This is a genomic window from Calothrix sp. UHCC 0171, assembly GCF_034931845.1.
Lineage (GTDB): Bacteria > Cyanobacteriota > Cyanobacteriia > Cyanobacteriales > Nostocaceae > Brunnivagina.
The window spans coordinates 1-57,671 of the sequence record NZ_JAYGHN010000018.1 but is presented as its reverse complement, the minus strand read 5'-3'; the positions used below and the strand labels follow the sequence as shown (position 1 = coordinate 57,671).

Here is a 57,671-nt window from a genome sequence, read left to right as displayed (position 1 = left end):
TTTAACATCTCCTGTGAGCAAATATTGATATATGGAAGTAGTGGGCTTGCAGAGGAACTTGCAAAGAAAGCTCCTCAGAAGAAGGAAGATATTGTCCAAGAAGTCCAACAAGCAACTGGAAGGACGATGAAATTTATTACCTCAGAGGAAGAAGGTAGTTTTGTTTTTGATGGGATTGTTCCAGCTTGGAGACTTAACGAGACTATTGTAGTTGATATCGGATCGGGTAATACGAAAGGAGCTTACCTTGACTCTAATGATAAACACATTACATTTTCTTTTCCGTTTGGCACAGGGACTTTTACTAAGGAAGTAAAACAGAGCCAGGGAAATATTGATTTTACGAAAGCCGCAGAGAATGCAAAGCAGAAAAAGTTAATACCACAAATAGCCAGTGAAGTTCAGCTTAAACCAGGTATGCAAACTTTACCAAGAGTCTATCTAGCAGGTGGTATCTCATGGGCACTATCTACACTTACACGACCTTGCTCACAACCGTACACTGTCAGAGGAGAAAAACAAGACCGGCTTGATTCATTTATTCCGATTTCTTCAGAAGACATTAAGACTTTTTATTACAATGCTACACAAGATCGAAAGGCTCTGTTTAACCCAGACCTAAGTAATTGCAGTGCTGAACGTCGAAAAGAAGTGCAAAAAGATATAGCAGACATTAAAACAAAGATTTTTTCAGAAGACGAGCTAATTGCAGGAGCTGAGATTATTCGCGCTTTTAATCAAGAATTGAATTTTTCTGGAAAACAAGTTTTCTTTGTACCTTCTGCAAAAGATGCTCTTCCAATAGGTTATCTTCAGCAGCAGCTAAAGAAGGTTGAGGAAGATGCCGATCAGTAAGCATAGATAGGTTTGCGAATACTTTACTACATTAAGTCGTAATTTTACTGAAAAATCTTGGTAAATGACTGATAATACTTGTATGTACCAGTATATATACAGTCATGCTCTGTTGCCTCAATCCAGATTGTAAGAATCCTTCCGTACATGACAGTACCAAATATTGCCCTGATTGTGGTGCTCCTTTGTTGATACTTAGAAATCGGTATAGTCCGGCTAAATCTTTAGGTGGTGGTGGTTTTGCCAAAACCTATTTGGCAGAAGACGTTGATAAGTTAAGAGAAAAATGCGTTATCAAGCAATTTGCGCCACAAGTACAGGGAACCGCAGGACTGCAAAAGGCAACGGAATTATTTGAGCAGGAAGCGAGGAGACTACAACAGTTAGGAGAACACCCACAAATTCCCACTTTGCTGGCTTATTTTCAAGAAGATAGTCATTTGTATTTAGTACAGCAATTTATTGATGGGCAAAATTTACTCGCGGAACTGCAACAGCAAGGAACTTTCAGCGAGGAAAAAATACGGGATTTATTGCAGGATTTGTTAAATATCCTCCAGGTTGTACATCAACAAAAGGTTATTCATCGAGATATAAAACCAGAGAATATAATTCAGCGCGGTGATGGCAAAATTGTTTTAATTGATTTTGGTGCATCCAAGCAACTGACACAAACGGTAGTGGCAACACAAGGAACGATGATTGGTTCTTTTGGTTATGCACCTTTGGAACAAATGCAGGGAGGAGAAGCTTACCCTGCTGGTGATTTATATGGTTTGGGTGCAACTTGCTTTCATTTGTTGAGTGGGATTCATCCTTGGGAACTGTGGAAGCGACAAGGTTATGGTTGGGTTAGAAATTGGCGAGAAAACTTACAACAACCAGTCAGTCAAGAATTGGGGCAAATTCTGGACAAGTTGCTGCACGAAGAATATCAGCAGCGTTATGACTCCGCACAAGAAGTATTACAAGCTTTAAACCCTTCACGTGCACCAGTACCCTCAACCCAGCCAGTAATTATAAAACCAGCATCATCACCAGCACCAGTACCCCCAACCCAGCCTGCACTTCCTACCCCAGCACCATCACCAGTATCTCCTACAGTACCCATTCAAGCACAAGCAGCACCAGCAGCATCAATAAAGCCGTCTACAAAGCCGAAAATAGCAACAAAAAACCTACTAACACAAAATCCTAAGCTGAAAAAAGGGTTAGTGGTAGGTGCTGCTATTACCTTATTGGGATTAGTTGGAAGTCAAATCTATGGCTATGTTCGCTATGGCTTATTTCCAACTGATCTGATATTTTTATTTCAGTATGAAAGTTTTCTCAGTAGTTCTTTCTCAGAAAGAATGCTGACTGGGCATTCCAGTTTAGTTCGTTCCGTTGCCTTTAGTCCAGGTGGTAAAAGCCTTGTCAGTGGTAGTGGAGACAAAACCATCAAACTGTGGGACTTGTTAACTGGAGAACAAATCCATACCCTCATAGGACATTCTGATAGCGTTAGCTCCGTCGCCATTAGTCCAGATGGTAAAATCCTTGTCAGTTGTAGTGGGGACAAAACCATCAAGCTATGGAACCTGGAAACCGAAGAAGAAATCCGTACCCTCATAGGACATTCTGATAGCGTTAGTTCCGTTGCCATTAGTCCAGATGGTAAAACCCTCATCAGTGGCAGTTGGGACAAAACCATCAAACTGTGGAACCTGGAAACCGGACAAGAAATCCGTACCCTCAGAGGACATTCTGATCATGTTGTTTCCATTGCTATTAGTCTAGATGGCAAAACCCTTGTCAGTGGCAGTTATGATAAAACCATCAAACTGTGGAACTTGCTAACTGGAGAACAAATCCGCACCCTCACAGGACATTCTGATAGCGTTAGCTCCGTCGCCATTAGCCCAGATGGTAAAACCCTTGTCAGTGGTAGTGGGGACAAAACCATCAAATTGTTGAAACTGGAAACTGGAGAAAAAATCCGCACCCTTACAGGACATTCTAATTTGGTTAGTTCCGTTGCCATTAGTCCAGATGGTAAAATCCTCATCAGTGGAAGTTGGGACAAAACTATCAAACTGTGGAAACTGGAAACCGGAGAAGAAATCCGTACTCTCACAGGACATTCTAATTTGGTTAGTTCCGTCGCTATTAGTCCAGATGGCAAAATCCTTGTTAGTGGCAGTTATGATAAAACCATCAAAATTTGGCGGTTGTACTAAAAATTGCACTTTCTCTGTTTCTCAAATTTGATACCAACTTAACATCGATTAGATGACAGATCAAATAAACAGACAATTATCTAATGCGGTTTTTAAAGTTTTATCTGTCGTGAATGCCATTTAAATTGACGTGAGTTCGACGGATATCAAACGCTATAAACCTTGTGAATCAATGATTTTAGACACTAAGGCTCAAAGCTACCTCAATCATTAGTTGAGAACCAAGTCAATAATTCACAAATTCAAGGGTTACTGATTCTATTCTCAATAAACTCAGAGATTTTTAGAAACTATTGGTTATCATACATAATACTGGATAAGAGTTTCAGGCTTTATCACTCATCGAACTCACGTTAAATTTAGTTCCAATTTAATGGCAATCACATCCCGATTCCAACTACTTGATGAAATAGTTAATCGCGGGATTTTTTATGATTAATCGCTTTCTGCTTTCTACGTCGTTTCTGAGCAGCTGCAACAGCACCTTCCACTGGATATCCAGCAACAGGAATAACTTGATACTTACGCTCGTCCTCCAACTTGCGGAGTTCGGTGTAATCAACCCAATGAATGCAGTCAACCGGACAAGTATCAATTGCCTCTTGCACCATTTCTTCAGAATCCCCATCCTGACGAATCACACGCGATCGCCCATAATCTGGTTCAATATAAAATGTATTCCGAGCAACATGGGCGCAGTGTTTGCAACCGATACAGGTGATTTCATCAACGTAAACACCTTTTTGCCGCAAGATGCCGCCTAATTCTGGTTCAAATCCAGAGCGTTCCGGAGACTCCCGTAAAAATCCTCCTAATTCCGGCTCCAAACCAGAACGATTATCGTCACCATCTACTGGCGAGGCTACAAAATCAGCCATGACACCAATTCTCCCAAATGTTGGTAATCACAAAGCAATTGCGTAGCTTGCAAATCGTTTTTAACCTGCTTGACAAGTTACATAGGCTCAAGCTAGTTAACCTACGGGATACGCTGAAGCACAACAGCAGATACTTCCTCTTTTCCCGCAGGATACGACGAATTTCCCAACAGGGATTATGCACTCCAACGCTGTACAACTAAGCGAATCGAACCGTCTTCGTTATTTTGTTGTTCGGCAACTTGGAACCCAGCACGGGCAGTCTCTTTCATTACTGTTTGAAATGCATAACGTTGAGTAATTTTACGTAAAAACCCTTCCACAGACAAATCTTGCTGCCAATACTGTAAATCAGCTACAAGTTCATATTCATTACCATTCCAGCGAAAGCCAATGTCGTAATTGTTATCTTGGGCGATCGCAATTTCTGCGTCGTGAGTTTGACCGCGATAACCCCTTACCTGACAAGGACCTGGCTTCCAATCAATGCCTAAGTCTGTAAGTGCTTCTTGCAAAGATTCAAGGTTACGGATTTGGGTTTTGATTTGGCTAAAATGTGACATGGTTTTTTGATTTTTGTGAATGCGATCGTGTGAATGTAATTACCGTTGAAGTAAACAGACTTGAAATTTAAAGTTAGATCGAAAAATTCAGTCGAAAATTTACCAGTCGCTGAAACTTGTCTGCGCGTTCGCCACGCCAGATTGTTGTACCTGTTGAGTCGCAAAATATTCTGAGGTTGGCTCGTGATTCATTACTAGTCCTAGCTGTGCCTCGATTGCCGCAGTGACTTCAGCGCAGGAAGCACCCACAATCCCAGTGACTTTTTCTTGTACCCGACCATCTGGATAGATAATGAATTCTAATGTTTCCATTTTTATGCCAACCACGAATTGAATACGCTCGGATTGTACTGCTCTAGCAGGAGGCTACATAAAACAGCCTGGGGAACATGTCTTGAAGTTACAAACTTGCCATTTGTTAACTAATGTTCCACCTATCAAAATATATATCTCAGAATCTTTACAAAATTTATTACTTTTATTAGGTAATACATCTGCTATATGTAAGTTTCCCTTAACCTTGGGGATTAGTCAAGCTGGGAAATCAACTTGCAATGTAAGTATAAGATGCCGATGAAAGCTCATTCAGCAAGGACTTGCACCGATATATCCAATGGAAAACTGTTCAGAATTATTGAAAAAGTTTATCATTATGATTGAATTTATCTGAATATTGATGAATTTGCGAGGGGGAATTGGGCACAGGGCAAGACTGAACTAAATCTATGTTTATCAGGGATTGAGCCAGGACAAGCCAATATTCTTCGATTTGGCGTAAGTGCCATTTATAAATAAAAATCTAAAATTCAAAAACTCAAATCCAAAATGTTATAAGCTTTTGGATTAACCCGAATAATTTGCCTAAATTATTTTGATTTAGATTTACTTGATATATGAGTCCAGAGCAAGCGATCGATTTGAGAAATATGTCAGCAAAGATGCGCGTTGGAGTATTGGGTTTTGGAGGATTAGGGCAAGCAGCAGCCAAGGTGCTTGCACCCAAGCAAGAAATGCTATTGGTAGCAGCAGCAGATAAAAATGGTTATGTTTATGCAAATGAGGGGTTAGATGCGAAAACCTGTATCACCACATACCAATCTCAAGGCTCATTGGGATATTTAGAGCCAAATGGCAAAATTACGACTGAAAGTATTGAAGAGTTAATTGCTAGCGGTTGCTCCGTCGATGGTTACTTTTTAGCCTTGCCGAATCTTCCCAATGACTTTATTGCATCGGTTGCCAAGCAGTTTATCAAATTAGGTTGGCGTGGGGTACTTGTTGATGCAATTAAGCGCACCAGTGCAGTCGAACAGCTTTTGGCAATGAAAGCCGAACTGCAAGCGGCAGGAATTACCTACATGACAGGATGCGGGGCAACACCAGGTTTGTTAACGGCAGCCGCATCACTAGCCGCCCAAAGCTATGCGGAGATACATCAAGTGGAAATTACTTTTGGTGTGGGAATTGCCAATTGGGAGGCATATCGTGCCACAATTCGCGAAGATATTGCCCACATGCCGGGTTACAGTGTGGAAACCGCTAGGGCAATGACAGATAAGGAAGTTGAAGCATTATTAGATCGAACCAACGGCATTTTAAAATTAGAGAATATGGAACATGCCGATGATGTCATGTTAGAAATGGCAGGAATTTGCGATCGCGATCGAGTTACTGTTGGTGGTGTAGTCGATACTCGCAACCCGAAAAAGCCCCTGAGTACCAACGTCAAAATTACCGGACGTACCTTTGAAGGCAAAATTTCTACCCATACTTTTACATTAGGTGATGAAACTAGTATGGCAGCCAATGTTTGTGGACCTGCATTTGGATATTTGAAAGCGGGAATACAACTTCACAAACGCGGCATCCACGGAATCTTTACCGCCGCAGAAATTATGCCGCAATTTGTCAAGTAAACTTGATCCAAATTTGAAGTCATGATGACTTAGGCAAGGTTCACAATAAATCATCAATGTATCTGTGTTCATGTCTGATACCGTTTCTCCAAAATCTGGCAACATATAAATCTTTGTGTTACTTAGCTTTTGGAGAATTGGTATTACTTTGGCGGCAGGAGTAAATCCTCCGTCAAGTTATTCTATAAGATATCCGATTGAATACTTATTATTAAAACTGACACGGAGACTTAGAGACGCAGGGAAGGGGAGAAATCTCAATTGTCTGTTTATTTTTATACATAATATTATTTTTCTTTGCGTCGCTCTTATCTTCAATTATTTAGGCGAACTTGATATGATTAATCCCTAACGCCAAATCTTGATCAAATTATCATCCCCTGCACTGACAATTGTCTTCCCATCTGGACTAATTGCAACAGAACGAATGTAATTTTCATGTCCTGTGAGGGTACAAATTTCTGTTCCTGTTTCCACATGCCAAACTTTAATTGTTTTATCCCAACTGCCACTAACGAGAATATCCGAGTTTTGACTGAGGGAAATTGATGAAACGACATCAGTATGTCCTGTCAGTGTGCGGATTTCTTTACCAGTAATCACATTCCAGAATTTGATTGTTTTATCACTACTACTACTGATAATAACTTCACCTTCACGGTTAAATAAAAGACAATTCACAAAAAAACGATGACCAGAAAGTGTATATATTTCTTGACCTGTATTTACTTGCCAAACCTTGATTGTACAGTCAGAACTAGCACTGGCAAGTAATTGTCCATCAGGGCTAAAAGCTAAGGAATTAATAGCATCTTCATGTCCAGCAAAAGTATTAATTTCATTACCAGTATTTACTTGTGTAATTTTGATAATGCAGTCAGCACTGCCACTGGCGAGTAATTGTCCATCGGGACTAAAGGCAAGAGCGTTGACACTGTGGCAATGAACTGTCAAAGTACAAATTATTTTACCTGTATGAAATTGCCAAAGTTTAATACTATTGTCCCAACTACCACTAGCTAAGATTTCTCCATCATGGTTGAAGGCAAGAGTCCAAACTGAATCGTTATGTCCAGAAAACCAGCGTCCTAATTGGCGTAGTTTTTCCCCTGTCTGTAATTTCCACAGTTTGACTGTATTATCATTACCACCACTAACAAAAAACTCTCCACTAGGACTAATAGCAACTGCATAAACCATACTCCTATGTCCTTGTAGGGTACGATATGCCTCCGGCGAAAAGCTCTGCTTCCCAGATTGCCCACTGTAATATTTCCAGTTCTGTTGAGGTGGAATAACCCTTGGTGATATGTGAGTTGGAGGAATAGGTTGGGAAATAATAGTGGTTGGAATATTTGCCTGTACAGATGGTATTATTGTTGGCGGTACAGAAGAAATTTCGTCAATACCAGAACTCAACAAGCTTAACCATTCTGCCACTGACTGGGGGCGAAATTGCGATCGCATTTCCATCCCCTGTAATATTGCTAGATTCACCCCGGCACTAATACTAGGGTTGAACTTTAATGGTGTTTCCAAGGGAACATTACGGAGGCGATCGTCAGCACTTGTCGGTACTACTCCTGTCAGCAATGTATAAAGAGTTGCAGCCAAACCATAAACATCAATATATTCACCTCGTATTGCTTCTAGCTGATACTGTTCCGGTGGAGCAAATCCAGGTGTGCGATATACCGTATGTCGTTGGACAATACCAGGTATAAATTCTCTAGCAATTCCAAAATCAATCAACACCGCTTCCAATTTCCCCGTGCGAATCATGATGTTACGCGGCTTGATATCTCGGTGTAGTAACCCTTTACGATGAATTACCGTCAATGCATCACCAATTTGATTGATGTAAAGTAGCGCTTCTGTTTCTGAGACTATCCCTGTGCGTCGGAGTCGCTTACCTAAATCTTCGCCTTGAATATATTCCATCACCATACAAGGCAAATTCTCTTCATCGAAAATATTCTCGATTTGCACCACATGGGGATGACGACAAACAGCCAATCTCACAGCTTCATCACGAAAATCTTGTCGCAATTTATCGCGATGTGGTTTCCAGGAACGATTATTTAATATCTCTTCTTTGAGGGTTTTGATAACTCGCAGTTGATGTGATTGAGTTTTCGCCAGATAAGTTATGCCAATTCCACCTTCCCCAAGTTTACCTTCGATAATGTAGCGTCCCCCAAATAACGCCTGTCCTGGATTCCAGTCCATAGTATAGTATGAGTGCTGATGACACCGATGCTGAAGTTGCTTCCAAAATCAAGTCAGATGACGATATTGAATAAATGTTAAATAAATATTAAATAAATATTTAGATCAGTACAGATATTAATAATTCTAATCTTTAATTAAATATGAATCACTCTCAAGAAATGAAATGTTAGCAATTTACATAAACAATAAAAATTAATTTTTCAAACAACGCGAATTAATTTAGTTAATGTCTATGCATAAATCTCTTGTAGAGGGCGTTTATATGTTTATGACGAGCTATTTCAGCCCGTTATATATTCTTATATATTGAATATATTGATAGTGTGAAACCTAGGTAGTCTAACAACAAAGTTCGACACAACAACTAGTTTCAGATGCAAGCGAGATAAAAATTATGTTAAAAAATCTGCGTTTGAGACAAAAATTTACAATTCTGTTGCTGGCAATATTACTAATGGGTTTAAGTTTGAGTGGATTTGCTCTATCTGCCCTACTCAGACAAAATGCCAAAAACGATATTGCCGCAACTGGTGTAATGCTGATGGAAACCATGACTTCAGTACGAAACTACACAACCAATCAAATCAATCCGGAATTGAAAGAGAAACTGGAAGTCAAGTTTTTACCGCAGACAGTACCAGGATATTCAGCACGGGAAGTATTTGAAGTTTTGCGGCAAAAGAAAGGTTATCGAGACTTTTTTTATAAAGAAGCAACTCTCAACCCGACTAATTTACGTGATAAAGCGGATAACTTCGAGGCAGAAGTTGTCGAAAAATTCCGCAAGAATAGCAATTTAAAAGAGCTAAGTGATTTTCGGAAACTATCAGGTGGGGATATTTTTTATATTGCACGTCCTTTAGCAGTTTCGGAGCCAAGTTGTTTGGAATGTCATAGCACTCCAGAAGCAGCACCAAAGAGTATGATTGATCGTTATGGTAGTACAAATGGATTTGGTTGGCAGTTGAATGAGATTGTTGGCGCTCAAATCATCTCTGTACCTGCCAATACAGTTATTAATAGAGCTAATAAATCATCTTTTGTAATTATCGGATTAGTTTCAGCTGTTTTTGCCGCAGTGATTTTATTAGTAAATATCTTTTTGAATAGTCAAGTAATTCGTCCTCTCAAGCATATTACCCGTGTTGCTGAGGAAGTAAGTACAGGACATATGGATGCAGAATTTGACAAGTTTGGGAATGACGAAATTGGTAATCTTGCTAAAGCATTTAAACGGATGCAACTGAGTTTAGAAATGGCAATGAATCGATTAAAGAAATCTCACGGAAATACTAGTACATGAAGGCAGTAGTTATTTAGCTTGAACAGAAAGAAGCCTCTCACCTCCCTATCGGGTAGGCGATGAGATGAATTTTATCAGGGGTAAGAATTGAGTGGATATTCTCACCCCTCTAAATTTGGTTTGTTGTTGTTTATACTTGTTTATACCTTAAGATTGATTGCGGCGAAGACGATCAATTTCCCTCTGTAAATCTTCTAATTGACGGCGAAGTTGTTCAGCTTCAGTGTTTGTACTATTACTAGTATTACTACCATTCTCCTGAGCTTCAACATCAACAGCACCTTCCGCAGGATTACGCATGTAATTGCCTTGACGTATTTGTTGATACTCTGTAGAAGTTGCCCACTCGCGGATGTATTGCGATCGCTCGACTGGGAAAGGATGACTTTGCATTGAGCCAAGTAACCCTGTATACATCATAAATTTATATATTTGATTAAGTCCATCTTCGTCGAGGGCTTGATAATCTTCCGACTGTTTAATAAACCCCTGTAAGTGGCACTCATTGGCAAATTTGTTACTGCCACCACTAATTTTCATCATAGTTGTCATCACTATATTCACATCTTCCACCACCAAGAGGGCTGCGCGATCGGCTGATAACTCTGCTTTCCTTCGCCACTCATAGAAGGCAAGTAGCAAACCCTGACTGACAAAATTACCGATACCGAAAGTTAACTCGCCAATAGCGGTGGCAGCACGACTCGCCCATATCGCCATTTGAATTAGAATAGTATGACCACATTTAATATGCCCCAGTTCATGGGCTAACACCGCCCTAATTTCGGCTTCGCTAAGTAAGTCAAGAATCCCTGTATTGATGACAATGTAAGGATGTTCTTTTCCCAAAGCATAGCTATTTGCTTGGGGATTTTGTTCAACAAACAGTGTTGGCTCTGGATAAATATCCAAATCCCGCACACATTCGCGAAACATATGGTAGATAGTGGAGTATTGACGAGGTCCAACTTGGATGGTGTTGCCCATTAGATAAACTAGCTGAGGACGTTCGGCAAAAAATTCCACAAATTTACGCGCTACGAAATCGAACCCTGGTAAACTGCGAAGGGCTTGTTCGGCTTGTCGATCTAGGGGATGTCGGAATGCTTCGCTGGAAATTCCTGTATAAGTTGCCATAATGCAATTTGTTAGTTGTTAATGGTTAGTGGTTAATCGGTAATAGTTAATGAGTAATGGGTACTAGTTAATCGGCAATGGAGAATAGGTAATGGGTAATAGGGCTTACGTGGCTAGTGTAACAACTACTAACCCATAATCACCAACCAATAACCCACACCTCATCACCGACAACTAATATCCAAATACCCAATGAGTAAACATCGTTTTGTATGGGACTGAAAGCGTGTGATTGAGGCAGAAGTTCACTTGTCATTACATAACTTCCTACGATCGCAAACGGGTTTTCCGGCTTGGCACCATCATTTAACAATGGCGCGGTTGGTGGCACGGGCATTGCGTGTAGGACGTAGCGCCCTGATTCAAGTGGGCGCAGTTTGCGGTTATCAGGGACGGTATCGCACTAGTTTTGTGGCATCAGCCCTGATGTGGCGAGCAGGAGTGGTGATTGTTGCCCCAGAAGCCATACAGCAACGTTTGTTAAAAGTTGAAATTCCTCGCCTGCAACAATGGCTACAAGTCAACAAACCGATTAGAACTGGTGATGCTTGGGTAGGTGATGATTTCCAAGGAATACTGATAACTTCTCCCACAGCTTGGTTACAGGCACAACTAAGTAATAGTCATGCTTTTCCCCCAGATATCCCGACAATTATTGATGGTGTTGATGATTTGGAAGATTGGGTACGCGATCGCCTGACGGTGACATTAGAACCGCAAGATTGGGAAGAATTGCTGCTGGCATGTCCCGAAAATGGTGAAATTATTCGTAATGCCCGCGTTGATTTAGGTAGCAAAATCTTACAACATCCTGCCAATCCCTATGAATGTTATTTAATTGCCGATAAAGAAATTGAAATATTACAACGTTTATATTCAGTCTTAAATATTACTTGCCTGCCCGATAATTGGCAAAATTTCTATCACCAATTCCAACATCTTTCTCCCCTTCCCTTACTATGGACTACTATCAGTCGCATTCACGGTTCATTTTCCTTACATTGTGTCCCCGTTGAATTGGGTAAATACCTGGAACCAATTTGGCAAAGACAACCTGTAGTCTTAATTGGCGCTACTTTAGAACCGGAAACCGAAGCCCCCTTATTTCGGGAGCGTCTGGGTTTGGGGGATGTGACTTGTTTAAAATTTGCAGCCGACAACCAAAGCGAAGCCATTCAACTTTACGTACCCTACAATTTGCCTTTACCCAATACACCGGAATTTCGTGCTGCCTTTATTCATCAGGTGCGTACCTTGGTTTGTCTGAGTGCCACAGCACCCGGATTGACAGTCATTTTAGTGGGGGATGTACCCCTCAAAGCCCAAATTGGTGCAATTTTGGCATCCGAATTTGGTTCGCGGGTACAAGTCGAAAAAACTTGCCTGGATGAAAACGGGATTTTGGTGACAGGTTGGGAATTTTGGCGCGAAAACCATAGCGTTTTACCTGCACCGCAATTGATGGTAATTGCCACATTACCCCTACCATCCTTAGAAAATCCCCTAGTCGCCGGTCGAGTCGCCCATTACAAGCGATCGCATCAGGATTGGTTTCGGTTGTATTTGTTACCAACTGCTGTGAATGAATTGCAACGAGCGATCGCACCTGCACGCGAAAGCAAAGCTGTAGTGGCTTTACTGGATAGTCGGGTCGTTAACCGCAGTTATGGTGCCCAAATCCTCAGTACACTTACTCCCTTTGCTCGGATTAATTACCTCGATCCAAATTTATTTAATAACTCTCTTGAATAATTCCGAATGGGGTGTAGATATCTTGCTTGCGTGGGCAAGATGTTATACCATTTCACGAAAAATCTGATACAGATGTAAATCCTGAAAGCTTTGCTGCATCTAAGTTTTTTAATTGCGTTAGCGAAGCTCTTCCGAAGGAAGCATTGCGACTTGCGAATTGTGAATTGGTATTAGCCCTACGGACAAACCATGCGAATGTACTACAATTTTTACTTGATGCCTAAAAGACCATTTATGGAGTAAATATTAAGGATAGTCACGCAGGGAGAAACCCAGTTTCTCATCAAAAAGTCAGATGATTCTCGATACTTAAATCCAAGAAACCGGGTTTCTTTAGTCTTAAGGTTTATTTTATACATAACCTCTAAGACACCACGTCTCCACAAATATTTTGGGTTTGCTCGTAAAACTATAAGCTTCTAATCAATTGAAATAGATTGAGGACCTGATGTCCTACCATTCTGTGTATCAGAAGTATTAGCAGCGTTAGTATTTACACCAAGTTGCTGGTTGAGCCAGCTTTTTACCGGATCATCTGCAAGACTAAGTTTCAGCGCCCCAGAAACAAAGCCACCCATAAAAGATGCTGGGTGTTGGGCAAATTGTTTAAATATTGGTGTTAATTCATCAAGGAACATTTTGAGCCTGCTTTTTGTAGGTTTCTCAATTTATCTTAATGATTTTACGAGAATTAGGTGTCAGGAGATAGGGAGAGGGGGAGATGGGGAGAGGGGGAGATAGGGAGAGGGGGAGAGTGGGAGATGGGGAGATGGGGAGATGGGGAGACACAAATAAAATTTTCTATTTTTCTATATATCTCCTTGTCCCCGCGTCCCCACGTCACCACGTCACCACGTCCCCGCGTCCCCGCGTCCCCCTCAAGTCTCCTTTAATTGGGACTTTGTTCAGGCATCATGCACTTGTCAGAGTCACAACCTGCTGGTCCAGCTTCCGACATTTCCCCAAAGTCGTAACGGCTTAAAACTGTGTGGAAATCATCGGTTTTACGGCGCATTTCGACTTCCTTACTTAACTTTTCGTACCGTTCCTTGGAAATTGGCTCGAACGGTAAACGGGGGAAGGTTTGGAGGTCGTCAAAACGTGCTAAAAGTGCTGCACTCATATAACCTTCGTCATCACGGATGGCTTCGTAAATACGGGTTCCTAAAAGTTCGATTTCATTTTCCCGCAATTCGATAGTCGCAGAGGTGTTGTGTGTGACGTAAAACTGCTGCACCTGCATGTAAAAATCCATTTGTGCCAAGGCATTGAATTTACTGATGTCAATGGTGTCCGCACCGGGTAAATCTGCCCAAGATACAGCAACGGGAATCTCCACTAACCATTCAGTACAGCGTGGATCGAATGGGTCATTAAGTAAATTGCCTTTTTCATCTTTGTCTGACTGGGAAGGTACAATATTATACCCATATTCCAAACATGCCAGGGCTACAGGATCATTTTTACGGCAGGTAATGCGGCGGAGGAAACGCTGTGATTTTGGTGGATGCCATCCAGGAGAAGCACCTGTGAGTAGGGATTTTGTGCCGCTAGGTTGGACTGTGGTGCAACGGTTAGGACGTTTAAACCCGTGGCGATCGCAATATTCCCACACTACACGATGGACTATATCTTTCCACCGGGTGAGATATTCTTGTTCTTGGTGTTTAAAGGCGAGTCCTTGGGGTGTTTTTGGTCTGCCTTGTTCCCACCAGCGCAACCACTCGACACCAAAAGCATGAACAAAAAAGTCAAATAAACCGGTGAAGGAGACACCAACGATGGGATCGATTTCGCGGCTGTATTGGTAGCGAGGTTCGATGAATTGATGGTGTAATAGGGCAGCAACAGATAATGCGCCGGCTGTGAATGCTTCTTCTTGTTCTCTATGGTTGTCGGGATCAATTTGGTTTAGGTGTATTTCCGAAAGATTACAGTGGAAATTAGCACCAATGATTTCTCCACAGGGATTTAGCCCAAAACGTCCCAAACGATGCTCTAATTCTCGCTCTTCAAGATGGGGATATTTTTCTTGTAGCCATTCCCTAGCTTTCCCTTGTTCGTAAATCTTGAGAAAATCGGTTTTCAGTTCTTTGGTTGCCAGCAAATCACAATTCGCGCGGGCGATCGCTTCTCCAGCCCATTGAATTGCCCCTTCACCACTGTAATATTGTTTGCGAACTGCGTCCAAACATTCTTCGAGAGTCGGTTTGCGATGAAATACCCTGGTGTGGTTTGCCATTCGCAAAGCATCACGTTCGGGATCGATGCTCCAGTTGCCTTCGGCATCTTGCTGCCAGAGATTTGATTTTGCATCCGCAAAGGAAGTATCATCGCTTGCCCCTTGCCTCATGCCAGCTGATCTGCGGATATTACCAGCAACGATACAGACTGCTGCTTGGTCAATTAATAAACAGCATTCTACGGAGTTTAATTGTCTACCGATCGCTTTGTTGAGGATATTTGCACATTTGGTATAGAGTTCCGGCAATTTAACCGGATTCGCCACACCGCCAAAGCCCTTTAAGGTTTCTCCGGCTTGACGCACATCGCTGAGGTTAACGTTAACTTGAATTTCACCTGTAAAGCGTTCATCGGTAGAAAGCTCTAGTAATATTTGATACGACTTAACCCAACCTTGACGGCTGTCACCAACGTAGATAGTGACTTGATTACCTTCAATTTTAACTTCAGTTTCCTCCCGACGCTCGTTTATGGGAGTTGCACCAATTTCACCTTGTAAAATTACCTGAATATGATTACGGATAACAGGAAGTTTATTAATATACTTCGGTTCTAAAATAGCTCCGGTTCCGCACCCCATCATTGCCAAGTCCATCATTAAACCAAAGGCTTTCCAGTCTTCGAGGTTGGTAGAGGTGCAATTGTAACCACCAGAAAAGTTCTTAGGCTTGCTAATCCAGTCGGTTCCCCCCACCCATAACCAGCGTCCACTCGGTAATGCTTTCAAATTGCGCTCTGTTCGTGCCAGAAGTTCGGCTTCTTGGGAAGTTAACTTGCCTAATTCTACTAACCCTTGGAGGGTGCGATCGCACACTTTTTCCCAAGTTTCCCTTGTACCATCGGCATGACGACGGCTGTAGGTTCTAAAAAAGACGGGATTAGCGGCTGGGGCAGTTTCGGGGAACTCAGCACTAGAAATACGTTTGCGTTCAAGCTCTCGAACCATAACTTGTTGCTCAGGGACTTTACTTTTCACAGATTAAGAATATACGTCAACTGGCGGCAGGAAAAAAGGATTGCAAAATGTCGGAATATACGCTCTACCGCCATGGGTACTCACTTGGCTGTATAATTAATATTTGTTATGTCTTGGTTATGACATTGGCTCCTTGGCGTTCTCCTTTGAGTCGGGCACTGCATCGCGATCACAGTAAACCGGAATCTCGTTATTTTCAGTTGGCAACTGTACAAGCCAATGGCTACCCTGCAAATCGTACTGTTGTGTTTCGTGGTTTTCTCAATGACACGAACCAGTTAAAAATAATTACAGACAACCGTAGTCAGAAAATCGATCAGATTCAACAACAATCTTGGGCAGAGGCTTGCTGGTATTTCACAGGTACGCGGGAACAGTTTAGAATTGCTGGTAAATTAATTCTTGTTGATGCCAGTTGTGCTGATGTTGGCTTGCAAATGGCTCGTGTATCGACGTGGCAAGAACTTTCAGATAATGCTCGGATTCAGTTTACTTGGGCGCATCCTGGGGAAAAACGAGCCAACCCAGAGGCTTTTTCTGCACCTGCCCCTGATGCGATCGCTCCTTTAGCTAATTTTTGTTTGCTATTACTTAATCCGGTGAAGGTTGACCATTTAAAATTGCGGGGTGAACCACAAAATCGCTATATATATATGCGAGATGAATATATACAAGATGACTTTAATCAGCAGCTAAATGATAATTGGTCTTGTGTGGAGATTAATCCTTAAAGTGCTGGGATAAGTTGATATTTCCGAGTAGAAAAATTGCAATTTCAAAGATTAGTAAATTAATTTTGTTATTGGTAATCCATTAAATTTATATAACTTGATTTCAGGATAAGCTGAGATAGGGTTTGTGATTTTACTTTGTTCAAATTTCAGCACAATTTATTGAATCCAATTGATACTTTTTCTGTTGTTACAGCTAAAACCAAGAATTGGGGGATTCTCCCCCAAACCCCCGATTGGGGGACGGTTGCGTCCCCCAAGCCCCCTCCAAATAAGAAATACAAAAATTTTGGGGTTCGATGAATTGCAAGGCTTCTTAATTCAAATTAAAGCAAACTCTTAACCCAAATTCAGGTTAGATAATAATAAAAATTGCTATTTTTACAATTAATAAACACAAATTCTTAATGATAGATTCTTAATGATACATTAAATAAAATCATCTTCAGTTTCTGCTTGAATAATGCTTGTTTTTAAATTATTCCAGTCTACTTGCAAGGCTTTTTGATTGGATAATAAACGACCTTGGGATAGATGTAAAATATTACCGTCTTGATTGGTGGAATGAGAGTAAAATTCTTGGAGCAGTTCTAATTGATGATTCACCATTATCACTGTGAGATTCTGGGTTTGGCTAAGTTGGGATAATATTTGCATGAGACGTTCTGCTGTACCAATATCCAATGCCGCAGTCGGTTCATCCAATAATAAAACTTGGGGTTGGATGACTAAAGCACGTGCGATCGCGCATAATTGTCTTTGTCCTAGTGAAAGCTGGAGTTCGTTTCTTCCCAAGCAATCATCTGATATTTGCAATTTTTCAATCCACCCATTCACCCGTTTTTGAATTTCTGATTTGGGTAGTTTTCGTAAGATTAAAGGATATGCTAATGCATCTTTAACTGTCATTCCCAACAATTTTGGTTCTTGGGGAACCAGTACAATCGAGGCGCGTAATTCTAATATGGGAATCTGTTGATAATCGCGATTCTGGAAATAAATTTTGCCGCTTGTCGGTTCACACAAACGGTTCAACAAGCGTAATAAAAAGGTTTTTCCGGCACCAGTTGCTCCCACAATAGTATTACAGGAACCCGCGATCGCTTCAAAGGAGATATCCTGTAATATTGAGTAACCAGGAATATTTTTCGCTTTGGCGTTTAACTTGGCGAATAAACTAACTTGTTCCAGACGAATTAAGGCTGTATTCCTGTCTAAATTAGTATTTAAATTAGTATCTAATATATCCAAGTTTATACTCCCAAAGCTGTAGCGATCGTCCATGCATCGATTAACAGCAACAGGATTGTAAATCCCAGTAAAATAGCATACATCCAAGGTTGGGCTAAGGGATAAACATTTGTTGTATCTATTCCCGTTTTTGCTTCGACAAAACTCAGGAGACGGGCGAATCCAGCTATCCGCATTGGCAGTAAATATGCTTTCCCTTCCTGGCTAAGAAAATAATAAACCAAACCTCCTTGCCCGGTACTGCGAGGTTTCAATTCTTTCACATCAGCCCAAGGTAGCGTCCAACCTTTGCGAAAAAAACGTGGAACCCAATTTGGATAAGTAACTTGTATCTCGCGATCGTCTACAATAACTCTTTCGGACAATGCTGCATATAGGGCGATAAAACCTAGCACAATGCCAGCCCAAAGTAGTGATGGTGGGGTTGGTGCTGCGGTTGCTTCTGCTAAAAATGGTAGTGGGACTGTGAGTGCAAGATATAAAGATAGTAGAGTAATCCGAATTAGCGGTGAAAGGCGAAATATTGCTGGTAATTTGGCTATCATGGTTTTCTTAATGAATAATTGCCTCAGCCTAGGGACTTTCGGGCAACATTGCTATACATATCTTCATAGTAGCCGGAAATTGATGATGATTTCTGGAGTGCGATCGCAAAATCATATTGTTAATTTAGCCAACAAAAAACCCCAACCACAAGTAATAACTTGGTGACTGAGGTAGAAGTTTAATCAGGGTGCATCTATATCTCTGTATCCATTACATGGCTAACTCCATCAGGAGAAAATTAGAAGAAGTTGCAGATATGCATATATTTGATGGATGACGAGATTTGATGTCAATGCACATGATGCTAATTTTGTCAACACCTATCTTGCAGCAGCATTCTCAACAAACCGTTAAAAACACTTTGGGATAACAGTGAATCCTGCCGTAATATCGTTTCTCCACAATCTGGCAACACATAAAATAAATCTCCGAGCCATCCACCAAAAACTGTTAATACTTCCTTTCCTGTGGTTGAAACATCCCCAGATTCACGGGAACATATTGAATATCAATTCCCGCAGGCGAATAATAGGCAAAGGTGTGGCGTAAAAAATTACTATCATCCCTCTGGGCATAATCCTCACGGAAGTGCGCTCCTCGGCTCTCCTGACGATTAAAGGCAGAATTCATAATTACTTGTCCAACCACCATTAAACTTCGTAATTCCAACGCTTCAACTAATTCTGTATTCCAATCTTTGCCCTTATCATCTAAATAAATTTGCGAGTATTGCTGTTGATATTCCTGGATTTTTTGCAAACCTTGCTCCATTAATTCCGCAGTCCGAAATACCCCACAATATTCAGTCATTGCGTCTTGGAAACCTTGACGAACTTGATTAATCCGTAATTTTCCGGGTTGCTCGATTAGGGATTGAATTTCTTGCTTGGCTTCATTAATATACTTCTGCTCATTAATTGTCGGTAACTTGCGATTTTCGACATAACGGGCAATACTTGCTCCGGCTCTTTTGCCATAAACAACACATTCCAACAGCGAGTTACTACCGAGACGATTGGCTCCGTGAACCGATACACAAGAAGTCTCCCCTGCGGAAAAGAACCCTTCCACAACACCATCAGCACCACTGCGAACTTGGCAGTCAGTATTTACTGGAATACCACCCATACAGTAGTGAATGGTGGGACGTACGGGCATGGGTTGGGTGACGGCATCCACTCCTACTAATCTGTGTGCTTCTTCCCAACAAAAGGGGACACGACTCATGATTTTCTCCTTACCCATGTGTCGCAAATCCAGATATACAAAAGGTCCTCCAGCACTACCATCAGAGTTTACACCACGTCCAGCACGAATTTCATAGGCGATCGCTCTTGATGTAATATCCCTGGGTGCAAGTTCCATGCGGCTGGGGGCGTATCTTGCCATGAATCTTTCGCCTTCAGAGTTAATTAGATACGCACCTTCTCCCCGTACAGCCTCCGATATCAATACACCGACGGGATACAACCCTGTGGGGTGAAACTGCACAAATTCCATATCTTCCAAGGGTAAACCAGCCTGTGCAGTCATCGCTAAACCATCGCCTGCCGATGCATAATCATTGGAAGTGGTGTTATAAACGCGACCATAGCCCCCAGTGGCAAACATCACAGCTTTTGCCCGCACAACTTCTAGATGCCCGTCCTGAATGCGGAACATCACAACACCCTTGGCTACGCCTGCTTCTAATATCAGGCGCATTACGTACCACTCTTGATAAACTTTTACACCGTTGCGTCTGAGATTATTAACTAATTCGTGTAAAATTGCATGTCCGGTTTTATCGGCAGCGTAACAGGTGCGGTTGTGGGAATGCCCACCAAAGGCACGTTGGGCAATTCTACCATCGGGAAGACGGGAAAAAAGCACTCCCATATGTTCCAAGTCAATGACGACATTAGGGGCTTCTTGAGTCAAAATTGCAACCGCATCTTGATCAGCTAAATAATCTGAACCTTTGACGGTATCGAATGCATGTGCTTCCCAACTATCTTCGGGATCAACATTTTTTAAACTTGCAGCCATTCCCCCCTGGGCGGCTACAGAGTGCGATCGAATTGGGTGGGTTTTGGCAACTACGGCAACATTCAAACTGGGGTTAGTACGGGCTATTTCCACCGCCGCACGACATCCAGCCAATCCACCACCAACAATAATTACATCATGTTCAAGCATAATTTAGTATTTTAAGTAATTTGGTATACGAATATTAAGTCTATTTGATCGAGGTATTAAAGAGACAAGGGAAACATCTGACAATACTTCCCCGCGTCTTCTTCCCCACGCCCATTTAAAAAACCCTGCCAACTTGACAAGGTTCTAATATTACAAATATTAAACTTCTACTTATTTAATTGGTTGCTTGTACAGGTTGTTGTTGAGAAACGTTACCAGGTATTGGCTGCATTTTTGTCCCCGGTTCAAAGGGCATTACTTCAATATGATTTAATAAGGTGGTGACGAAAGCAAAAAGTAAAAATGGTAACGATAGCAATACAACTAGTCCAACTGTTACTAAAGCATAAACTGGTCTTCTCGCACCCATCAGTGCTAGTGCAGCAGCTAAACTGACGGTGATAGTAATCAACCAAACGATGATTTGACCGTAAATATCACCAAAGGTTAGGGTGCAGACAAACCGATATTTTTGAATATTATTCATGATATTTGCCTCGATTTTTTCCTTAATTCCTACATTAGAACCAGGTTTTTTATTTTGACGATTTCTAAATATTTTTGAAACAATCGTAACATTACTTCATAAACAAGATAAGAGTCATGAAGGGGAAAGCTTTATGAATTTATTGCCATCGGATTTGAGGATTAAGTATTATTGCTTGATTTTTAGGTGCAGGTAATAGCAAGAAAGCTTAAATAGGAAAGAGATATTTGTATATATGTGAGTGATGATTTTTTTGATAAACTTACTGATTATTCCCCAGAAATTTGACATAAAATACTTCTTTTTCTCGCACCATCCAATTCAAAAAACAAAATAGATTGATAAGTTCCCAATCCTAGTTCTCCATCCAGAATTGGGACAATTTCACTATTATTCAGCATCATTGCCATCAAATGGGAATGAGCATTAATCGGCTCATCGGCTGGAATATTAGGTCTTAAATGTAAGTCATTATGTAAATATTTATCACTTTCTGGTGCTAATTTTCGTAAAAATACCTTGATATCTTCCAGTAGTCTTTCTTCATTTTCATTAATCGCTAGTGCAGTAGTTGTATGGCGAGAAAAGATTAATACTTGACCATTTCGGATGGGAGTCAATCTAATCACTGCCTCAATATGCTGGGTAATATTATGTATATTAATACCGGGCAAAGTTTCGATTTCGATAAATTTATTAAAAATTGCCATAGGTGGGATGGTATAAATATTAGTCAGTTTGATAACTATCAAAGCATAACAAAAATTGATTATAAAACTGAATATATTTCCTGCTCAAATTTACTTGTTCATCACTACTTAATTTTACACAGTAGCGTGAGAGACGATTTATAAAGTAAATATTAAGGATAGTCGCACAGGGAGAAACCCGGTTTCTCATGAAAAAGTCAGATGATGCTCGATAATTAAATCCAAGAAACCGGGTTTCTTTAGTCTTAAGGTTTACTTTATATATAACCTCTAGACTCAAAGAACTCTAACTTAAATAAATTCTAGCTCTAGCAATTTATGCAATTTGCGCTCCCAACCCAATACAACTTCTTGCCACGTTTTTACAGGTTGGCAAGTGTTAGTGTCCTTTCCAACATGATGGTTCCCCTGGCTGGTTTGGTTGATATTGCTTTCTTAGGACATTTAGCCGATATTCGCCATTTAGCTGGTGTTATCTTAGCTACTATCCTCTTTGATTACCTCTACCGCGTCCTCAAATTTTTGCGTGCGAGTACAAATGCAATTACTGCCCAGGCTGTGGGATTAGACGACTCGCAAGCTGTGCTTCTGGCGGGGTTGCGGAGTGGTTTAATTGCCTTGGGTATTGGTTTGATGATTCTGCTATTGCAATATCCTTTACAGAAAATTGGCTTTATGATTTTAAGTGGTTCCCCGGAGATTGAAGCTTCTGGTGTGGACTATTTTTACGCTCGCATTTGGGCTGCACCTGCTGTTTTACTCAACTTTGTGTTAATTGGTTGGTTTTTGGGGCGGGAAATGAATGCTGTGGTGTTGTTAATGTCCCTCATCGGTAATGGTTCTAATGTTGGTTTAGATTACTTGATGATAGTCAAATTTGGTTGGGAGAGTATGGGTGCGGGATTAGCCACAGCGATTAGTCAATACTTAGCATTGGTAGTTGGTTTAATTTGGGTTTGCTGGAGTATTGATTGGAGAGTTTTACCCAGTGCGGTAAAAGAACTTTTTGATTGGGCAGCCTTGAAAGATACTGTTGTTTTAAAAAGTAATATTTTAATTAGATTTATAGTCCTAATTACTACTTATGCAATTTTTACAAATCTCAGCGCCGCAATGGGAACAAATGTCTTGGCTGAAAATGGTTTGTTATTGCAAATAGCTTTATTTAGTCAATTCACTATTCAAGGTGTGGGTTTAACAACTCAAACTCTCACAGGAAACTTTAAAGTCAAGGGAAGTAAAGAGCAATTTTTACCACTATTAGTAATTTCCATATTAACTAGTTTAGTAATTGCGATCGCCATTGCATTTATCACTATTTTTTACCCGGATTTTGTGTTTGGACTTTTAACCAATCATCCAGAAATTAATCAAAGTATAACTAGATATACAATCTGGTTATTGCCGCTTTTGGGATTAACTGCGATCGCATTTATGTTAGAAGGATATTTTATTGGTTTGAAGGAAGCTGTGACTCTGCGGAATGCTGTCTTAGTTGCTTTTACTTGCGGATTTATCCCTTTTGCTGTCACTGCATCGTATCTCCACAACAATCACTTTTTATGGATGGGTTTGGTAGGTTATATGGTAATGATTATTCTGGGATTGGGAATATATTTGCCATCTACTTTGGTTGAGGAAAATCAAATTCAAAGTGAAATACTTCCCAATTCGTAATGATAATTTTTGCAAGATATTAATTTTAATTTTCATACAGGTAAGTCAAGTAATTTTGCCTGGTATTAAAGGTTATGTATCAAGTAAACCTTAAGACTAAAAAAACCGGTTTCTGGGATTTAAGTATCGAGCATCATCTGACTTTTTCATGAAAAACTAGGTTTCTCCCTGCTCGACTATCCTTAATATTTACTTTATAAATGGTCTCTGAGGACATATTCATTAATGCTTAAATTTACATGAATTATGATTTTTATACCTAACCTAAACTAGCAAATACACTGGTAAGTTGATGTTTGGCGTAGCAAAATAAGTAAATCCCCATACAATCAACCTTTTAGCAAAACCCATGAATTTACTGCACATATTTCCACGGGTATATCTCCGGCAAAAACCAATTCAAAAACTAATATTTATTTGTCTTATCTGTCTCTGGGCAATTTTTGCTTCTGCATCCCCGCATCTGATTGCCGCAATTAATTCTCCCACAATTACTATCAATATTCGCCCACAAGGTAAACTAATAACCAATAAATTTGCTGGTGTGAATGCTTGGTATTATTTAACTCACTGGGATTCTACCGCAGTCAATCAACCCGCTAATTATTTTGCGACAAATTACCCCTATGTAAAATATGTATCTCTCTACACGGCAACAGGTGGATGTAGTTTAGATGCTGGGAAAGCTCAACCACAAGGATGTGACGGCACACGAGATTTATTGAAAGACGCAAATAATCCCAATCAAGGTTTTAATTTTGACCCACTCGATAGAGCAATTCGTAATGTTCTCAAACAGGGTTTAAAACCAATTATTAAAACAGGAAATATTCCTTGTGTTTATAGTCGCGACTGTCAAGCGGGAAAATTTGCTTTAAATACTCGTTTACCTAGCGACTGGCAAGGTTATTACAAATATATTTACGATATTGCCAGACATATGGTGGACACTTACGGGATGCAAGAGGTGAAAACCTGGAGATGGGGAATGGGTTCGGAAATTAATAATCCTGACTGGTTTACTGATGGCAAAGGTAATACAACGACAAAACAAGCTGTGTTTAAGCTGTATGACTATACTGTGGCTGCGCTTCAAGCTGCTTTAGGGAGAAGTAATTTAATTGTTGGTTCCCATATTGCGCCGGAGTTGGGTTGGAATGGACTGGAATTTATTGATCATTGTGGCAAAGGCAAAAACTATTATTCTGGAAAAAGGGGTACACAACTAAATTTTTTGGGATTTAGTGCTTATCAAGGGGGGAATTCTGGGAAAAATGCTGGTATTTTACGACGACGTGCAGAAGTAAATGGATTAAAGAATCTGAAGTTGCAAATTGATGAAGGGATAGATATTTTAGGCAGTGATGGTAAGCAAACAAGCGGTGATTTGGGTTCGACTTATAGTGCTTCTGCTTACGCTATGGTGTTTAAAAATATGCTCGACTATAATATCGATTTTTGGTCAAGATGGAATACTTCGTCAAATGGTTTTTGGGATGGGGTACATTCTGTCGGTTCTAATGTGGCGATGCTTACGAATCAAATGACGGGAGACAGACAATTACCTGTACAAGTGAGGGGAAAGACAAGTCAAAACAATATCATTAATGCTGTTGCTGGCTATAATCCCAAAAAGAGAACTTTGCATGTACTGGCATTTAACCATAATCCGAATGTGAAAGCCACAAGCCGTGAAAAACCAACAATTAGCATGAGAGGTTTGCCTGTACGCGGGAAAAATATTACGGTGAAGCAATGGTTGATTGATGATAAGAACGCTCAATATTGGTGGCAATGGCAGCAAGATGCGGCGAAACAAGGAATTGGAGATAGTGCATATGCCCGATTTTCCAAAGATAGTAGTGCGGTTCAGGAAGCACTTTCGGATACAAATGCACGTAATTTTTTCACGAGCCGCGTACCCAAGTATCGCCAGCTTGCCGCTTTGAAATCCACTCAGTCACAAGTAAAAATGTCGGGCAATACAATACGACTTTCGCCGAATTTAGAGCATCATGCCGTGGTTTTATATGAGATTGGCAATATTTAGGTTTAGTTTTTAACCTGAGTTCGTGTGAAAACAAGTTTTGAGTGGGATGTATTAAAAGAATCTTGCAATAATTGATACATTAGTAGATAATCAGCGAAAATTTAGAACGCAAGCACAGAGGGGCATGTGACTCGCAAGACTTTGACTTGTTTGCTGACATCAGCAATACCTGTTTTTTTTGAAGACACACTATCTATGCAATTTTATAGTTGCAGTCAATGTTGAATTGGTAGGAAAGTCAATCTTTAAAAACTTCAAAAGTTCCAAATTTATACATATAGTCCCAGTTATTTTCAGATTCACATTTGCAATCCCAAAGGAGGTAGTCAGATGTCTTGCAAACAGACAACTTCTTTATCCGCGATCGCGGTATTATTTAGTTTGACTGCTGTGGTTTCCCCAGTAGTCGCTCAATCACCAAGTCCGAACACAAGCTTTCCAGTACCAAAAAACGTTCCCAATGGCACAGTTGTGCGGGTGAATAGTTCCAGTAGCATGGCGAAAATTAATCAAGCGCTAGCAAAAAAGTTTAAGAATCAGTATTCGGGAGCGAATCTTAAAGTCACCTATGCTGGTACGAATGCAGCATTAAAGGCTGTTTTAGATGGTAAATCAGATTTGGCACAAAGTTCTCCAGGGAATAGTACAAATTCCAATAATTCCGACAGTCAATTTCCTTGGTGGTTATTATTGATACCCTTCCTGGGAGGATTACTGTGGTGGGTAATGAAAGGTATTGGCTCCCCAGCAGCAGTTGCACCAGTTGTAGGTGTCACCGAAACCACTGGCAATAGTCGCCTTGTTCTCACTCCTCGTAACAGCAACGAAGGTTATGCATATTGGGAAATACCCAAAAATCTCCAGGAAGAATGGCGACGGCAAGGAAAACGGGGAATGAAATTGCGTTTGTATGATGTTACCAATGTCGATGATGCAGATTTACAAAATCAAACTCTGGTTGGAGAATACAACTGTTCAGAGGAAGCACCAGATTTACATCTGGGGATACCTGCAACTAACCGTGATTATGCAGCAGAAATTGGTTACAATCTCAATGATAACCAATGGTTAAAGGTTGCACGTTCCCAAAGAGTGAATGTTCCGGCATTTTTAGAGAATAATGCTTTAACTAGTGAAGAAGAACTTCAAGCAAGTTTGCTTTGGGATGATGTAAATGCGACGACTCTGAGAACCACATCTATCCCAGAATCCAATACAATAATTGCCAATACAGATATAAACACAGACACAAATATATTCTCCGATTTCCCCGGAGTAATCACAGCAACTGTCACAGCACTTGGAGGAACATCCTCACTGGGCTTTTTCAGCAAAAATCGCCAATCTGAAACCACAAACCCAGCAACTGATACAAGTCAGGTAATTCTCGTACCCCGCACTGCCGATAGTGCTTATGCATACTGGGAGCTTTCCCAGGCACGGAAAGAAGAATTGCACAGCCAAGGTGATAGAAAGCTATTTCTGAAATTATACGAGACAACAGATGTTGATTTAGATACACAAAAATTAGCGGCAATACAGGAATATGCATGTAATTTAGATCATGATTTCCACCTAAGTATTCCCGCCAGCGATCGCGATTATCTCGTAGAAATTGGTTACATTCAAGATGATGGTAGTTGGTTGCAAATCGCCCACTCGGAACCCGTACGAGTATCTTCGACGATGACGGAATTAAGTGGAAGTCATTCGCCATCGAAATTATCACTTGAAGCTATCAAATTTGCAGCCAATGACTTGGTGAACAGTATTACTCACAACGAACCTGAAAATAGTGCGGCAAACTTCACAGAAAGCCGGAGTAGAAGCTTTTCAGATTGGATAGGGGAAACAACAAAAACAGTTGGAAACAAGCTTGCAGTTGGTACAGCAGCAGTTACAGGGGTAGGAATCGCAACCCATGCATTGTTTGAGAAAACAGGGTTGTTGCCCAATACAGAAAACCCAGAAAACCCAGAAACCTCAGAAAAAACGATAATTTACCCGCTCACAACCAAAAGACAATGCCAAATAATTCTCGTACCCCGTAACTCCAAAAATGCTTATGCATATTGGGAAGTTTCCGAGGATTACAAACAAGTTGCCCGTAACCAAGGTGGCAGTAAATTTGCCCTGCGAGTTCACGACGCAACCAACCTAGATATTGACACCCAAGAACCCCACGCCACCCAAGAATACTTGTGCCACGAAAGCGAATTTGATCAACATATCGCCATTCCCCTGTGCGATCGCGATTATATCGCTGAAGTTGGCTATTACACACCAAATAATCGCTGGATTAGAATTATTCGTTCTTTCCATGTTCGTGTACCGATGGAGATGTAGAAAAATTCGCCATACCAGAAATTCTTAATTCATCTCATGTTTGGCTAATCACTTACAATTAAAATTTCTCTGCGTCTCTAAGTCTCCGTGTCAGTCTTCATAATAAGTATTCAACCGGACACAATATCAATACTCACCACTGATTACTTAAATAATTGGAAACTTCCCATGAGCATTTTTTTTGATCTTCTCAGTGCAATTAACAACCCCAATCAGCAAGCCAATGTTTCCCAACTACAAAGCATTATCTCCTCAGTCCAAAATTTGACGGCGAATCAAGGCATCAATAATTCCCAACTGCAAAGCATTATATCTATCGTGGGTGAGCAAATTCGTCCCGCGCTCCAACAGCAACAAGCAATCATTGGTAAAGGTAGATTAGAGAACTTGGTGAGCCAAGTTGTCACCTCTGGCGCAGGCGGAAGTGCATTTCAATCCCTATTCTCACCTCAATTAATGCAGCAAATTGCCGAAACTGTCACTCAAAAAACAGGTGTAAATCTCAGTGTTGTGCAATCCGTAATAGCTACTATTACATCTACAGCACTAAGTTTATTAGAAATGGGCGCTCCTCAAACTGGTGCTTGGGGAACATCCAACCCATTACTAAATTCATTCCTAGACACAGATAATGATGATGATACTGACTTAGGGAATGTGATGAAATTTGCCAATCGTTTCCTGAATCCTGCATCTTCATAATAGATACAGGACTTACGCAAGGACTACGCATTAACGTCATTGCGACGTAAGGAAGCAATCTCAAAGTCTCGTTTTCTCGTTACGATTACGTAAGTCCTAAGATAATCAGAGTCTGCTTTTCCCGGATTTCTCAAATAGTCAGTAGTCAGAAAATAAACTGATAATTTTATTGAGAGGTTATGTATAAAGTAAACCTTAACACCAAAGAAACCCGGTTTCTTGGATTTAAGTATCGAGCATCATCTGACTTTTTGATGAGAAACCGGGTTTTTCCCTGTGCGACTATCCTTAATATTTACTTTATAAATTAGTCTCTTAGCGTCAGCTTCCAAAAAATACACAAATTTAATTCTGGCTGCTGACTCCTAAATTCACTTGCGAATAATTGCCGAATTTCATATCAATTGGTCTGATTAAAAACCCTTCTGGTAGAGTTGGCAAATAAGTTGCAGCATCAGTTAAAAAACTACCACACCAGGGACAATGCTGATATAAATATTTTGCATCTAAGGCATGATGAGGATGTGGATTCAAGCATTTAATGTTGGAGCAAATAATCATATATTGTAATGATTGGGAAATTGATGTAACTCTAATTTCTGTTTTTCCCAAACTAATTAAACTACCTTCACACAATAAAACTTCTCCATCATTAATGATTTTACTATCCACGATCGCAGGACGACTCGCTTTTGTATGTTTCCGTAAATAAAAGTTTTTTTCTTGAGATTTGAAAATGATTTCTGCCTGTAAGCGCGAACAAGTTGTATCATCTGGATTCAAGATAATATTACATTCTGGATTCCGACCGAAAATCATACTTGGAGGCTGTTTTCTCGAAAGTTCAACAATGACTTTCTGAACTATAGTTTTACCTTTGTCGTGCCATTCTAATGTGAGTTCGTACACCGCCTATTCCTAAGTAATATATTGAAGGTTCAATATCAAATTTATAGTCCAATACAGTTCAGTTAAGAATGTAAATCAACTACCACAAACAAAACAGATTGACTGTTGTCGGAAGCAATTCCTTAAAAAAATTATGTTTTACAAATCTTCTATATTTCGGAAACACCTTTAGATATGCAAAAAGTGGGCGACTCAGAAATTTATCTATATCCAACTTTACTCCGCTTGAAACGCGCAATTAATTGCCAATTCAGCATGTTTTTGTAAAATTGTGCGTTCCAGTAACTCGACAGAATATTGAGGAGTGCTGGCTAACAAATTTTCAACTCGCATTTTCGCACTTTCCACAATTGACTCATCCAAACTACCACTCTTCATAGATTCGCAAAAATCACGAGCGATCGCAATAGTTCTTTCGACTGAAGAAGAGGGTAAATTACGGGATACCATCAATAAATCACAGCCAGCATTAAAAGTCTGTGCCACCGTTCCCGGTTTTTCATACATATCCGCAACAGCCTTCATATCCAAATCGTCGGAAACAATTACCCCCGCAAATCCCAATTCCTGCCGCAATATCCCCGTTAATATTTTTCTAGATAAAGTTGCTGGCACATTTGCATCTATCTGCGGGAAGAGAATATGTGCAGTCATCACCATTGGCACTTGAGCCGCAATTAAAGTTTGGAAAGGAATCAACTCGCGGTTTTGTAATTCCTCTTTCGTGAGATTGAGTACAGGTAATTCCAAATGGGAATCGCTGCTAGTATCACCATGTCCAGGAAAATGCTTGGCACAACCAATTACCCCCCCATCTCGTAAACCTGCCAAATATTCGCCAGCAAATGCCCCTGCCGATGCGGGAGTCACTCCCATTGCTCTGTTTCCGATAATGGGATTACTGGGGTTGGAGTAAATATCAGCAACAGGCGACCAAGAAACATTAATACCCATAGATTTTAGTTCGATCGCGGCGGCAAAAGCAACTTCCCTGGCATGGGACTCAAGTAAATATGCTTCGGGAAAACGAGTAATTGGGGATGGGGGGCGATGCACTCTGCCACCTTCATGATCGAGTGTCATAAACATGCGATCGCGTTCCGTATATTCACGGATTTGGGCATTTAATTCCTTCAGGGTTTGTAACCAAACTTCGTAGTGAGTGCCAGTTTGGAAGTTTTTACCGTAGAAAACAATGCCAATGGGTTTGAGTAGGCTCAGTAGTCTTTTATCATCTTCGTTTAATTTGGTTCCGGAAATGCCAATGAGTAAGTGGTTCCCGAAAGCCGCAAGCTGCTGTGAAACTGCCATATATTTTTCCCGGCGTATAAAGACGTATAAAAAGTCAGAATTACAGAATTCAGGATACCTCTTTGTTTACCTTTTATTCACAGGCTGTAAAAAGTTCGTCCTCTTCCCTACTAATAGTGTTACTCTGGAAAGGATTGCCTAGCAAAAATTACGGTTATGAAAAAAGTCGTCGTTGGTCTTTCTGGCGGCGTTGACAGCTCAACAGCAGCCGCACTTCTCCACAATCAAGGCTATGAAGTCATTGGTTTGACCCTTTGGTTAATGAAAGGCAAGGGTCAATGTTGCTCTGAAGGTATGGTAGATGCAGCGAAAATTTGCGAACAGCTAGGTGTTCCCCATCACGTTGTCGATATCCGTGAGGTGTTTCAAACATACATTGTTGATTATTTGGTAACGGGTTACAGCGCGGGTATTACCCCTTTACCTTGTTCACAGTGTAATAAAGCGGTGAAATTTGGTCCGATGCTCAATTACGCTAAGGAAAATTTGGACTGTGACAAAATTGCCACCGGACATTATGCTCGGATTAACTGGAATGCAGATACAGGAAGATACGAACTCCTCCGTGCCTTCGACAGAAACAAAGACCAAACCTATTTTCTGTATGATTTGGCACAAGATATACTCTCATCGGTAGTGTTTCCCCTGGGTGAATTGCAAAAATCTGATACCCGGCGTATTGCTGCCGAACAAGACTTAGAAACCGCCGATAAACCGGAAAGTCAAGATTTATGTCTTGTGGAAAGTAACGGTTCCATGCGGGCTTTTCTCGATAAATATCTTGCCCCCAAGGAAGGTGAAATTGTCGATGTCGATGGCAAAATCCTGGGTAAGCATGATGGTATCCACCACTACACAATTGGACAACGTAAAGGTTTAGGAATTGCGGCGGCGGAACCGTTGTATGTTATTTCTATCGATGCAGTCAATAATCGGGTGGTTGTCGGAGACAGAACCAAAGCCACAAAGCCGGAATGTACAGTCAATCGGGTGAATTGGGTAGCGATCGCAGCACCAGAGAGTCCCATTCGTGCCGAAGTCCAAGTACGGTATCGAACAAAACCTGTACCCGTGACAATAATACCCTTGACAAATTCCCGCGTGCGGATTGTGTTTGATGAGCCGCAGTTTAGCATTACACCTGGACAAGCGGCAGTGTGGTATGACGGGGAAAAGGTTCTTGGTGGTGGCATCATCGAGCAATTCACTTAAACTATTTTCGCAAAGATTTTGTTCTCCACGTACCAACATTTTGATAAGTTAGTACATATATCGAAACAATCCTATTGCGATCGCACACAGGAAATGACATTGAGCCACCAGAAACAAGCCATTGCACCCCACGGAGGGGAGTTAGTCAACCGCATCGCCACCCCAGCCCAAAGAGAAGAATTTCTCTCGAAAGCTGATTATTTACCATCTGTGCAACTAGATGAACGTGCTGTATCAGACCTAGAAATGATTGCCATTGGGGGTTTTAGCCCCCTCACAGGCTTCATGAATCAAGCGGATTACAACGGTGTTGTCGAAGATATGCACCTTGCTAATGGTACAGCTTGGTCAATCCCTGTAACTCTATCGGTAACGGAGGATATCGCCGCATCTCTGAAGGAAGGTAGTTATGTTCGCTTAAATAACCCCGCAGGTAAGTATATTGGGGTATTACACCTGACGGAAAAGTATACATACGACAAACAACGCGAAGCTATCAAAGTTTACCGTACCGATGAAGAGAAACATCCTGGTGTCAAAGTCCTTTACAACCAAGGTGCAATACATTTAGCTGGTGACGTACTCCTTTTCCAACGCGGCGCACATCCCCTATTTCCAAAATACCAAATTGACCCTGTCGCATCGCGGCAAATGTTCGCAGAGAAAGGTTGGCGAACTATAGTTGGTTTCCAAACCCGCAACCCCATCCACCGTGCCCATGAGTATATCCAAAAATGCGCCATGGAAACCGTTGATGGCTTGTTTTTACATCCTTTGGTGGGCGCAACCAAAGAAGATGATATTCCTGCTGATGTGCGGATGCGCTGCTACGAAATTTTGTTAGAAAATCACTACCCCAAAGAGCGGGTGATTCTGGCGATTAACCCCGCAGCAATGCGATATGCTGGTCCCAGAGAAGCAATTTTCCATGCTCTGGTTCGCAAAAATTACGGCTGTACCCATTTTATCGTCGGACGTGACCATGCCGGAGTTGGCGATTACTATGGAACCTACGACGCACAGTATATTTTTGATGAGTTTGCGCCTGGGGAATTGGGTATTACTCCGATGATGTTTGAACACGCATTCTATTGTTTGCGTACCAAACAAATGGCAACTACCAAGACTAGTCCGAGTACACCGGAAGAGCGGGTGCATCTATCGGGTACGAAGGTGCGGGAAATGTTGCGTCGTGGTGAGCTACCGCCTCCTGAGTTTTCTCGTCCGGAAGTTGCAGCCGAGTTAGCAAGGGCAATGCAAGTACCAATACCTGTTTAATCAGGTTATGAGGTGGATTGGGAGAGGTTGAGATTTCTGGAGAGGATGGTACTGGTAAATCGGGGGTGGACATCTCTCTACTTTTGTAATACTGAGTTCTTAATCTCCCAAACACCAATCAAAATATAATTTTATAATTCTTGTTTCTATTTAACATTTCGGAAAAAATTTCCTGGCAAGATTCCCGGAAAATTCTAAATGTCATAACCCTGCACTTGTTTGCCTAAAACATGATTAAAAACCTTATTTGGCAGGTGTTATAGCTTTAATAAGCAAGCTCTAACTAGTCCTCACCAAATTTAATCCTGATTAATTCCATAGCAAAAACGACCAATTAAAGGTTTACTTTCTTGCATTAATCTATCTGTACTGGCTTTTAATCCTTTTAAAAATACTTCTAAATTAAAAGTTTTCCAATCTGCATTTGTATTATTATCAGAACTCCACTCTTTCCACCATTTTTCTGGCTCTATACCCTTAGCTTTCGCATCAACTACAAAATAGTAAAATCCAGGTTCTGGAAAAATACCAGGTTTAATTTTGGTAACGAATTTCAAATTATTCTGATTATCTTTTTGCCATTGACTTAATTCCAAAGCCTTTGCCAATTCTGGCTTATCTTGTAGTTTTCTGTCGAGTGTATTAAAAATCTGAGTCTTAGTTTCAGTTTCAATATTATTAGCTTGCTGTGAAGCAACTTCACTGAACGGAAGAGATGTATTATTGTAAGTTTTTACTGGAACAGTATAGTTAATGATTACTTCATCTTTTGATGTCTGGCTCACTTCAAAAAGATGTATTTTCTTTTGATTTACCTCTATTCGAGGGTTGCTGACTGATAGTATTTGTGTTGCAGAATTTTCTGGCTGTATTTTTGGAGTGCTATCAACGAATGATAATTCTTGCATCAGAAAATTAGGCGAGAAAATAGTTATTTGACTATCTTCTGGTAAGTTTTTACTTTCCTTGATTTTATTAAAATAATATGAGATATCACTATATTGACCAAGGAAAATCACATAAAAAGGTCTAAACTCTTTGATTGCTTTACCTTGAGCATCATTAGTATTATACAAAAATGTATTATTTGTTGTATCTTCTGTATAAACCTTCCCGTTAAATTCACTTTTAATTGCTATTATACCAACGCTATAATTAGATTTAGCATCACTAAAATAACTACTCTCTATTTTTCGATTAATATTAGTAACATCTTCACGTCCTTGGTATAAATCAGTAATAATAACATTCAATTGATTTTCTTGAGCAGGAGAAATTGCATTTTCAATATTGACAGTTTTTAGTAACGGATAACTACTCCCATCATAAAACTTTTTCTGTTTCGCTTCCAAATACCCTTGACGACCAGTTGCAATTTTTTCAGCCTTCTCACCCAAACGATAATATTCTTCTTGGGATACATTTCGTTGTTTGGAACCAATAAATAATATTTGTTCTAGCGCATCTATGGTTTGAACATAACGGGTTTTGCTATTTGTCGGATGAGTTACATATCCTGCCATTGACGGGGTACCATCCACATACATGGATATCTTTAAAGGTGCTAAGAGTTCAGGAGGTGTAGGATTTTTTTGTGTTAAGTCACAAGCTAAATTTAACTGTGGATCTGGTACACATGCGGTAAAAAATAATGTGACGCAAAATCCTATTAATACAAATAATCGCCATTTTTTTTGATTCATTACAATTACAGATATTCACTTACTACACAATAATAAAATAAGAATTGAGGTATTTATAAATTGTAAGGTTAGCAGATTTAGTAAAAATATAAAAGCATTTACTATATAAGAAATACATATTTAATTAGTAATCGGATATTGAAGGTTTAGTTCAACATTGTTAACTCAATATTGATATATTGATTTTCCCACTGATATATCTAGACATACAGCATATAAAAAATTAGTGCGTATAAGTATTTTTACATGCTTTACATATATTTTGACAGTTTTGAATTATACGCCACTGTTTTGCTGCTGGCAATGACAGGAGAACCGATAATCGAGGAGAAGTGAACTATCTTTAGCTCTCGGTTTTGAGTATACGGCTACATAGCTATTTACAAGCACAACTTATAAGTTAATTAAATATTTTTGCTTTACAAATTGAAACTTTCTGTTTTATATCTTAACTAAAATAAAAGTTTGTTCCAAATCTAGTTAAAATCACTGAGCTATAATAAAACTTTAAAATGACTTATTTTTCACCTGGTTCTGCCTAATCACGTTATTTAGAGGTTGCAGATGAAAACAATTGAGTGGTTTCGCATCATAGCTTTCAGTCTCATTGGCTTAGTTATTATGCTCTGGGGGCAACCATTGCTCTACCGCAGTCAATTTGGTATTTTTGCTACTAAGAAGATCGGGAGTATTGAAGGATGGATAGTTAACTTTTATATACCAGGAGCAATGCTTGTTTTTGGTGTTTGCGTGGCTTCAACATTGTTGTGGTACTTTTTGGCAGCTAGAGCACAACCACGCACAGCAGGCGATCGCCATCAATGGCAGTTGGTATGGATGGCAATTTTATTTCTTCCAGTTTTAAGTATTGGACTAGCTCTTTATTTGTATAATTATAAAAATGAAGCTGTATTGTCTAGGGCTACTTTATTTATCTTAGATGCAGCATTTCTTTACTGGTTTATCACTGCCACTAGTTCCCCCAAAGAATTGATGTATGCTCCTCCGGGAGCCTTTACTCTGCGTCGTTTACCTTTATTTAGAGACTAAGAATTGATATGTCACTTTACTTAATTGGTATTGGTGGGACTGGTTCTAAGTGCATTGAAGCTGTAATTCAATTAGCTGCTATTGGTCTGTTTAGTAATACTCCTATCAAAGTTTTATTTATAGATCCAGATGAAAGCAATGGTAATTTAGAACGTTCTCAAAATTTTCTGAAGCTTCATCAAAAGTGTAGCGAAATTATTAATGGTGAAAAACAAAGCTATTCTTGGATGAAGACTCCGATTAGTGCCTTTGAATTGTGGTCGCCATTTGCAAAAACCAGTATTAATAAAAATCTGAGTTCATTTTTTAATTACAATAATCTCAAGCAAAACTACCAAGAATTGGGTAATTTATTTGATGCTCTTTATACAACAGAGGAAAGAACAGTTGACTTAGATGTTGGATTTAGAGGTCGTCCAGCCATAGGCTCGGCTGTGATGAGCCAAGTTAATTTGAATAGTTTGGATGATGAACCTTGGCGATCGCTTATTAATCAAATTGAAGCTGGTATGGGGGGCGGCAGTGAAACTAAGATTTTGCTCTGTGGTTCGATTTTTGGCGGCACAGGAGCTTCTGGGTTGCCGACTATTGGTAGCTTACTGGCAAATAAATTTAAGGGTAAGCGCGATAAGGTGAAAATTGGTTGCCTATTCATGTTGCCTTATTTTGGTTTTTCGCCGCCTGCTGGAGAAGATCCAGATGGTTTTTATGCTCAATTCGACCTATTTTTATTAAATACAGAAGCTGCGCTCCGTTACTACCAAACTCAAGCAAAAGAAATATTTGATGCTGTATATCTACTAGGAAATCAGAACTACACACAAGTAAAGTTTAGCATTGGTAAAAATACCCAACGTAATGATCCTCATTTTCTTGAGTTATATGGGGCACTAGCAGCACGGCAATTTTTTCTGTCTCCATGCAATATAGATCGCCCGGTAAGCTTAATAGGTCGTCATACTTTAGGTAAAGTTACATGGAAGGATATCCCAGATCGAAGTGTTGTTCAGCCAGAAATAGTCAACGCCACACGCTTTGCTTATGCTTGGCTAGCTAGTACCCTGCCTGAATTGCAAACTGCTAAAGAGCGAGGAATTCCTTGGGCACAGAGAAATATTCCCTGGTTTAGTAGGTTTTTTCGTCCTCAAAGCTTTATGGGAAATGCAGGTAAAGATTTGCCGGAGTTTAGTGACTCGAAAGAACAAAATGCCATTGATATTGTTACCAAGTGGTGTCAACAATACTTAGCTTGGTTGCACTCAATTCATCAATGCGAAGGTGAAGATATTGAACTTTTCAATTCTAACTCTTTATTAACACCAAAAATAGAGATGTTTTCCAATCTTGTTATTGGTGACAGTCGAGATAAGAGTAAAAAAATCCAAGATACTATTAGTGAATTAAATGTCAAGTTAATTTCTCAACCCAAAAATTTGGAAGAACCAAATCAAGGTGCAGCAGGATTAGCTAAAGCTATTTATATCCTTTCTCGAATCTCAAACTAGGCTATATAAGAATACTAATGACATTCACACAAACAGACAAGAATTTACACTTTTTTCTCCCAACATTAAAACCCGATGCTGATGTCAAACCAATTGATGAGTCAGGAAAATGGGATGCTCAAGGAAATAATGCATTTCAAAATGTTGCTACTAGCCTAGATTACAAAGCTCCCAGAGAAGTAAAAAGTGTTAGTTCCGTACCCACAATGTGGGCACGTCCAGTTTCATTAGAAATGGCTCTGCATAACCAAAAGTATCCCATCCGCGAGCAAATGATCGAACAGTGGCGGGGGATGCTTGCTGCAATAGCGCTGGCGGAAGTCCGGGGCTTACCTTTAAAGGCACAATTGGTAGAACTTGGCAAGTTGAAATATGAGGAATTTGCCCGTTCTTTACATTTATTTCCGAGTTCTGTTAACACTCTCTATACCTTAGAAAATAAAGACCCTTGGGAAGATATTTATGTGTTTTTATGGCAAGGTAAATCAGTCGGATTATCTTCACCAAGCACTTTAGTTTGTCCATCTGAAGAAGGAGAATGGACTGGTTTATCTTGGTGGACACAAGGTAGACTGCACTCTCCAATTCCTTATCTAAATGCTAGTGAAAAATCTTTATTGTGGGGATGGTTAGAAAATCTGCGTCAAGATTTAAACAACTATAATGGCAAAAAGTCAGCCATTAACATGATTGGTGGATTAATCGATGAATTTCGTGCTGATTTAAAAGCCGATACCAGCCAACCTCTCACCTTAACTACAGAAGCACAATTTTTCGGAATACCTCTAAATCGGGGGGTGCTAAATGCTTTAAATTTTCCTGTCAAAGCACCAGAAAGACCATCTAACATTCGTTTAATTGGCAGTCAAGATAAGAAAGAAAAACCACATCTGCTAATTATAGATCCAGAAATAGCAAAAGTATGGAACGAATCTCCACAAAATATCTGGATACATCAAGGTAAAACTTTAGCAGCCTTAAATGTTGAAGATTTACGACAAAAACGAATTATTTGGCAAGATGTGAAGTGGATTGAACCAAAAGATCTATTTTTGCCAGAATTTACTTTTGTTAATCAAGAAGATGCATTACCTGGGGCTTTTTTACCCAAAGAAATTGTACCTTTAACCTTTGAAAGCGATCGCATTACGCCGCTAATCCCTCTAAATCCCATACTCCTTGAGTATCTCACGCCAGAGGATTTAATTTCACGGCTAAAAATACAGCCACTCAACGGTGATGCAGGACAGCAAATTCGGGTAATTTTAGATTTACCATTGGCTGGGATGAATGCTGAGAAGTCATCGCAGAATTACCGAATTCAAAAAGATTACCCAATCAAAGAAGAAAATGCGTTACCGGAAGTACCAGTTTTAGAGATATGGCCCAATTTTCGCACTCCAAGCTGGAAATATTACTATGCATTTTACTACGATGGTGAATATGGAAGGGATACTTTTCAGGTTAATTTCCCCGAAGCTAAACAGCCCCATATTTTCAAAGATGGTGCGGGTGCTTACCAGATGGCATACTTGGAGCAGTTTCCATCCTATATGGAATGCCAAACCCAAGATAGACAATTATTGGGTCTAATTTTACTCAAAGCACCATCAGAAATACAACTGCGGAGTTCATGGACGATTGGTGTAGATTTTGGAACTTCTTTTACCAATATTTATGTAAACAGAACGGGTGGAGCCGAACCTTTAAAATTAGAAAATCTCCACCATAAAGTTACAGAATTTAACCAAGAAACTAGATTACCTTTGTTGTATGAATATTTTATCCCTGAAGATTTTATTCCCATAGACAAGCCATTACCTTTATCTAGTGTATTGACAGTTAGAGGAAATTCTACTAACGGTAACAATACTACTCAAAGTCCAATTTTTGATGGTCGAATTTATGTTCCAAATATGAACTTTAAACCTCAACAAGATTGGATTAAAACTAATTTAAAGTGGGAAGAATCTAAAAATTTAGCTTACAATCAACTGTTTCTCAAGCATCTTTCTCTACATATTACAGCGATCGCAGCCAAAAATGGGGTTGAAGAAATTCAATGGTCGTTATCTTATCCTTCAGCATTTTCTCGTGGTGACCGAAACAGATATTCCAGGACTTGGATAGACTTGGCTAAAGAATTGCAACAAAAAACGGGTATTAAACAGATTTCTCCAGAAGCCGATAATTTAGATTATTTCCGCTCTGAGAGTTTAGCAGTTGCCCAATATTTTGCAGATCAAGAACAACATGATTTAGTCCGTACTACATGTATTGATGTGGGTGGTGGGACTTCAGATATCTCAATTTGGCAAGAAGAGAATCTTGTTCACCAATGTTCAGTTATGCTGGCTGGCAGAGATATTTTCTCGCAATTTCTCGAATTAAACCCTAAATTTTTAGAGCGGACATTTGGGATTAATGCATCAGAAGTAAAAGGATTGAAAGGTACATCATTTAATCCCAAGCTCGATGTTTGGTTGCGATTAGAAGGAGATAACTGGCTGAATAATAAAAGAGCATTTGCTGCTGATAAAGAAGACTTTCAAGGTTTAATCCAACTTACTGCAATTGGCACAGCAGGATTATATTATTACGTAGGTCTGCTGCTCAATGTACTACACCAAGAAGGGAAATATGAGCAGCAAGAGATTACTCCCGTCTATGTTGGTGGTAATGGTGGTCGATTTTTGCATTGGCTTTCAGAAACAGGAAGATTTGATCGTCACTCAGAAGTCAACGAACTCTTAAGTCGAATGTTAAGTAAAGCATCTGGCTTTGAAGATACAGAAGTTCCTACACGTTTAAGCGAAAATCTTAAGGATGAAGTAGCTTGTGGATTGGTACTAAATCAAACTAAGCTGGTAGGTCTAAAGAAAAAAGTAAAAGATCCATTGGTTGCTGGTGAACAGTGCGAAGTCAATGGAAAAACAATTGACTGGAATTCTCGCTTGCAATTGGAGGAAGATGAAGAAGAAATTGAAAAGTTTGTTATCCCTAAACTAGTGCAACTGCCCAAGTTTCTGTATGATTTTCATGTTGCCTTAAAAGACTTAGAAATTGAAGGTATAAAACCACTAAAAGGTTATAAAAGAAGCCTCGATCTGCAAGATAATGAAAAATTCTGGCGGGAGACTAACAGAGAGTTAACCAACATCTTGCTAAAAGTCAAGGGCAAATCTGAGAATATTCGCTTTGAACCTCCCTATATTCTGGGGCTAAAAGCATTATTACGTGTATTAGGTAAGGATTGGGCAGAAACATGGTCAAAATAAAGTAGTCAGAATCAGGATAGTTACAACCAAGCGATCACAACAATCTAGATTTTCAAGTTTTATATAGTTTACGCTTCAGTTGCTCATTGCGATTCCTGGTCTAAATTTCTCTAGTTGCAAACCCTGCCATTTACTTATTGTTTATAAAATACTTATCACACATTTTTTGCGGAACAAGAAAACTATGAATGAGACAGATGACGAAGCCCTAAATAAGGTTGCGGATGAAGATGAAGGGATAACAAAAGAAAGTTGTCAAAAATTGCAATCTCAAATTGAACATCTTCATTCAAAAAATCGTTTACTATCTGACACTATTACAAAGTATTCTGCATTCTTAGAAAAAATATTTAAAGGTTTACCTACATACATTGATTACAATAGTGCTAATCAAGGCGACCTCGATAATTACTGTAAAAAAGTACGTGATTTTGAAGCTGATTTTCATATTTTAAGGAATGACTATGAAGAACAGATGAGAAAATCAGATAATCAGGAATCGCAATCTAAAGGGCTACAAACTCCTGTACCTCATCAACCAGTAATCAGAGAAGATAAAAACGATTATCAATACTATGTTGGATTATCTCAACAAAGCTCGCAGAGAAATCCGGAAATAGTGAACTTAGAAAAAATTTTAATATCAGTAATTGGACGAACGTTAATACCACAACTTAATAAACAACTGGAAGAAGAAAAAAATAATTTTCACCACCAAAATCAAAATGTTATAAAAAATGAATTAACCCCTTTAGAAAAGAAGTTACAGCAGATAGAACATCTACTATCTCAGATTTTATCAACACTAAATCAAAGAGAAACTGCTGAGAATACGGCTCTACAAACAAACATTGATAATAATAATGCAAACAGAAACGAACCAACTTCTCAAGTTGAAGATACTCATCAAGAAATTAATACTGTAGATACTAATAATATACCTTGGTTAAAAGAATATAATAGAAATCCAGATTCATTTGAGCAATATGCAAAACAAGAAGTAACTATAACAGCAGAGAGTATTCACAATCGCCGACTGGGAAGTAATCAGACTGTTTTTCTCGAAGATACTCGCAAAGGCAACTATTGGGTATTTGCTAATGATAATACTATAGTAACTGGAAAATACTTGCTTCCAAAAGCTAACTTAAAATTTACTGAATATAGCTTAGAAACAATTCAATTTTTATTTGAATTAACCGGAAATACATCTGATAATTCTGGTAGATTTACAATTATAAAACCAGCTATAGTTACTCTTGTTGAACAAGGAAAATGGCAGTTAGTTGATACTGGAATTATTGACTTTGAAAGCTAAAATTAGGTTAATTGAGAATAAAGGGAAGGATTGATGACAAAAATAAAAAACCTTCAAATCTTATTTTTAATATTATTTGTTTTACCTTTCTTTCTAGATAGTCAAAAACTAACAGACGTGGCTAATTTGAAGCCTAATCCTAATTTAGTAGTTAATCTCGATAATAAAAAGCTGTTCCTCGAAGTAGGTCAGGATTTAAAAAATTTTCAAGAGATCAAGCAATATATCTTAGATAAACAAATAAACGATCTCAATATAATTATTAATTCGATATACCAAGATAACACTGTTGATACTTCCACAGTTAACACTAATGCTTTAAATGAAAATAATAAATTAATAAATATTTTACGATTGGAGAATTTATTATTTCTCTTTATTGGTTTCGTAGTCGGTATTATTGTTGGAATTTCTGGATTGCTTTTTTTAAAAGAGTATGTTAAGCATAAAAAACTTCAAAAACAAGCAAAAAATCAGCCTACTATTAATACTCAGATAGCAAAACCTGAAGCTGAAGAATCTTATTGGAATCAAGAAGCATACACTAGTACACAAGCTACACAACCAACATCATTTAATAATATACTCAAAACACTAACAATAGAACCTTCAACAACAGAATATTCTTCTCCATCAGCAAGCACTCCACATAGTTATATTTCAAATTCTTCAAATTATCCCTCTTCACATTCAAGGGTTGTGGAGATTTATAATACAAATTCTAAATTACTGAGTAAAAATGCGATTGAAGTTTCTGAAACACCCGGAAGCATTAACCAACGTCGTTTAGGTGTCACTCAAGCTGTCATTTTAGAAAGAGTTGCTAAAGGGAAAGGAAACTATTGGGTTATCAGCGAACAAGGTTTTTCCGAACTTGTCCCAAAAGCAAATTTAAAAATTAATGAGTTTAACTATGAAACTGTAGCTAATATTTTCAATTGTCATAACTATCAACAAGGATATTCAACTAATTTTAGTTTACTTGAGACAGCAAAGGTTGTTTCTATCAATCAAGACAATTGGCAACTTCAGCAAAAAGGAGACTTACGATTTTAAATAACTTATTTAATATTTTAATTTGATATTTTAGGATATTTGCAAAATTGAACATGATATTCTGAAATATTGTTTTTTTAAACTATCATAGACGGTTAGTTTATCCGTAATAATTATGATGAAAATTTTAAAATACTCTCTTAATTTTTTAGAAATAAATGCTGTTTAAAATTCCAGCTTTTAAAACAACAGAGGCTTTATCTATAAAATAGACAATACAACAATATGAAATATCTTTCCTTAGAAATTGAAGATTTAGTAGAGATTTATAATTATGCTCCCCAAGTTTTGCTTAAAAATGCAACTAAAGTCTCACTAACTGAAGATAGTTTAAAAAAACTATCTCATAATTTGGTAACTTTAACGGCTGCAAAAAATGGTAATTATTGGTTGATTGAAGCACAAGAGAATAACTATTGGCTTTTTCCTAAAGAGAATATTAAAATCGATGCATTTAAGTTAGAAACTGTTAAATATTTATTTCAATGTCATGACTATAATTCAACAAGTTCTAATTTAATAACTTTAATTAAACCAGCAAAAGTTTCTTTAATGTCCAATAAAATAGAGTGGAAACTTGAAGAGTTGGGAGAAATTAAATTTGTCAATTCAATCCCGTTAGGAGATTCAAAATTGCAGATTGAAGCTGCGAATCAAGAGATAATTCAACTTCAATTACAGTTAGAAGAATTAATTAAAGAACGTAATAAATTTCAAAATGATTTAAAGATAGTAAATGAAAATTTTGATTGCCGAATACAGAGTGAAATACAAAAGCAGAATCAACTTATAAAATTAATGGGTACTTATTTACATAGTAATTTTCATGAATTAAAGACACAATTAACAGAAATTAAGCAAGTTTTAAATGTAGAAAATCGAATAATGGCTCCTACTAGCCAGACTCAAAATACAAATTCACATAAAGATGAAAATGAAGAAGTTTATCATGGCTTACCACATATTCATTGGCTAAAAGAATACAATAGAAATCCAGCTTCCTTTGAACAATATGCTACACAAGTAATCATAACAAAGGAAAGTATTCACAATCGCCGACTGGGAAGTAATCAATCTATTTTCCTAGAAAATACTCGTAAAGGTTTCTTTTGGGTAATTACTGATGATGATACTATTCCAACAGGAAAATTATTGGTTCCAAGCGCTAATTTAAAAATTAATGAATATAAATTAGAAACAGTTCAATTTCTCTTTGAATTAACCGGAAATATATCTGATAATATATCTGATATTTACATTAAATTTACTATCACAAAACCAGCAATAGTCACTTCTGTTGAACAAGGTAAATACCAGTTAATTGAAACTGGAGTTATTAACTTTGAATAGTTTAATTAAAATATTTTATGAGTGTAATATAAAGATAAAATATTGACTATAAGATAAGATTATATGATAGAACCTGAATTTAACGTCGAGGAATTAGAACAGAAAGTAAATTATCTGATGGAAATAATCCGTCAATTAGAGAAGAGACTCAGCACCGTAGAAAAATTATTGATAAACAAAAATAATATCAGCGATTCAGAGTCGGTAAATATTACTGGCTCCATGAATATACCCACTATTGCTAAAATCAATTTATCAGAAACAGAGATATTAGAGCTTTACAATAATAACTCTCAAGCTTTAGCGGATTACGCAGCTAAAGTTGCTGTAGCTGACGAAAGCTTACGCAATAAGTATAATAATATTGCGATTATTTTAGAAAAAACAAAATCTCAGTCTGCCAGTTACTGGATATTAACAACAGAAGATGACAAATATTGGCTTCTGCCGAAAGCTAAATTGCGAATTAATAGTTATAATTATGAAATTTTAAAATTTTTATTTCAATGTGCTGGTTATAAATATGATTCAAGTAGCGAATATACTTTAACTCAACTAGCTAAAGTTTATTTAACGCCTAGCGGAGATAAATGGCAGTTACTAGAACCAGGGAAATTAAATTTTGTTGGTTGTCATACTGAAGAATCAGAAGAAGATTCAATAACAGATACTACACAGGAATTTGCTGAAAATATATCAGAAGAAATATTTATAAATGCTGATAATTATAATTTAGACACTAATCAAGATTCAATTACTCAAGAATCTGTACCAAGCAATCAGGAAGATATACCAATACTTGAAAACATAGAAAACTCTTCCGAGTCTAAAGATGAATCTGAAATTTCACCAGAAATATTATTAGTGAATCTTTATAATAAAAAAAATACTTTATTATTTGAATATGCTAAGGCTTTCTCTAAAACACAAACTACTGATACAGGAACTTTTGAAGAAAACTCAAATGGAATATATTGGATATTTTCTTTTAAACAAGGAACTGCTTATCTAGTTCCTCGATGTGATGTTGATATTAATCCTGATAACTTACTGGATTTACAAAGTATTTTTACATGTTTGAATTATCCACTGGAAAATATTAATGAATATACAAATCAATTTAAGCTAATTCAACCTGCTAAAGTTACACCGTTAAATACTGTTGGAATTGCAGGAAATAACTGGGTTATTCCGGGAACTACAACAGCAGAAAGATGGAAACTAGAAGAACCAGGAATTTTAGATTTTTCATCTAATTCAGATGTATCATTAATTCATCAGCTATGGCAAAATGTCCAACTATTGAAAACTCTAGTTGGACATAGTGATTCAGTCAGTTGTGTTGCGATTAGTTCTAAAAACAAAGTAATAATAAGTAGCAGCTTTGATTGTTTAATTAAAATTTGGAGTCTAGTCAGTGAAGAGAATAATATCTTTTATAATGCGAATTCTAGATTAAACATTGTAGCCTTTCATCCCGATGAAAAATTATTTGCGAGTGCCGGTGATGAAAGTATTATTAAACTTTGGGATATAAACAATAGAGTTTTAGAACGCCTTATTACAGGACATTTAGCCTCGATTCGTACCCTGATGTTTAGCTCTGATGGCAAACTAATTGCTAGTGGAAGTCGCGATAAAACAGCCAAAGTTTGGGATGTGGCAACAGGTAAAATTGTTTATGATTTAGTTGGGCATACTGACACAGTTATTTCGCTGGCATTCTCTCACGATCACAAAACTATTGCAACTAGCAGTAGTGACAAAAGCATTAAGTTATGGAGCCTCGAAACTGGGAAACTCCTCCATACTATTTATGGAGGCTTAGATTTATACTGGTCAGTTGCTTTCAGTCCCAATAGTCAAATTTTAGCTGCCGGAGCGAGCAATAATCACATCAAGCTTTGGGATGCACATACATATGAACTAGTCAATGCCTTTACCGAGCATTCCGCAGCAGTCTACTCCATTGCCTTCAGTCCAGATGGACAAACCCTCGCTAGCGGCAGTGCAGACAAGACAATTAAACTGTGGGATATTAACACAGGTGCATTACTTTCTAGCTTAAATGCACATTCTCATGAGGTTTATTCCGTTACCTTCAGCTCAGATGGACAGATTCTTGCTAGTGGCAGTAAAGATAAAACCATTAAGATTTGGGAGTTTGTTCATTAATCTACATTCGATTATCCCTATTTTATTACTCTCTTCAGATAATAATCAGAAAGCCCTGCTATATAAGCTTTTTGCTCAAAAACTTATGATTTTTAGTTTGTGTTAGGAAATAAACCCTCAAATTGCCTTCCTGTATGAACTTTAAAAACTACGTTCTATTTTTAGTTTCGCAGAGTGACAAAACAGGGTTATGCATTATTAACTATTCCCAAAAGTTGTAATGTTTCTTATAATTGTTCCAGAAATAAAGTCAATAATTTCTCGGAAATAGACATTAAGTAATATTTAATACTGCAAAAAGGTAAAATTTGCATCATAACGATAGTAAAGTAAATGTTTAGTAAACTTAATTTTATGAATTTTACTCAAATTCAATTTAGCGATCGCAAGTCAGATATTGATATCATTCAATTACAGGAATTATTCGATGTTGCGGCATTTTGGGCAAAAGAACGCAGCGTGGAAGATTTAGAAATTGCGATCGCTAATAGTGAGCCAGTGGTGACAATCAAGGATGGAGAAAGGTTGATTGGTTTTGCCAGAGCAACTTCTGATGGCATCTATCGCGCTACGATTTGGGATGTTGTTATTCACCCCGACTATCAGGGAAGTGGACTTGGTAGTAAGTTAGTCGAAACTGTTTTAAGCCATCCTCGGATGCATCGGGTTGAGCGTACATACCTAATGACAACTCATCAACAACGCTTTTACGAAAAAATTGGTTTTCAGGCTAATTCCACAACCACCATGGTACTACATAACCAATCTCACCTGGGTTCACTACCTACTGAACAAGTCCAACTTCAGGAGTTGTTTGGGGGATAGAAATTTGTAGTCTTGTCATTTGTTGAGAATCTTTACCATCATCGGGATAGGGAAGAATTTCTAGCTTTCCTCCTAAGACATCGAGTATGCTTTGACTCAATAATAGCTTCATTCCTGGTGCAGTTGCAGTTGGAGATTGGAGATTGAGATTCATTTCTGTTGTCATTAAATCAATTGCTTCGCTACTGGGGAAAGCAAAAGTTGGCATATCTAACCAGATAGTGGCGCAATTTGCCCCAGTTTCCTGCGTGGGCGGAACAGAAATACAAATTCTCCCTTCCTCCATCTTGGCTTCCATCTGACTAATGGTGGTGTCAATTAAGCTAATTAACACTTGTCGCAACCAACGAACATCTGTGGTGACGTAAATTTCTTGCTCTGGAAGTTCTAAAGAAAATGGGTAATTGCGATTTTCTGCCAACAGATATGTGAGATCATAAACCTCCTGCAATAATTCTATTAGGGGTTGTGGTTGAATGTCTAAACGATTTGTACCATATTCAACTCGAGCAATATTGAGAATTTCATCAATTAACTTTAACAACTTCATGGCTCGCTCATGGGCTTGCTCGATAAATTCTCGCTCTTCTTCCGGACTTTCGCACAAATCAGACAAAATTAACTGATGTAAACCAATTAAACCATTCAAAGGCGATCGCAGTACATGGGTAGTTCTTGCCAAAAAACCGGCTTTAAATTGGCTCATTTCCTGGGCTAAATAGTAGGCTAATTCTATCTGCTGAATATTTTTGACTGATTCTTGTTTTTCAACTACTTCATTTTTATTCCCATTGTGGCTCAGTTGTTTTGCTGGTGAGCGAAACAAGCCGCGCAAACCTGCACCCAAGGCAAGCCCTGCTGCTAGATATAGCCAATTATTCAAGTTCATAGTTAATCGATTATAAATTTAAGTTAGTCAAGCAAACAGGCACAAAAGCAGCTTAGAGATTTCCCAAAGCCTAATTGTTTAACTTGTTATTTTCTCTAGTAAATTAGAGTCACCAATCCTATCTAATGTATTAACTCGAAAAGACTCAGGATAGTCTTATTTTTTACTTTTACTTTTACTTTTATGGAAGAAGAATACAGATTTATAGCTCCTCTAAAAAATACTAGTATATAAAATTGCACCTACATTAGATAACTATTGAGATCAAAGCTTATATATACCTGATTTTTACTCACTTCTCAGAAAAAATTCGGAGAAAGCAGAATTTTATTATAACTATGCCCAGGAAATTTTCGAGCTAAAAATCGAATTTCACTGCCCCTTGTCGAAGAATCTGCCAACTTTCTTGAGTCCACTTGACAACAGTGGAAGGTACACCAGTAGAATTGATTCCTGTTTCCCCTGAATTCACATCCAGGACTAAGACATCGGCAAATTGCATAGCAATTTCTGGCATTGTCAGCAGTGCCGGTTGTCCAGAAAGATTGGCGCTAGTAGTTGCCAGAGCGCCTGTTTGCGATAATATTTGTTGAGTGATCGCATTTGCGGGAACTCTAATTCCCAGAGTTGTCGGGTTTTGTGGGTTCATTGTTTTGGCGACAGGTGAAGCAGTTGGCAACACCAAAGTCACTGCACCTGGAAAATATTTCGCCGCGACTCGCTGCCAAATCTCCAATTCTACTTCTGTGCCTGTAACATAATTCCACAATTCATCAGCACTCGCCGCCATTAGGATGAGGGGTTTATCTTGGCTGCGTTGCTTTGCTGTATAAATTAAATCTGCTTTTTCTGGGGATACAGCTAGGGCTGGGACTGTATCGGTGGGAAAACTAACTAATTTGCCCTGAAGAGCGCCAGTAATAAGGGCATTAATTGATACTTGAGGCATTTTCGCTACGTTAGAGCAAGAGGACTGAGGCTATATTGAAGCTACATTAATTATTGGCAAAAAAATCAACACCATATTTTGACAACTTTACCCCTCAATTGTTTTCCATACCAAAATGTATTTGCCGAAAGAGTCTGTAAATTTCTGGGTTCCACTTGCCAACTTTCCTGGGGATTAAACAAGACTAACTCAGCTTTTTGACCAGAAACTATACCATTGAGGCTTTGCTGCAAACATTCCGCCGGACGCTGGCTCAATGCTTGCCATAGCTCTAAAGCTGTAAATTCACCTGTTGCCACCAAATTCTGCCACAGCAAAGGTAGTGCTAACTCATACCCAATTGCTCCCGGTGGTGCATCAGCAAAAGCGACTGTTTTCTCTTCATAGGTATAGGGCGTATGATCAATAGCGATCGCATCCAAAATTCCCGATTTCACACCCTTTCGCAATGCCAACATATCGCTCGGATTTCCCAAAGGTGGCTCTAACCGCAAGCTGGGATGATAACTTTTTAAAGCTTTTGTATCCAGAAGTAGATGCATCCACGTTGTGCTGGCTGTTACTGGCAAACCCCGTGATTTTGCTGAGGCAATTAATTCGACACCGCGAGCCGTCGCCACCCGCATAATATGAATTGCCGTCCCCGTCGCCGCAACTAGCTCCAATAATGCCGCAATCGCCGAAGTTTCAGCAGCCACCGGAGTCACAGGCAAGCCAAATCTGATGGCATCCACACCCTCACGCATTATCCCATTAGAACGTAACTGGCGATCGCAAGCATAGAAAGCAACTGGTTTATGTAAAGGTTGTAAGTATTCTAAAGCCCGACGCACTAAGCTCAAATTTTCTAGAGGTTTGCCATCAGCAAAACCCACAACACCCGCAGAGGCTAACTCCGCTAACTCCGTTAATTGCTGTCCAGCGATATCTTCAGTAATTGCACCCCAGATATGGAGAGATGGTGAGTTGTATGCTGCTGTCCCTGTTTTCCCTGGGCGACTCATTTTCTGTAACTGCGTCACCATTGCTGGGTTGTTAACTGCGGGGGATGTGTCAGGTAAAATGGCAATGCGTGAGAAACCACCGTTTGCGGCTGACTGGAGCAGCGAATCGATAGTTTCCCTCTCTTCATTCCCCGGCTCCCCAGAATGACTGTATAAATCTACCAATCCAGTTCCGAGAATTAAACCCCGACAGTCGCGAATTTCGGTATCTACAGGAAATTCGGAAATATTGGCAGCGACTGATAATATCTTGCCATCTTGAATTAGCACATCTGCTAATTGCTCACTTCCAGAAATTGGGTCAATAATTCGCGCTTGTTGTAATAATTCAGTCATGAGCCATGAGTGGTAGGTGCTGGTTATTGGATGTAAGCATCCGACAGTATAGTTGTGATTAACTCCGAATCATCTACAAAGCGCCAGCAGCAGTTTTATCGAGAACACCACCACCCAAATGTGCAGTAATATTCATCGCTTGTAAGACTGGCAAACCATTTAAACCAGAAGGATAATCAATCACGCTAACTGCACCATTCCCTTGGCGGAAATTCCAGAAGTTTTCGTTTGATAATCCTAAAATATGACAAAGCAAGGTTTTATTTGTGGCATCATGAGCGACAATTAAACCAACGGAACGATTTGCAGCGATCGCAGTTTGTACAATATTTTGCCAAGCAACAACAGCGCGATCGTAAACTTGTTGTAGGTTCTCTCCTTCTGGCATTTGGACTTCGGCTGGCAAAGTCCGCCATCTTTCCAATTCTCCAGGAAATTCCTGTTCAATATCCTGTTCAAATTTCCCTTCCCAGAGTCCGTGACTAATTTCGCATAAACCTGCATCTAATCCCAACTCGACATCAGGGTGAGCACCTAAAATAATTTCTGCGGTTTCCTTGGGACGTGCCATTGTACTCGATACCGCAAAGTCAATATTTACGTCCTTGAGAAATTCAGCCGCCTTACTTGCCTGCAATTTCCCATTATCGTTGAGGGGAATATCAATTTGTCCCTGAAATCTCCCTTGACGGTTCCATTCAGTCTCACCATGACGCACCAGTAATAACCGCACCCCTTGATGATGTCCAGGACGTAATGTGGGAAAAACTTCCCCCATATGCTGCGTCTGATTCATCGATTCCAGTTGCACATTATCATCCAAACCACCAGCAAAGTTCAGAATGCTAATTGCACAATTTGATTGCTGTAATGAGTGGTAGCGAGATGGACAAATTCCCAAAGCCGTACTAATCAGGGCACGATTGATGCCATTATGCCCAACTATTAGTATCGTTTTGCCTTGATGTTCTTGTAATAATTCTTGCCAAAATTCCCTGGCTTGTGCGTATAAAGCTAATATGGGGAAATGCTCGCGAGTTCCCTGTTCTGTGGAGACTTGCATCACAAACTTGTCGGGGCGCTCGTGCCAAGTTCGGTAATCTTCGGCAAACTTTTCTTGAACTTCCGAATTTACCATTCCTTCCCACAGTGGCAAGTCTATCTCCAAGAGTTTATCGGATATCTGTAGGCTAACTGATTTTGACGAAGTTCCTGGATTTGTTGCCAAAAATTCGTGACAAATAATTTCTGCCGTCGATTTTGCCCTTCTTAGGGGACTGGAATAAATCGCATCAAAGGCAATATTGCTGAGGGCTTTACCTACCTTTGCCGCATCGTGACGACCTTTTTCTGTTAACTGCGACGCATTGGAACGTCCTTGGATCCGTCTCTCGGTATTGTAATTACTTTGACCGTGACGCACAATGATGACACGAGTCATCTTCAAAGCCCTCCTCTATCTCAAGGTCTAATTTTACTGCAAAGTGTCACCGTGAGGAGTAGGAGAAAGAATTTCTGCGACATCTCCCAAATATACTGTTAATATCAGGGTTGCCTTGAGAAAACTGACGCGGAGACTCAGAGACGCGGGGAGGCGGAGAAATTTTGATTGTCAGTGATTAGCCGAACATGACTATGACTGATGAGCTTGGCATAAATGTGGAATGAATTAGCGACTGAAATTATGCATATTCCTTTCAAAATAACGCGAAATCATCCCATGATTCAGAAATGCCGAAAATCTCTAATACAGTTCAGCGAAAATAAAGCTACCATTTTAAATGGCTGAAAAGCTAAAAATATTGGCTTTCTTTATTTTTCCTTCTTACCAAAAAATTGGGTCTAAAGCCTCGTCCTTGTAGGGCGACTTTTTATTGTACTTTTATCAATCTTATACCAAACATGTCAGTATAAGATAGCAGGTAAAGAAATGCTTGTTTTTGAGTTTAAAGTTTATGGGAAATCATTTCAGCTAAAAGCAATAGACGATGCAATTCGGACTGCACAATTTGTTCGCAATAGCTGTATTCGGCTGTGGATGGACGTTAAAGGTACAGGTAAAAACGACTTGCAGAAATATTGTGCTGTACTAGCAGCTAATTTTCCGTTCGCTAATGAACTCAACTCGATGGCTAGACAAGCCAGTGCAGAACGAGCATGGTCTGCTATCACCCGGTTTTATGAAAATTGCAAAAAAGGGGTTTCTGGCAAAAAAGGATTTCCTCAGTTCCAGAAAGATTGCCGTTCTGTTGAGTACAAAACGTCAGGATGGAAGCTTGCAGATAATCGTAAATCCATCACATTTACTGATAAAAAAGGTATTGGTCGTTTAAAACTCAAAGGCACTCGTGATTTGCACTTCTACCACATTAACCAGATTAAACGGGTGAGATTGGTAAAACGTGCGGATGGTGTGTATGTTCAATTTTGTATTGATGTAAATCGTTCTGAGAACATAGAACCTACTGGTAATACAGTTGGTTTAGACGTTGGATTGAAGGAATACTACACTGACTCGAATGGGTTGATGGTAGAAAACCCTAAGTTTTTTCGCCAAGGTGAAAAGGTTCTTAAACGTTCACAGCGTCGTGTTTCCAGAAAAATAAAGGGTTCCAAAAACAGAGGCAAGGACCAACAGATTTTAGGTAAACGCCACCTCAAAATAAGTAGGCAACGTAAAGACCATGCTGTGAAATTAGCGCGGTGCGTAGTTCAGTCAAACGACTTGATAGCCTATGAAGATTTGAGGATTAAAAATATGGTAAAAAATCATTGTTTAGCCAAGTCTATTAATGATGCATCTTGGTATCAGTTTCGTGTCTGGCTTGAATATTTTGGAAAAGTATTCAAGAGAGTCACGGTTGCGGTTAATCCGCAATATACAAGCCAAGAATGCTCTAGCTGTGGTGAAGTTGTCAAAAAAACCCTATCTACTCGAACCCATGTTTGTCAATGTGGATGTGTGATGGATAGAGATGAAAACGCAGCTAGGAATATCCTTAGTCGAGGATTGAGTACCGTAGGGCATACGGGAACTTTTGCGCTAGACGCAAGTAATGCTTGGGGAGATGAAACCTCTACTCTATCTGGCGCAAGCCTGGTTGAGCAAGTTATGTCTTAGATTCAAGAATCCCCGTGCGTACCCTTCGGGAACGCCAAGGGCGAACACGCCGGGGAGTGTCAAGCAGCCAAAGCATTTTCAAACTTATCGAGTCTGGCAATTTCCTCTTGTTTCGGGTTGGCTTGACCGTAGATTTTTGATAACTTGCCAGTGCTTGCTAAAATATCACGGATTTCTTGGTTAGAAATTTGATTGAGGTTTCTGCTACTCAACATTGCCGTAATTGCAGCGATACCTACAGCCTGTCCCACAGCACAATTAAACTCTACAATGCGTCCAGCCGAAGCAGCATAACCTTCAAATCCCGATGCCGGACTAATAACTGCTAAATTGGGGACATTTTTTAACAATGCATGTTGCATTCCCACATTAAATAGAGGGGCAGGTAATTTAAAGAACAAGATATTACCCAAGCCTTTTTCAGATGCTCTTGTGCCAAGCCCTTCGATACCGCCACGAATATCAAAGTGGTAGCCAAATGTACCTAAAGCCTCGCTAACGGGAACTCCACCTTTGAGCATTTCTGCACCTGTGAGGGGGTCATTAACACCGATAATATTACCAGCATGACGAATATATAACTCAGGAGCAGGTTTCACAGATTTAGCCCCAAGACTTTGAAACCATTGACTCATCAGTTGCATTTCTTTGAGCATTGCCGCAGTGGGTTTTGCATCTTCACGGGATAAAGTTTCAGCTTGTTCGGCGTTAACATCAAATAACAGAGCATTCCAGGACATTCTGTGATTGGGGAAAACTGCCACATTTCCTTTATCTAATACAGCACCACTTTGGTCTAGGGATAGTGCTGTGCCGCGAAAGGCGTGATAGGCGATTGAGAGGGCAAAACTGCGGACATCAATAAAATCGCTACCTGCATACATCGCAATTTTACTGAGGTCATTTTTGTTAGTTATAAATGGTTCACTGAGTTGGGAAATGCGATCGCTATCTCCGCCTGCTGCAATCTTAATCCAGTTTTGTGCTTCGGTATCATTCAGATTCGCCAGACGTTGCATGTAATTCATTTCTATGTCTTTCAACGCTTGAACGCTTAAACCTTCAGTTTCAAAAGTCAACGTTACCGAAAGTTCGGAATCTGGTAAACCAAAAGTTTCAAACCCCCTCAGTTTTTTCACACCTGCAAATTGAGCAAGTTCAGCATTGATTGTGGAGTCAATAAAGATTTTTGCCATGTAGGTTTCGTTATTTGTCAGACGAATACCTGTAATTTTTTGTCCTTGTTTGAGAACCGATTGAATGTCGGCGTTACTGAGAATATCAGCACGAACTTCTTGGAGCATTTCCCGGAGGACAAAATCACCCTTTTTGGGATCGAGTCCAACTTGAACAACACCTGTGCGTTTCAAAAATTCCTTATAAATAGCTGATTCATCACCATAGATATCCAAACCATACTGCTTACGAATATCAACAGGTACAACTGAACGATCTAAATAAGATAAACCACCACGTACTAAATGACCACCAATTCCAAGCTGTGACTTACCTTTAAATAGTAGTAGGGAACGGGGGTATTTATTTGTGCGGCGAAAATGCTCCCGTGCGGCACAGACTAAAGCCAAAATCCCTGGGACTTCATCCCCAAAGGCAATAATGTCGTAGTTGCGAACTGTGGAATTATTTGCAGATTGAATATTTGACATAGTGATTTCCCCATATTTTTTTTATGCTTCTGAAGACAATCAACAAGACAAATCAGTTCCATTTCGGATCACAGGAACAACAAATATATACTAGCTGTGGTGGAAAGCTTGCACAAGCCTTGGTAGCCAAAAACGCATCTCCCTTCAATTTACACTTAAATTTACATTTGCTCAGTCTCAATGTTGAGAAATATATCGAAATTCCCCACATTCCCCTAACTAAAAAATCATCAGATAAATATTTAACCTTTAAAGGTTTATGATTTGAATACAGTAGAACACATGCCAATACCGAAGTTGTCAGTGTCATTAGCAGAATATTAAATACTTTAGATACTGATGATGAGATTGGGCAAAATCTAACTGCTGACTCCCATAACAGAAGTCAAGCGGCGGGATTGTGAATCGTATCATTTCTGTTTGAATACTTATGATTCAGCCTGAGATAGAGAAATTTCCTCGTCAGTGATTAGACGGACATGATTAGTAATGATGAGATGAATGAGATTCCCATCTGAAACCTTGACATTAGTCATTGTCAGCAGGCTACGATAATCTATCGGCTGTTCTTATTTTTAGATACTGTGATTGCGACTCATAAGTTTTAGCAATTTTGGAAAATTCTTGCATAAAATTCGTAAGAGCAGATGATATCTCAATAGCAGCATTTACCATTGGGGAGTAAATCATGTCGCGCTTTGCTTACGAGCGAGAAAATTTTTCTTTATCGCTGCCAATTTCTCAATCTGCCCGTACCACTGCACAAATATTTGCCAAACAACAACCAACAAGTGAAAAAGCTGAAAAAGTTCTTTTAAATACACTTTCAGTTTTGACAGTTAATTACTACTTGGATTTGATGGGTTTTGCCACGAATCTGGATATTAGTGATATTTGGAATCCAGTCATGCGCTTGTGTACAGACGTATCTGACTTGGAAGTATTAGGTATTGGCAGGTTAGAATGTCGTCCCATAAATACTGTTGGAGATAGCTGTTATATCCCTCCGGAAACATGGGGTGAAAGAGTCGCTTATATTGTAGTTGCGATCGATGAAACTTTCTTAGAAGCACAAATTTTAGGTTTTTCTACCAGTGTAGAAACCGACGAATTAACTTTAAATCAATTGCAACCTATTGAAGAGTTACCTGCATATCTTCAACAATATAAACAAGCCACGAACAAAATCAAACAAGACACAAAACCAGAAATACAAATTCCTGTTGTGGTAAATTTAAGTCATTGGTTTGCTGGTACTTTAGCGCATGGGTGGCAAACAATAGAATCTATACTTAGCCAACCAGAATATCGCCCTTTATACCTATTTCGTAGCACTGAGTCAGCATTGACAAATCGAGACAGTGAGACAATGACAGCGACTAGGTGTGGAAAGATTATTGATTTAGGTATCCAAATTGCCAATCAACCTGTAATTTTAGTGGTTGAAATCAATACTCAAGAAAACCAAAAAACAAATGTCCGTCTCCAACTTCACCCCACAGGTACGCAAATTTACTTACAGTCAGGGGTAACATTGACTGTTTTGGATGAATCTGGCAATATTTTCCTAGAGGCACAGTCACGCAGTGCTGATAATTACATTCAGTTACAATTTAGTGGCAACCCAGGGGAACGGTTTAGTGTCAAGGTAGGATTAGATGATGCTAGTATTACTGAACATTTTGTCATTTAGTCAATAGGGTTAGGAGTTGATAATAACTTATGATCATTAATGATTAATTGCTAATTCTTAAATTTTAATTGTATATGTAAGCACTAACTACTAACAATAATTATGGGTAAGTTAGTTGTTCTCAAATTCGGTGATGGTAGCTTTGAGCAGGGATTTCCTGTAACTTTGCAAATTAGTAGAGAAAGTGAGTTGCCGAGTATTGAAATTGTTGGTAGATTGTCCGCAGCCAGCAAATTACCAATATATTACAACCATTGGCAATCTAACTATCGACGTTTAGGTAATGCCG

Annotated in this window: 47 protein-coding genes (1 of these 47 running past the window's edge); 26 read left to right on the top strand and 21 right to left on the bottom strand. The window is 39.2% G+C overall.

What is annotated here, in order from left to right; translation table 11 throughout:
• Window positions 1-855: the 3' portion of a hypothetical protein gene (locus tag VB733_RS15170; protein WP_323340893.1), read on the top strand. It extends 540 nt beyond the left edge of the window; 855 of the gene's 1,395 nt are visible here — the last part of the coding sequence; its start codon lies off the left edge, out of view; it ends in the stop codon at window positions 853-855.
• 104 nt (window positions 856-959) lie between these two features.
• Window positions 960-3,074 carry a serine/threonine-protein kinase gene (locus tag VB733_RS15165; protein ID WP_323340892.1) on the top strand — a complete coding sequence of 705 codons (2,115 nt, stop codon included), beginning with the start codon at window positions 960-962 and terminating at the stop codon, window positions 3,072-3,074.
• A 413-nt stretch (window positions 3,075-3,487) separates the two neighbouring features.
• Here VB733_RS15165 and VB733_RS15160 read toward each other — a convergent pair whose 3' ends face one another.
• From VB733_RS15160 to VB733_RS15150, 3 genes are all read right to left on the bottom strand, one after another.
• The gene (locus tag VB733_RS15160) at window positions 3,488-3,952 is read right to left on the bottom strand and encodes a ferredoxin (protein ID WP_323340891.1); all 465 of its coding nucleotides are present in this window, start codon (window positions 3,950-3,952) and stop codon (window positions 3,488-3,490) included.
• A 176-nt stretch (window positions 3,953-4,128) separates the two neighbouring features.
• Window positions 4,129-4,515 (bottom strand): DUF1257 domain-containing protein, encoded by a 387-nt coding sequence (locus tag VB733_RS15155; protein WP_323340890.1) that lies wholly within the window; start codon window positions 4,513-4,515, stop codon window positions 4,129-4,131.
• Between the two features lie 99 nt (window positions 4,516-4,614).
• On the bottom strand, window positions 4,615-4,827 hold the full coding sequence (locus tag VB733_RS15150; RefSeq protein ID WP_323340889.1) for a DUF2997 domain-containing protein: 213 nt from the start codon (window positions 4,825-4,827) through the stop codon (window positions 4,615-4,617).
• 581 nt (window positions 4,828-5,408) lie between these two features.
• Here VB733_RS15150 and bioU point away from each other — a divergent pair.
• The gene (gene bioU, locus VB733_RS15145; protein WP_323340888.1) at window positions 5,409-6,431 is read left to right on the top strand and encodes a (S)-8-amino-7-oxononanoate synthase BioU; all 1,023 of its coding nucleotides are present in this window, start codon (window positions 5,409-5,411) and stop codon (window positions 6,429-6,431) included.
• A 348-nt stretch (window positions 6,432-6,779) separates the two neighbouring features.
• On the opposite strand, the gene VB733_RS15140 is transcribed toward bioU, so the two are convergent.
• The gene (locus VB733_RS15140; RefSeq protein ID WP_323340887.1) at window positions 6,780-8,660 is read right to left on the bottom strand and encodes a serine/threonine-protein kinase; all 1,881 of its coding nucleotides are present in this window, start codon (window positions 8,658-8,660) and stop codon (window positions 6,780-6,782) included.
• A 397-nt stretch (window positions 8,661-9,057) separates the two neighbouring features.
• Here VB733_RS15140 and VB733_RS15135 point away from each other — a divergent pair, with 397 nt between their 5' ends.
• On the top strand, window positions 9,058-9,966 hold the full coding sequence (locus VB733_RS15135; RefSeq protein ID WP_323340886.1) for a c-type heme family protein: 909 nt from the start codon (window positions 9,058-9,060) through the stop codon (window positions 9,964-9,966).
• Between the two features lie 147 nt (window positions 9,967-10,113).
• On the opposite strand, the gene VB733_RS15130 is transcribed toward VB733_RS15135, so the two are convergent.
• Together VB733_RS15130 and VB733_RS15125 are read right to left on the bottom strand one after the other, a co-directional pair.
• A complete protein-coding gene (locus VB733_RS15130; RefSeq protein WP_323340885.1) occupies window positions 10,114-11,103 on the bottom strand; it encodes a M48 family metallopeptidase in 990 nt (329 codons plus the stop codon).
• A gap of 139 nt (window positions 11,104-11,242) precedes the next feature.
• Window positions 11,243-11,434 (bottom strand): hypothetical protein, encoded by a 192-nt coding sequence (locus VB733_RS15125; RefSeq protein ID WP_323340884.1) that lies wholly within the window; start codon window positions 11,432-11,434, stop codon window positions 11,243-11,245.
• On the opposite strand from VB733_RS15125, the gene VB733_RS15120 reads away from it, so the two are divergent.
• On the top strand, window positions 11,416-12,855 hold the full coding sequence (locus VB733_RS15120; protein WP_323340883.1) for a helicase C-terminal domain-containing protein: 1,440 nt from the start codon (window positions 11,416-11,418) through the stop codon (window positions 12,853-12,855). The genes VB733_RS15125 and VB733_RS15120 overlap by 19 nt on opposite strands.
• 26 nt (window positions 12,856-12,881) lie before the next feature.
• Window positions 12,882-13,079, top strand: coding sequence for a hypothetical protein (locus VB733_RS15115; protein ID WP_323340882.1), 198 nt, complete (start codon window positions 12,882-12,884; stop codon window positions 13,077-13,079).
• A gap of 195 nt (window positions 13,080-13,274) precedes the next feature.
• Here the strand turns inward: VB733_RS15115 and VB733_RS15110 are convergent, their stop codons facing one another.
• Window positions 13,275-13,493 (bottom strand): hypothetical protein, encoded by a 219-nt coding sequence (locus tag VB733_RS15110; RefSeq protein WP_323340881.1) that lies wholly within the window; start codon window positions 13,491-13,493, stop codon window positions 13,275-13,277.
• Window positions 13,494-13,744: 251 nt separating this feature from the next.
• Window positions 13,745-16,045, bottom strand: coding sequence for a ribonucleoside-triphosphate reductase, adenosylcobalamin-dependent (gene nrdJ / locus VB733_RS15105; protein ID WP_323340880.1), 2,301 nt, complete (start codon window positions 16,043-16,045; stop codon window positions 13,745-13,747).
• 149 nt (window positions 16,046-16,194) lie between these two features.
• Between nrdJ and VB733_RS15100 the strand changes: the two genes are divergently transcribed.
• Window positions 16,195-16,806 (top strand): Npun_F5749 family FMN-dependent PPOX-type flavoprotein, encoded by a 612-nt coding sequence (locus VB733_RS15100; RefSeq protein ID WP_323340939.1) that lies wholly within the window; start codon window positions 16,195-16,197, stop codon window positions 16,804-16,806.
• Window positions 16,807-17,235: 429 nt separating this feature from the next.
• On the opposite strand, the gene VB733_RS15095 is transcribed toward VB733_RS15100, so the two are convergent.
• Window positions 17,236-18,057, bottom strand: coding sequence for an ABC transporter ATP-binding protein (locus VB733_RS15095; protein WP_323340879.1), 822 nt, complete (start codon window positions 18,055-18,057; stop codon window positions 17,236-17,238).
• 2 nt (window positions 18,058-18,059) lie between these two features.
• Entirely contained in the window at window positions 18,060-18,602 is a 543-nt protein-coding gene (locus VB733_RS15090; RefSeq protein WP_096610004.1) for a hypothetical protein, read from the bottom strand.
• Window positions 18,603-18,612: 10 nt separating this feature from the next.
• Here VB733_RS15090 and VB733_RS15085 point away from each other — a divergent pair, with 10 nt between their 5' ends.
• Complete coding sequence (locus VB733_RS15085; protein WP_323340878.1) at window positions 18,613-18,768, top strand: hypothetical protein; 156 nt, start codon at window positions 18,613-18,615, stop codon at window positions 18,766-18,768.
• A gap of 285 nt (window positions 18,769-19,053) precedes the next feature.
• Here the strand turns inward: VB733_RS15085 and VB733_RS15080 are convergent, their stop codons facing one another.
• The 3 genes from VB733_RS15080 to VB733_RS15070 all read right to left on the bottom strand — a co-directional run bounded on the left by VB733_RS15080 (window position 19,054) and on the right by VB733_RS15070 (window position 21,978).
• Window positions 19,054-20,781 carry a succinate dehydrogenase/fumarate reductase flavoprotein subunit gene (locus VB733_RS15080; protein WP_323340877.1) on the bottom strand — a complete coding sequence of 576 codons (1,728 nt, stop codon included), beginning with the start codon at window positions 20,779-20,781 and terminating at the stop codon, window positions 19,054-19,056.
• Window positions 20,782-20,956: 175 nt separating this feature from the next.
• Window positions 20,957-21,268: a hypothetical protein gene (locus tag VB733_RS15075; protein ID WP_096610000.1), complete on the bottom strand. Its 312-nt coding sequence runs from the start codon at window positions 21,266-21,268 to the stop codon at window positions 20,957-20,959.
• Window positions 21,269-21,537: 269 nt separating this feature from the next.
• Window positions 21,538-21,978 carry a secondary thiamine-phosphate synthase enzyme YjbQ gene (locus VB733_RS15070; RefSeq protein WP_323340876.1) on the bottom strand — a complete coding sequence of 147 codons (441 nt, stop codon included), beginning with the start codon at window positions 21,976-21,978 and terminating at the stop codon, window positions 21,538-21,540.
• Window positions 21,979-22,296: 318 nt separating this feature from the next.
• On the opposite strand from VB733_RS15070, the gene gntT reads away from it, so the two are divergent.
• From gntT to VB733_RS15050, 4 genes are all read left to right on the top strand, one after another.
• Complete coding sequence (gene gntT, locus VB733_RS15065) at window positions 22,297-23,655, top strand: guanitoxin biosynthesis MATE family efflux transporter GntT (protein WP_323340875.1); 1,359 nt, start codon at window positions 22,297-22,299, stop codon at window positions 23,653-23,655.
• Between the two features lie 349 nt (window positions 23,656-24,004).
• Complete coding sequence (locus VB733_RS15060) at window positions 24,005-25,705, top strand: GH39 family glycosyl hydrolase (RefSeq protein ID WP_323340874.1); 1,701 nt, start codon at window positions 24,005-24,007, stop codon at window positions 25,703-25,705.
• Between the two features lie 330 nt (window positions 25,706-26,035).
• Window positions 26,036-28,051 carry a DUF4912 domain-containing protein gene (locus VB733_RS15055; RefSeq protein WP_323340873.1) on the top strand — a complete coding sequence of 672 codons (2,016 nt, stop codon included), beginning with the start codon at window positions 26,036-26,038 and terminating at the stop codon, window positions 28,049-28,051.
• A gap of 168 nt (window positions 28,052-28,219) precedes the next feature.
• The gene (locus VB733_RS15050) at window positions 28,220-28,753 is read left to right on the top strand and encodes a DUF937 domain-containing protein (protein ID WP_323340872.1); all 534 of its coding nucleotides are present in this window, start codon (window positions 28,220-28,222) and stop codon (window positions 28,751-28,753) included.
• Between the two features lie 345 nt (window positions 28,754-29,098).
• Here VB733_RS15050 and VB733_RS15045 read toward each other — a convergent pair whose 3' ends face one another.
• On the bottom strand, window positions 29,099-29,662 hold the full coding sequence (locus tag VB733_RS15045; protein WP_323340871.1) for an FHA domain-containing protein: 564 nt from the start codon (window positions 29,660-29,662) through the stop codon (window positions 29,099-29,101).
• A 216-nt stretch (window positions 29,663-29,878) separates the two neighbouring features.
• On the bottom strand, window positions 29,879-30,973 hold the full coding sequence (nagZ, locus tag VB733_RS15040) for a beta-N-acetylhexosaminidase (RefSeq protein WP_323340870.1): 1,095 nt from the start codon (window positions 30,971-30,973) through the stop codon (window positions 29,879-29,881).
• A 156-nt stretch (window positions 30,974-31,129) separates the two neighbouring features.
• On the opposite strand from nagZ, the gene mnmA reads away from it, so the two are divergent.
• Window positions 31,130-32,185, top strand: coding sequence for a tRNA 2-thiouridine(34) synthase MnmA (mnmA, locus tag VB733_RS15035; RefSeq protein ID WP_323340869.1), 1,056 nt, complete (start codon window positions 31,130-31,132; stop codon window positions 32,183-32,185).
• Between the two features lie 99 nt (window positions 32,186-32,284).
• Window positions 32,285-33,463 carry a sulfate adenylyltransferase gene (gene sat / locus VB733_RS15030; protein ID WP_323340938.1) on the top strand — a complete coding sequence of 393 codons (1,179 nt, stop codon included), beginning with the start codon at window positions 32,285-32,287 and terminating at the stop codon, window positions 33,461-33,463.
• Between the two features lie 299 nt (window positions 33,464-33,762).
• Here sat and VB733_RS15025 read toward each other — a convergent pair whose 3' ends face one another.
• Window positions 33,763-35,166, bottom strand: coding sequence for a hypothetical protein (locus tag VB733_RS15025; RefSeq protein ID WP_323340868.1), 1,404 nt, complete (start codon window positions 35,164-35,166; stop codon window positions 33,763-33,765).
• Between the two features lie 564 nt (window positions 35,167-35,730).
• Here VB733_RS15025 and VB733_RS15020 point away from each other — a divergent pair.
• The 8 genes from VB733_RS15020 (at window position 35,731) to VB733_RS14985 (ending at window position 47,723) form a co-directional block, all read left to right on the top strand.
• The gene (locus VB733_RS15020; protein ID WP_323340867.1) at window positions 35,731-36,216 is read left to right on the top strand and encodes a hypothetical protein; all 486 of its coding nucleotides are present in this window, start codon (window positions 35,731-35,733) and stop codon (window positions 36,214-36,216) included.
• Between the two features lie 8 nt (window positions 36,217-36,224).
• A complete protein-coding gene (locus VB733_RS15015) occupies window positions 36,225-37,721 on the top strand; it encodes a tubulin-like doman-containing protein (protein ID WP_323340866.1) in 1,497 nt (498 codons plus the stop codon).
• A gap of 17 nt (window positions 37,722-37,738) precedes the next feature.
• Window positions 37,739-40,999, top strand: coding sequence for a hypothetical protein (locus tag VB733_RS15010; RefSeq protein WP_323340865.1), 3,261 nt, complete (start codon window positions 37,739-37,741; stop codon window positions 40,997-40,999).
• Between the two features lie 184 nt (window positions 41,000-41,183).
• Window positions 41,184-42,317, top strand: a complete 1,134-nt coding sequence (locus tag VB733_RS15005) for a hypothetical protein (RefSeq protein WP_323340864.1) — start codon at window positions 41,184-41,186, stop codon at window positions 42,315-42,317.
• Window positions 42,318-42,350: 33 nt separating this feature from the next.
• Window positions 42,351-43,373, top strand: a complete 1,023-nt coding sequence (locus VB733_RS15000; protein WP_323340863.1) for a hypothetical protein — start codon at window positions 42,351-42,353, stop codon at window positions 43,371-43,373.
• A gap of 225 nt (window positions 43,374-43,598) precedes the next feature.
• The gene (locus tag VB733_RS14995) at window positions 43,599-44,723 is read left to right on the top strand and encodes a hypothetical protein (protein ID WP_323340862.1); all 1,125 of its coding nucleotides are present in this window, start codon (window positions 43,599-43,601) and stop codon (window positions 44,721-44,723) included.
• 63 nt (window positions 44,724-44,786) lie between these two features.
• Window positions 44,787-46,898, top strand: a complete 2,112-nt coding sequence (locus VB733_RS14990) for a WD40 repeat domain-containing protein (RefSeq protein WP_323340861.1) — start codon at window positions 44,787-44,789, stop codon at window positions 46,896-46,898.
• 354 nt (window positions 46,899-47,252) lie between these two features.
• The gene (locus VB733_RS14985) at window positions 47,253-47,723 is read left to right on the top strand and encodes a GNAT family N-acetyltransferase (RefSeq protein WP_323340860.1); all 471 of its coding nucleotides are present in this window, start codon (window positions 47,253-47,255) and stop codon (window positions 47,721-47,723) included.
• Here the strand turns inward: VB733_RS14985 and VB733_RS14980 are convergent.
• The 4 genes from VB733_RS14980 to VB733_RS14965 all read right to left on the bottom strand — a co-directional run bounded on the left by VB733_RS14980 (window position 47,683) and on the right by VB733_RS14965 (window position 52,342).
• Entirely contained in the window at window positions 47,683-48,612 is a 930-nt protein-coding gene (locus tag VB733_RS14980) for a HAMP domain-containing sensor histidine kinase (RefSeq protein ID WP_323340859.1), read from the bottom strand. The genes VB733_RS14985 and VB733_RS14980 overlap by 41 nt on opposite strands.
• Before the next feature lie 358 nt (window positions 48,613-48,970).
• Window positions 48,971-49,561: an L-threonylcarbamoyladenylate synthase gene (locus VB733_RS14975; protein ID WP_323340858.1), complete on the bottom strand. Its 591-nt coding sequence runs from the start codon at window positions 49,559-49,561 to the stop codon at window positions 48,971-48,973.
• Window positions 49,562-49,626: 65 nt separating this feature from the next.
• Window positions 49,627-50,901 (bottom strand): dihydroorotase, encoded by a 1,275-nt coding sequence (locus tag VB733_RS14970; RefSeq protein WP_323340857.1) that lies wholly within the window; start codon window positions 50,899-50,901, stop codon window positions 49,627-49,629.
• Window positions 50,902-50,974: 73 nt separating this feature from the next.
• Window positions 50,975-52,342 carry a histidine phosphatase family protein gene (locus tag VB733_RS14965; protein WP_323340856.1) on the bottom strand — a complete coding sequence of 456 codons (1,368 nt, stop codon included), beginning with the start codon at window positions 52,340-52,342 and terminating at the stop codon, window positions 50,975-50,977.
• A gap of 489 nt (window positions 52,343-52,831) precedes the next feature.
• On the opposite strand from VB733_RS14965, the gene VB733_RS14960 reads away from it, so the two are divergent.
• Entirely contained in the window at window positions 52,832-54,022 is a 1,191-nt protein-coding gene (locus VB733_RS14960; protein WP_323340855.1) for a transposase, read from the top strand.
• A 59-nt stretch (window positions 54,023-54,081) separates the two neighbouring features.
• On the opposite strand, the gene VB733_RS14955 is transcribed toward VB733_RS14960, so the two are convergent.
• Window positions 54,082-55,689 (bottom strand): FAD-dependent oxidoreductase, encoded by a 1,608-nt coding sequence (locus tag VB733_RS14955; RefSeq protein ID WP_323340854.1) that lies wholly within the window; start codon window positions 55,687-55,689, stop codon window positions 54,082-54,084.
• Between the two features lie 23 nt (window positions 55,690-55,712).
• On the opposite strand from VB733_RS14955, the gene VB733_RS14950 reads away from it, so the two are divergent.
• The 3 genes from VB733_RS14950 to VB733_RS14940 all read left to right on the top strand — a co-directional run.
• Window positions 55,713-55,952, top strand: a complete 240-nt coding sequence (locus VB733_RS14950; RefSeq protein WP_323340853.1) for a hypothetical protein — start codon at window positions 55,713-55,715, stop codon at window positions 55,950-55,952.
• A 425-nt stretch (window positions 55,953-56,377) separates the two neighbouring features.
• A complete protein-coding gene (locus VB733_RS14945) occupies window positions 56,378-57,382 on the top strand; it encodes a DUF1822 family protein (protein ID WP_323340852.1) in 1,005 nt (334 codons plus the stop codon).
• Between the two features lie 102 nt (window positions 57,383-57,484).
• Window positions 57,485-57,671: hypothetical protein (locus tag VB733_RS14940; protein WP_323340851.1), on the top strand; the 187-nt coding region annotated here is incomplete at its 3' end.

Bases quoted from the DNA above. Each gene is read 5' to 3' on its own strand.
- VB733_RS15165 (WP_323340892.1), top strand. From the start codon at position 960: ATGCTCTGTTGCCTCAATCCAGATTGTAAGAATCCTTCCGTACATGAC.
- VB733_RS15160 (WP_323340891.1), bottom strand. From the start codon at position 3,952: ATGGCTGATTTTGTAGCCTCGCCAGTAGATGGTGACGATAATCGTTCT.
- VB733_RS15155 (WP_323340890.1), bottom strand. From the start codon at position 4,515: ATGTCACATTTTAGCCAAATCAAAACCCAAATCCGTAACCTTGAATCT.
- VB733_RS15150 (WP_323340889.1), bottom strand. From the start codon at position 4,827: ATGGAAACATTAGAATTCATTATCTATCCAGATGGTCGGGTACAAGAA.
- bioU (WP_323340888.1), top strand. From the start codon at position 5,409: ATGAGTCCAGAGCAAGCGATCGATTTGAGAAATATGTCAGCAAAGATG.
- VB733_RS15140 (WP_323340887.1), bottom strand. From the start codon at position 8,660: ATGGACTGGAATCCAGGACAGGCGTTATTTGGGGGACGCTACATTATC.
- VB733_RS15135 (WP_323340886.1), top strand. From the start codon at position 9,058: ATGTTAAAAAATCTGCGTTTGAGACAAAAATTTACAATTCTGTTGCTG.
- VB733_RS15130 (WP_323340885.1), bottom strand. From the start codon at position 11,103: ATGGCAACTTATACAGGAATTTCCAGCGAAGCATTCCGACATCCCCTA.
- VB733_RS15120 (WP_323340883.1), top strand. From the start codon at position 11,416: ATGGCGCGGTTGGTGGCACGGGCATTGCGTGTAGGACGTAGCGCCCTG.
- VB733_RS15110 (WP_323340881.1), bottom strand. From the start codon at position 13,493: ATGTTCCTTGATGAATTAACACCAATATTTAAACAATTTGCCCAACAC.
- nrdJ (WP_323340880.1), bottom strand. From the start codon at position 16,045: ATGGTTCGAGAGCTTGAACGCAAACGTATTTCTAGTGCTGAGTTCCCC.
- VB733_RS15100 (WP_323340939.1), top strand. From the start codon at position 16,195: ATGACATTGGCTCCTTGGCGTTCTCCTTTGAGTCGGGCACTGCATCGC.
- VB733_RS15090 (WP_096610004.1), bottom strand. From the start codon at position 18,602: ATGATAGCCAAATTACCAGCAATATTTCGCCTTTCACCGCTAATTCGG.
- VB733_RS15085 (WP_323340878.1), top strand. From the start codon at position 18,613: ATGAATAATTGCCTCAGCCTAGGGACTTTCGGGCAACATTGCTATACA.
- VB733_RS15080 (WP_323340877.1), bottom strand. From the start codon at position 20,781: ATGCTTGAACATGATGTAATTATTGTTGGTGGTGGATTGGCTGGATGT.
- VB733_RS15075 (WP_096610000.1), bottom strand. From the start codon at position 21,268: ATGAATAATATTCAAAAATATCGGTTTGTCTGCACCCTAACCTTTGGT.
- VB733_RS15070 (WP_323340876.1), bottom strand. From the start codon at position 21,978: ATGGCAATTTTTAATAAATTTATCGAAATCGAAACTTTGCCCGGTATT.
- gntT (WP_323340875.1), top strand. From the start codon at position 22,297: ATGCAATTTGCGCTCCCAACCCAATACAACTTCTTGCCACGTTTTTAC.
- VB733_RS15060 (WP_323340874.1), top strand. From the start codon at position 24,005: ATGAATTTACTGCACATATTTCCACGGGTATATCTCCGGCAAAAACCA.
- VB733_RS15055 (WP_323340873.1), top strand. From the start codon at position 26,036: ATGTCTTGCAAACAGACAACTTCTTTATCCGCGATCGCGGTATTATTT.
- VB733_RS15050 (WP_323340872.1), top strand. From the start codon at position 28,220: ATGAGCATTTTTTTTGATCTTCTCAGTGCAATTAACAACCCCAATCAG.
- nagZ (WP_323340870.1), bottom strand. From the start codon at position 30,973: ATGGCAGTTTCACAGCAGCTTGCGGCTTTCGGGAACCACTTACTCATT.
- mnmA (WP_323340869.1), top strand. From the start codon at position 31,130: ATGAAAAAAGTCGTCGTTGGTCTTTCTGGCGGCGTTGACAGCTCAACA.
- VB733_RS15025 (WP_323340868.1), bottom strand. From the start codon at position 35,166: ATGAATCAAAAAAAATGGCGATTATTTGTATTAATAGGATTTTGCGTC.
- VB733_RS15020 (WP_323340867.1), top strand. From the start codon at position 35,731: ATGAAAACAATTGAGTGGTTTCGCATCATAGCTTTCAGTCTCATTGGC.
- VB733_RS15015 (WP_323340866.1), top strand. From the start codon at position 36,225: ATGTCACTTTACTTAATTGGTATTGGTGGGACTGGTTCTAAGTGCATT.
- VB733_RS15010 (WP_323340865.1), top strand. From the start codon at position 37,739: ATGACATTCACACAAACAGACAAGAATTTACACTTTTTTCTCCCAACA.
- VB733_RS15005 (WP_323340864.1), top strand. From the start codon at position 41,184: ATGAATGAGACAGATGACGAAGCCCTAAATAAGGTTGCGGATGAAGAT.
- VB733_RS15000 (WP_323340863.1), top strand. From the start codon at position 42,351: ATGACAAAAATAAAAAACCTTCAAATCTTATTTTTAATATTATTTGTT.
- VB733_RS14995 (WP_323340862.1), top strand. From the start codon at position 43,599: ATGAAATATCTTTCCTTAGAAATTGAAGATTTAGTAGAGATTTATAAT.
- VB733_RS14990 (WP_323340861.1), top strand. From the start codon at position 44,787: ATGATAGAACCTGAATTTAACGTCGAGGAATTAGAACAGAAAGTAAAT.
- VB733_RS14985 (WP_323340860.1), top strand. From the start codon at position 47,253: ATGAATTTTACTCAAATTCAATTTAGCGATCGCAAGTCAGATATTGAT.
- VB733_RS14980 (WP_323340859.1), bottom strand. From the start codon at position 48,612: ATGAACTTGAATAATTGGCTATATCTAGCAGCAGGGCTTGCCTTGGGT.
- VB733_RS14975 (WP_323340858.1), bottom strand. From the start codon at position 49,561: ATGCCTCAAGTATCAATTAATGCCCTTATTACTGGCGCTCTTCAGGGC.
- VB733_RS14970 (WP_323340857.1), bottom strand. From the start codon at position 50,901: ATGACTGAATTATTACAACAAGCGCGAATTATTGACCCAATTTCTGGA.
- VB733_RS14965 (WP_323340856.1), bottom strand. From the start codon at position 52,342: ATGACTCGTGTCATCATTGTGCGTCACGGTCAAAGTAATTACAATACC.
- VB733_RS14960 (WP_323340855.1), top strand. From the start codon at position 52,832: ATGCTTGTTTTTGAGTTTAAAGTTTATGGGAAATCATTTCAGCTAAAA.
- VB733_RS14955 (WP_323340854.1), bottom strand. From the start codon at position 55,689: ATGTCAAATATTCAATCTGCAAATAATTCCACAGTTCGCAACTACGAC.
- VB733_RS14950 (WP_323340853.1), top strand. From the start codon at position 55,713: ATGCTTCTGAAGACAATCAACAAGACAAATCAGTTCCATTTCGGATCA.
- VB733_RS14945 (WP_323340852.1), top strand. From the start codon at position 56,378: ATGTCGCGCTTTGCTTACGAGCGAGAAAATTTTTCTTTATCGCTGCCA.